The organism is Microbispora sp. CL1-1 (assembly GCF_012034195.1).
Classification (GTDB): Bacteria; Actinomycetota; Actinomycetes; order Streptosporangiales; family Streptosporangiaceae; genus Microbispora.
Window position 1 is genome coordinate 115,344 of record NZ_JAATEK010000009.1, and the last position, 57,671, is coordinate 173,014.

48 protein-coding genes (2 of these 48 cut by a window edge) are annotated in these 57,671 nt (G+C 69.6%); 22 read left to right on the plus strand and 26 right to left on the minus strand.

Features of this window, described 5'->3' with window-relative positions:
* The 4 genes from HCK04_RS13860 to HCK04_RS13875 all read right to left on the minus strand — a co-directional run.
* Positions 1-62, minus strand: the 5' portion of a protein-coding gene (locus HCK04_RS13860) for a hypothetical protein (RefSeq protein ID WP_142647629.1). It extends 358 nt beyond the left edge of the window; only the first 62 of its 420 coding nucleotides appear in the window; its start codon is at positions 60-62; its stop codon lies off the left edge, out of view.
* An 84-nt stretch (positions 63-146) separates the two neighbouring features.
* On the minus strand, positions 147-365 hold the full coding sequence (locus HCK04_RS13865; protein ID WP_142647631.1) for a DUF397 domain-containing protein: 219 nt from the start codon (positions 363-365) through the stop codon (positions 147-149).
* Between the two features lie 128 nt (positions 366-493).
* Positions 494-829: a hypothetical protein gene (locus HCK04_RS13870; protein WP_142647633.1), complete on the minus strand. Its 336-nt coding sequence runs from the start codon at positions 827-829 to the stop codon at positions 494-496.
* Positions 826-1,044 carry a hypothetical protein gene (locus HCK04_RS13875; protein WP_142647635.1) on the minus strand — a complete coding sequence of 73 codons (219 nt, stop codon included), beginning with the start codon at positions 1,042-1,044 and terminating at the stop codon, positions 826-828. Before HCK04_RS13875 ends, HCK04_RS13870 begins: the two co-directional genes overlap by 4 nt.
* 178 nt (positions 1,045-1,222) lie before the next feature.
* Between HCK04_RS13875 and HCK04_RS13880 the strand changes: the two genes are divergently transcribed.
* Complete coding sequence (locus HCK04_RS13880; protein ID WP_142647637.1) at positions 1,223-2,470, plus strand: transcriptional regulator; 1,248 nt, start codon at positions 1,223-1,225, stop codon at positions 2,468-2,470.
* A 12-nt stretch (positions 2,471-2,482) separates the two neighbouring features.
* Entirely contained in the window at positions 2,483-3,199 is a 717-nt protein-coding gene (locus HCK04_RS13885) for a 5-formyltetrahydrofolate cyclo-ligase (protein WP_142647639.1), read from the plus strand.
* Positions 3,200-3,297: 98 nt separating this feature from the next.
* Here the strand turns inward: HCK04_RS13885 and HCK04_RS42355 are convergent, their stop codons facing one another.
* A complete protein-coding gene (locus HCK04_RS42355) occupies positions 3,298-3,570 on the minus strand; it encodes a helix-turn-helix transcriptional regulator (RefSeq protein ID WP_312845739.1) in 273 nt (90 codons plus the stop codon).
* Entirely contained in the window at positions 3,488-4,156 is a 669-nt protein-coding gene (locus HCK04_RS13895) for an HAD family hydrolase (protein ID WP_142647641.1), read from the minus strand. Before HCK04_RS13895 ends, HCK04_RS42355 begins: the two co-directional genes overlap by 83 nt.
* Before the next feature lie 462 nt (positions 4,157-4,618).
* Here HCK04_RS13895 and HCK04_RS13900 point away from each other — a divergent pair, with 462 nt between their 5' ends.
* Both HCK04_RS13900 and HCK04_RS13905 read left to right on the plus strand, forming a co-directional pair.
* Entirely contained in the window at positions 4,619-4,993 is a 375-nt protein-coding gene (locus tag HCK04_RS13900; protein WP_142647643.1) for a hypothetical protein, read from the plus strand.
* A 294-nt stretch (positions 4,994-5,287) separates the two neighbouring features.
* Complete coding sequence (locus HCK04_RS13905) at positions 5,288-5,635, plus strand: type II toxin-antitoxin system PemK/MazF family toxin (protein ID WP_142647645.1); 348 nt, start codon at positions 5,288-5,290, stop codon at positions 5,633-5,635.
* Between the two features lie 647 nt (positions 5,636-6,282).
* On the opposite strand, the gene HCK04_RS13910 is transcribed toward HCK04_RS13905, so the two are convergent.
* Positions 6,283-10,440 carry a type IIL restriction-modification enzyme MmeI gene (locus tag HCK04_RS13910; protein ID WP_185948973.1) on the minus strand — a complete coding sequence of 1,386 codons (4,158 nt, stop codon included), beginning with the start codon at positions 10,438-10,440 and terminating at the stop codon, positions 6,283-6,285.
* Entirely contained in the window at positions 10,437-13,574 is a 3,138-nt protein-coding gene (drmD, locus tag HCK04_RS13915) for a DISARM system SNF2-like helicase DrmD (protein ID WP_142647647.1), read from the minus strand. The genes HCK04_RS13910 and drmD overlap by 4 nt, the downstream gene beginning before the upstream one ends.
* Positions 13,575-13,847: 273 nt before the next feature.
* Here drmD and HCK04_RS13920 point away from each other — a divergent pair, with 273 nt between their 5' ends.
* The 3 genes from HCK04_RS13920 (at position 13,848) to HCK04_RS13930 (ending at position 18,885) form a co-directional block, all read left to right on the plus strand.
* Entirely contained in the window at positions 13,848-14,246 is a 399-nt protein-coding gene (locus HCK04_RS13920; protein WP_142647649.1) for a hypothetical protein, read from the plus strand.
* A gap of 839 nt (positions 14,247-15,085) precedes the next feature.
* Positions 15,086-15,352 carry a hypothetical protein gene (locus HCK04_RS13925; protein ID WP_142647651.1) on the plus strand — a complete coding sequence of 89 codons (267 nt, stop codon included), beginning with the start codon at positions 15,086-15,088 and terminating at the stop codon, positions 15,350-15,352.
* Between the two features lie 242 nt (positions 15,353-15,594).
* Positions 15,595-18,885: an AAA domain-containing protein gene (locus HCK04_RS13930; RefSeq protein WP_205830219.1), complete on the plus strand. Its 3,291-nt coding sequence runs from the start codon at positions 15,595-15,597 to the stop codon at positions 18,883-18,885.
* 15 nt (positions 18,886-18,900) lie between these two features.
* On the opposite strand, the gene HCK04_RS13935 is transcribed toward HCK04_RS13930, so the two are convergent.
* Together HCK04_RS13935 and HCK04_RS13940 are read right to left on the minus strand one after the other, a co-directional pair.
* Positions 18,901-20,754, minus strand: a complete 1,854-nt coding sequence (locus tag HCK04_RS13935; RefSeq protein WP_168065919.1) for an N-6 DNA methylase — start codon at positions 20,752-20,754, stop codon at positions 18,901-18,903.
* 52 nt (positions 20,755-20,806) lie between these two features.
* The gene (locus HCK04_RS13940; RefSeq protein ID WP_142647656.1) at positions 20,807-22,645 is read right to left on the minus strand and encodes a serine/threonine-protein kinase; all 1,839 of its coding nucleotides are present in this window, start codon (positions 22,643-22,645) and stop codon (positions 20,807-20,809) included.
* Positions 22,646-22,852: 207 nt separating this feature from the next.
* On the opposite strand from HCK04_RS13940, the gene HCK04_RS13945 reads away from it, so the two are divergent.
* The 14 genes from HCK04_RS13945 to HCK04_RS14010 all read left to right on the plus strand — a co-directional run bounded on the left by HCK04_RS13945 (position 22,853) and on the right by HCK04_RS14010 (position 41,063).
* Positions 22,853-23,491 carry a DUF4352 domain-containing protein gene (locus HCK04_RS13945; RefSeq protein WP_142647658.1) on the plus strand — a complete coding sequence of 213 codons (639 nt, stop codon included), beginning with the start codon at positions 22,853-22,855 and terminating at the stop codon, positions 23,489-23,491.
* Complete coding sequence (locus HCK04_RS13950) at positions 23,488-24,519, plus strand: ADP-ribosylglycohydrolase family protein (protein WP_244312810.1); 1,032 nt, start codon at positions 23,488-23,490, stop codon at positions 24,517-24,519. Before HCK04_RS13945 ends, HCK04_RS13950 begins: the two co-directional genes overlap by 4 nt.
* An 11-nt stretch (positions 24,520-24,530) precedes the next feature.
* Positions 24,531-25,130: a hypothetical protein gene (locus HCK04_RS13955; protein WP_142647660.1), complete on the plus strand. Its 600-nt coding sequence runs from the start codon at positions 24,531-24,533 to the stop codon at positions 25,128-25,130.
* 181 nt (positions 25,131-25,311) lie between these two features.
* Entirely contained in the window at positions 25,312-27,105 is a 1,794-nt protein-coding gene (locus tag HCK04_RS13960) for a methyl-accepting chemotaxis protein (RefSeq protein ID WP_142647662.1), read from the plus strand.
* On the plus strand, positions 27,093-27,632 hold the full coding sequence (locus tag HCK04_RS13965) for a hypothetical protein (protein WP_142620898.1): 540 nt from the start codon (positions 27,093-27,095) through the stop codon (positions 27,630-27,632). The genes HCK04_RS13960 and HCK04_RS13965 overlap by 13 nt, the downstream gene beginning before the upstream one ends.
* Positions 27,633-27,642: 10 nt before the next feature.
* Entirely contained in the window at positions 27,643-28,314 is a 672-nt protein-coding gene (locus HCK04_RS13970) for a VWA domain-containing protein (protein ID WP_142647664.1), read from the plus strand.
* A 31-nt stretch (positions 28,315-28,345) separates the two neighbouring features.
* A complete protein-coding gene (locus tag HCK04_RS13975) occupies positions 28,346-29,221 on the plus strand; it encodes a protein phosphatase 2C domain-containing protein (protein ID WP_142620895.1) in 876 nt (291 codons plus the stop codon).
* A complete protein-coding gene (locus HCK04_RS13980) occupies positions 29,222-30,790 on the plus strand; it encodes a hypothetical protein (RefSeq protein ID WP_142647666.1) in 1,569 nt (522 codons plus the stop codon). It begins immediately after the preceding gene.
* Positions 30,787-32,112 (plus strand): BREX system ATP-binding protein BrxD, encoded by a 1,326-nt coding sequence (gene brxD / locus HCK04_RS13985; protein WP_142620891.1) that lies wholly within the window; start codon positions 30,787-30,789, stop codon positions 32,110-32,112. The genes HCK04_RS13980 and brxD overlap by 4 nt, the downstream gene beginning before the upstream one ends.
* The gene (locus HCK04_RS13990; protein WP_142647668.1) at positions 32,109-34,202 is read left to right on the plus strand and encodes a DEAD/DEAH box helicase; all 2,094 of its coding nucleotides are present in this window, start codon (positions 32,109-32,111) and stop codon (positions 34,200-34,202) included. The genes brxD and HCK04_RS13990 overlap by 4 nt, the downstream gene beginning before the upstream one ends.
* Position 34,203: 1 nt before the next feature.
* A complete protein-coding gene (locus HCK04_RS13995) occupies positions 34,204-36,912 on the plus strand; it encodes a tetratricopeptide repeat protein (RefSeq protein WP_142647670.1) in 2,709 nt (902 codons plus the stop codon).
* Positions 36,913-37,286: 374 nt separating this feature from the next.
* Positions 37,287-37,631, plus strand: coding sequence for a hypothetical protein (locus HCK04_RS14000; RefSeq protein ID WP_142647672.1), 345 nt, complete (start codon positions 37,287-37,289; stop codon positions 37,629-37,631).
* A gap of 342 nt (positions 37,632-37,973) precedes the next feature.
* Positions 37,974-40,631 carry a GNAT family N-acetyltransferase gene (locus HCK04_RS14005; protein WP_142647674.1) on the plus strand — a complete coding sequence of 886 codons (2,658 nt, stop codon included), beginning with the start codon at positions 37,974-37,976 and terminating at the stop codon, positions 40,629-40,631.
* 237 nt (positions 40,632-40,868) lie between these two features.
* Positions 40,869-41,063: a hypothetical protein gene (locus HCK04_RS14010; RefSeq protein WP_142647676.1), complete on the plus strand. Its 195-nt coding sequence runs from the start codon at positions 40,869-40,871 to the stop codon at positions 41,061-41,063.
* Positions 41,064-41,210: 147 nt separating this feature from the next.
* Here the strand turns inward: HCK04_RS14010 and HCK04_RS44175 are convergent, their stop codons facing one another.
* From HCK04_RS44175 to HCK04_RS14060, 10 genes are all read right to left on the minus strand, one after another.
* Positions 41,211-41,978: a CPBP family intramembrane glutamic endopeptidase gene (locus HCK04_RS44175; RefSeq protein ID WP_168065921.1), complete on the minus strand. Its 768-nt coding sequence runs from the start codon at positions 41,976-41,978 to the stop codon at positions 41,211-41,213.
* Between the two features lie 231 nt (positions 41,979-42,209).
* The gene (locus HCK04_RS14020) at positions 42,210-43,046 is read right to left on the minus strand and encodes a CoA ester lyase (protein WP_142647681.1); all 837 of its coding nucleotides are present in this window, start codon (positions 43,044-43,046) and stop codon (positions 42,210-42,212) included.
* Positions 43,043-43,636 carry a MaoC family dehydratase gene (locus HCK04_RS14025; RefSeq protein ID WP_244312846.1) on the minus strand — a complete coding sequence of 198 codons (594 nt, stop codon included), beginning with the start codon at positions 43,634-43,636 and terminating at the stop codon, positions 43,043-43,045. Before HCK04_RS14025 ends, HCK04_RS14020 begins: the two co-directional genes overlap by 4 nt.
* Positions 43,637-43,710: 74 nt before the next feature.
* Positions 43,711-44,631 (minus strand): succinylglutamate desuccinylase/aspartoacylase family protein, encoded by a 921-nt coding sequence (locus HCK04_RS14030; protein WP_142647683.1) that lies wholly within the window; start codon positions 44,629-44,631, stop codon positions 43,711-43,713.
* On the minus strand, positions 44,628-45,485 hold the full coding sequence (locus tag HCK04_RS14035) for an alpha/beta hydrolase (protein WP_142647685.1): 858 nt from the start codon (positions 45,483-45,485) through the stop codon (positions 44,628-44,630). The genes HCK04_RS14030 and HCK04_RS14035 overlap by 4 nt, the downstream gene beginning before the upstream one ends.
* A gap of 35 nt (positions 45,486-45,520) precedes the next feature.
* Entirely contained in the window at positions 45,521-47,233 is a 1,713-nt protein-coding gene (locus tag HCK04_RS14040) for a DUF885 domain-containing protein (RefSeq protein ID WP_168065923.1), read from the minus strand.
* 24 nt (positions 47,234-47,257) lie between these two features.
* Positions 47,258-48,451 (minus strand): membrane dipeptidase, encoded by a 1,194-nt coding sequence (locus HCK04_RS14045; RefSeq protein WP_142621437.1) that lies wholly within the window; start codon positions 48,449-48,451, stop codon positions 47,258-47,260.
* Positions 48,448-49,836, minus strand: coding sequence for a dipeptidase (locus HCK04_RS14050; protein WP_142647689.1), 1,389 nt, complete (start codon positions 49,834-49,836; stop codon positions 48,448-48,450). The genes HCK04_RS14045 and HCK04_RS14050 overlap by 4 nt, the downstream gene beginning before the upstream one ends.
* Positions 49,823-50,521 (minus strand): SDR family NAD(P)-dependent oxidoreductase, encoded by a 699-nt coding sequence (locus tag HCK04_RS14055; protein WP_142647691.1) that lies wholly within the window; start codon positions 50,519-50,521, stop codon positions 49,823-49,825. Before HCK04_RS14055 ends, HCK04_RS14050 begins: the two co-directional genes overlap by 14 nt.
* Complete coding sequence (locus tag HCK04_RS14060; RefSeq protein ID WP_142621443.1) at positions 50,518-51,231, minus strand: creatininase family protein; 714 nt, start codon at positions 51,229-51,231, stop codon at positions 50,518-50,520. Before HCK04_RS14060 ends, HCK04_RS14055 begins: the two co-directional genes overlap by 4 nt.
* Before the next feature lie 252 nt (positions 51,232-51,483).
* Here HCK04_RS14060 and HCK04_RS14065 point away from each other — a divergent pair, with 252 nt between their 5' ends.
* On the plus strand, positions 51,484-52,053 hold the full coding sequence (locus HCK04_RS14065) for an Lrp/AsnC family transcriptional regulator (protein ID WP_168065925.1): 570 nt from the start codon (positions 51,484-51,486) through the stop codon (positions 52,051-52,053).
* Positions 52,054-52,156: 103 nt separating this feature from the next.
* On the opposite strand, the gene HCK04_RS14070 is transcribed toward HCK04_RS14065, so the two are convergent.
* The 6 genes in view from HCK04_RS14070 to HCK04_RS14095 are tightly spaced (each overlapping or abutting the next) and all read right to left on the minus strand, a layout consistent with a single transcriptional unit that may run on beyond the window.
* Positions 52,157-53,350, minus strand: a complete 1,194-nt coding sequence (locus HCK04_RS14070; RefSeq protein WP_205830220.1) for a CoA transferase — start codon at positions 53,348-53,350, stop codon at positions 52,157-52,159.
* Complete coding sequence (locus HCK04_RS14075; RefSeq protein WP_142647697.1) at positions 53,350-54,606, minus strand: methylaspartate ammonia-lyase; 1,257 nt, start codon at positions 54,604-54,606, stop codon at positions 53,350-53,352. The genes HCK04_RS14070 and HCK04_RS14075 overlap by 1 nt, the downstream gene beginning before the upstream one ends.
* Complete coding sequence (locus HCK04_RS14080) at positions 54,603-55,427, minus strand: M55 family metallopeptidase (protein ID WP_142621451.1); 825 nt, start codon at positions 55,425-55,427, stop codon at positions 54,603-54,605. The genes HCK04_RS14075 and HCK04_RS14080 overlap by 4 nt, the downstream gene beginning before the upstream one ends.
* Positions 55,424-56,374, minus strand: coding sequence for a N(4)-(beta-N-acetylglucosaminyl)-L-asparaginase (locus HCK04_RS14085; RefSeq protein WP_142647699.1), 951 nt, complete (start codon positions 56,372-56,374; stop codon positions 55,424-55,426). The genes HCK04_RS14080 and HCK04_RS14085 overlap by 4 nt, the downstream gene beginning before the upstream one ends.
* Entirely contained in the window at positions 56,371-57,408 is a 1,038-nt protein-coding gene (locus HCK04_RS14090; protein ID WP_167530543.1) for an oligopeptide/dipeptide ABC transporter ATP-binding protein, read from the minus strand. The genes HCK04_RS14085 and HCK04_RS14090 overlap by 4 nt, the downstream gene beginning before the upstream one ends.
* Positions 57,405-57,671: the 3' end of an ABC transporter ATP-binding protein gene (locus tag HCK04_RS14095; RefSeq protein WP_168065927.1), read on the minus strand. It continues 750 nt past the right edge of the window; the window shows 267 of its 1,017 coding nt (coding positions 751-1,017); the start codon falls outside the window, past its right edge; its stop codon occupies positions 57,405-57,407. The genes HCK04_RS14090 and HCK04_RS14095 overlap by 4 nt, the downstream gene beginning before the upstream one ends.

Sequence of the window (57,671 nt, forward strand, 5' to 3'; positions counted from 1 at the left end):
CGTTCGGCCTCGTTGCGGCGGTCGTCGCCGATGCCCGTCCAGGAGTAGCAGTGCAGATGCATGCGGCCTCTCGGACGTGGTCGTTACAGTGGGGTGCGGTCCCTGCCTGCTATCACCGGGCAGGGGCCGCACCCGGCCTCGTAGGGCTACAGGAGGGCGGTCATCCCGGCGGCGCGGAGTTCGTCGCCGGTGAAGCGGAGCGTCCCGGCGTTGGGGTTCTTGCTGTCACGCAGGGCGAAGGCGTCCGCCGCGCCGGGGATCGGGGCGATCTCGACGCAGGTCTCCTGCTCCTCCTCCTGCTGGTTGCCACCGCACAGCCGGCGGAACCGCGCCCCCGCCAGGTCACGCTCGTACAGGTCGGTCATCTCATCCCTTCTTCCTTGTCGATCCGTCCCGCCCCGTGCGGCGGGTTCCGTGCAGCGGACGGCCTGCCGCCAAACCCCCTCAGGTGTGCGGCAGGCCGCCCGGACCCCGCCTGCTCGGCGGGGAGCCTTTATCGGGCCTGGCCGGCCAGCAGGCGGCGCCACCACGCGTACGCCTCTTCGCGCCGCCACCAGCGGGCCGTCCAGGACACCGGCGGCACGTCGTGACGAGCGAGGGCGTGGCGGCGGAACTGGTAGAGGCCGCCGCAGCGGACCAGTTCGTAGGAGGTCATCTGGCAGGCGCAGGTGTGGGCGACGACCCGGCCGCGACCGAGGCTCTCCTCGATCCACCACAGCTTCGTGCGGCCGGGGCGCGGCACGGCCGGATGCGGCGACACACCCGGACAGTCCGCGTCGTCGCCCTCTTCCGTGGCGGCGACGCCGAACACCGCAGCAGACGCGGTCACCGCGCCGTCCCTTCGGCGATGCCCTCTTGTACGGCGATCGCCTGGCACAGCTCCACCAGGTCGTCGGCGTCGACCGTCCGGTGCGCGCCCGCCTCCTCCACGGCCGCGGGGAACGGCCGCTCGCGGGTCGCCCACAGCCGCCCGGCGTCGCTCCGCATGATCCGCCACCCGGCGAACACCGGACGGGCGGCGGCGACAGTCCTACTCTGTGTCATGGGTCAGGACCACCATCCTGATCAAGGGGTCCGCACGGCGGTCGCAACGCCTGCGGACCCCGCTTGTTCGCGTCGTCACCTCCAAGTACAACAGTGCGTAATCTCTCCATCACAGATGTTGGTAGGGGACACTAAGGGCGGTCAGGACGCCCCCGGTCTGACGAAAAAGGTGCACGCAGTGGACGCCGAACTCCCCCCATGGGCCGTACGGCTACGCGCCGAGCGGCGCAGCCGGCTGTGGAGTCAGAAGGAGATGGCCCGCCGTCTCGTCGAGGCCGCTGACGACGAGACGCGCAAGGGCCTTCCCTGCCGGGAGACGATCGTTCGCCGGATCAAGGCGTACGAAGCTGGTCACAACCAGCCGCGCGATCCCTACCGGCTGCTGTACACGCGAGCCTTCGCGGTGAGCGAGGAAGACCTCTTTGGCGAGCGAATATCGCCCGGCAACGAAGCACGGGAGAGTCTGCCCGACGAATACAGAGCATCGGCCGACGAGCGGCTGAACTATGTGATGGAGCGTCCGGGTAGCGTCGATCTGGTTGCGGTCGCACACGTACGCGAGCGGGTTCACGCCCTGGCTGCGCGGTACGACAACGTCTCGGCAGCATCATTGCTGGTGGAGGCCGCGCGGTACTTCGGTCAGGTGGCCTTCCTCCGAACGCACGCCTCTTCCAGCCTCGTACAGCGCGAGCTATGCACGGTGGAAGTTGAAGCCGCGACGCTTATGGGGCAACTCGTCTGGGATACCTCCCAACGACGCGATCACGCGACCACCCGCGCTTACCTTGCTCAGGCAATAGCGGCAGCGAGGCAGATTCGGGATGGGGCCGCCGAAGGGCATGCGCTCCTGCGTATGAGCTTCGTCTCGCTCTACACGGAGAAGAAACCGCAAGTCGCGCTCGACCTGGCCTTGCAGGCAGCCGACCGCGCCGCGCACAGCAGCCTGGTGCTGCGGGGTCTTGGACTGCTCCACGTCGCCGAGGCATACGCGATGCTTGGACGGCGATCGGACTGCGAACACGCTTTGGGTGAATCCGAGACGTGCTTCGAGCAGATCAGCCCGGTAGACGCAGCGATCGAGATGTTCTCACCTGCCCAGCATGGCCGGCTCGCCGGCTCGTGCTACCTGCTCCTCAACGACGCCAAGCGAGCGGAATCGATGCTCGAAAGCGCTGCTCAGTCCCTCCAGGATCGTCCGAAATCCCAAGCGATCGTGCTCGGCAACCTGGCTCTTGCTCGCCTTCGACAAGGGGACCTTGAAATGGCAGCGGCGTCGCTCCACGCCGCCATCGACCTCATAGAAACGACACGGGGTGGCGGTGGGCTGAACGTCGTGTTCAGCGCGGGCCGCGAGCTTCAGCCATGGCGGGAAATGCCGATTGTTCGAGATGTGTTCGACCGGTTGTTTGCGCTCGTCGCTGCCTGAAGGGTGATCGCAATGGTGAAAGACCAGGCCAAGCAAGAGGTCCGGGAGCGCGTGTGGGCACTCTTGGAGCAGGAGCGCGTCGTCCCACCCGGTGTTCGCGGTCGCATCCCGGCATTCGTCGGAGCCGAGGCCGCCGCCGAACGGCTCGCGAAGCTATCGATCTGGTGGGAGGCGGCGGTTATCAAGGCCGTCCCGGACAAGGCGCAGCTTCCCGTACGGGCGCGGGCCCTGGCCGAAGGCAAGCTCGTCTACATGGCCGTACCCAAGCTGGCCGAGGCACAGCCGTTCTATCTCCTGGACCCGGCAGCGCTGACGGTGCCCGCGACCGAGGCTGCATCCAGCAAGATCGCCGCAACCATGGCACGCAGAGTCGACGTAGAGGAGATGCGGCCGGTTGACCTGATCGTGTGCGGCAGCGTCGCTGTGAACCGGCAAGGCGTCCGGCTCGGTAAGGGCGCCGGCTACTCCGACATCGAGGTAGCGCTGTTACACGAAGCCGGGTTGATCGGCCCGGATACGACGATCGTGACGACGGTGCATTCCTTGCAGGTCGTCGCTGGAGACCTGCCTGAGGCCGAGCATGATTTCCGTGTCGATTTCATCGTGACGCCCGACGAAGTCATCGAATGCGGACCGCCTCGCCGACCTCGTGGTCTCTACTGGGAGAGCCTCCCCCAAGAGATGATCGACGCGATTCCCGCGCTCGCAACTCGCCGTTCGCGTGGTTGACGAGCGACCGAGGCCGAAGGAATGGGCCCGGCGGGCTCCTGGCCCGAACCTGGCTTGTCACGAGAGCGGGTGGGAGCCTGGTTATCGGGCCTGGCCGGTTAGCAGGGCGGCGCCACCACGCGTACGCCTCCTCTCGCGATGGCGTAGAGCACGTTGTCGCTCGGGTTCCGGCTCCCCTGCTCCAGCTTACGGATCATGCTGCGAGAGACATCGGCCGCCCGTGCGAGTTCGCCCTGCGTCATCCGGCGCGCGGTGCGGACTGCGGCGATACGACCTCCCGGGCCGTCGTTACGACTCCGCGCCACGACCATCGCTCCGCCCGAATGTGGACAGCAGAGCTGGGAGGTCGGCAAGACCGTCGATTCGTACATCAGCCGGTACGGCCGGATCGTTGCCCCAGAGGAGCCCCCACGGTCCCCGTCTGATCAGACAGCTCGCAAGACCTGCTTCCTTCGCCGGCACCACATCGTTGACCGGATGATCGCCGACATAGAGCGTCTCTCCAGGAGAGACCCCGGCGAGCTTGACAACACGATCGAAGAACGCGGCGTCCGGCTTGGCCACTCCCCATTCTCCAGAGGTGGCGATGGCGTCCACGGGAAGACCCAGCCCGCGTAGCAGACTGCCCGCCTTAACCGTCTGGTTCCCGGCGACGCAAACCCGCAAGCCCATGCGTTGCAGTGCCTGCAGGCTGTCACGAACATCGGGATATAGGTCGGTCTCGTCGAGAAACTCACCCCGACCCGAGTGCTCACGTTCCCGGTACGCCGCCTGAAGGTCGATACCGGGCCGGATCATGCGGATGGCTTCGGCGTTGTCCAGCCCGAGTGCGGTCACCGCACCCACGAGAGCGGACATCGTATGACGGGGGACGCCGAGCCAGTCCGCCCATGATCCCCAGTAGCGGTCATCGCGGACCAATGTCTCGCCAATGTCGAACACCACAGCCTTGACCACACCGGCAACGTAAGCCAGCGATCACTCCGCGTACGGCGAGTTTTGCAGGACAAGTCGAGACCGTGAGTAGGCAATCCGTTACTCTTCGACTCGTGTCCCCCACACAAGCCGCGACCCACAACGCGTTCGAGGTGCCGGTGAATGAGGCCGACGGTCATCTCCCTGACGTCATTGCCGCTGCCATTCAAGGCATGCGATCGCTTACCTCACCAACCAGGGTCACCGTGTCGCCGCCATCGTCCCGGCAGACCGAGCCTCATACTGGACAACTTCGCGGAGATCGAGAGCCGGCAGACGGAGTTCTGGCTACAGCGGCTCCGCTGTACTGGATTATCCCGACGGGCAGGTTGACGTGCCCGTGCCGCAGCAGTGAACCGAACCGCCACCTCGATCGTCCAACCCTTAGCTGTACGCGGGGGGCGCTTTATAGCAGGGACACATCACTGGTGTCAGACTGAGGGCGTGCCAGAGGAGAACCCCGTCGTGGAGAACTTCGCCATCGTAGTCGACTGGAGCGACGCTGCAGGCGTGCCGATCACGCACGTGAACCAGTTCGTCGCGCAGCCAGGTCCGCCGACACTGGAGGGTGGCCCTGACGGCATCTACCTCCTACTCGGTAGCATCCCTCCACCTCTCATCCCGAGGGACACTGAGGGGCAACGGCGAGCGATCGAGACCTTGAAGGCGACAGGCCTCAAAGTAGATATTCATGGCCGTTTTCATATGAGCAGAGCTCGACTGGAGGAACTCATTCAGGTGCTGCAGACAACTGCGGATACCTACGACGCTGCAGTCGAGCGTATGGCCCAGGATCGATCTGAAACTGAGGAGGGCTAACTCCATGACCACCCCCCTAACATCGACCTTCATCTCAGCAGGAACTAAGAGCGAGTTCAAATACGAAAACCCCATTGCTCGCCCTCAACCCCGGCCACACAGGCGGATAATCACTGCCAGGCGGCGATCCCCGGACATCATCGAAGGGCCTTGGTCAACAGTCGCAAGTAACGCGCCGCTGGCAGTCGATATGTCCTATGAGGATGACGGCACCGACGAGCACGTGAGGGCGTACGTGTCACGGCTATGGACTGAGGATTGGGACAATCCCGAGGACGCCCTGTACGACAACCTATGACTCCCGGAGAAGTAAGGCTGGTGTGGTTCCCCTTCAGCCACTCAGAAGCCCAGCCATATAAGAAACGACCTGTCCTGATTCTTGCAGCCACCGGCGCAGGGCCGACCCGAACGATTCTCGCCGCCATGGTGTCATCCAGTGCCAAACGTGCCGCGATGATGGGACCATACGACGTGCCGATCACCGACTGGCAAACTATCGGCTTAGTGGCGCCGTCATTTGTTCGGGCGAATCGTATCTGGACCGCCGAAGACCGAGACTTCGACAACCGTCTCTTCGGCACGGTGAAGGACGACGTCCTTCAGCAGGTTCGCCACCATGTCATGAGCCTCCTCACCATGTGAACGGCTTTCTAATGTCATCACTGACATCGCCGCCAGAGCCGAGATGGAGATGGGACGGTACGTTAAAGACACCCTGTTGCTTGGCAAGCATCTAATTGAGCGTGTGCCGCAACTGATGTCACACAACGCGAAGCCTGGGTCCCCGTCAATTCCAGCGGTAAGCCCGGGCTCACTACATCTCCTCTCGCAGGAGTCGGCATCAGGGAGAGTACTTCCTGCTGTAAGTGAAACCGCGTGACTCCCGACACGCAGTAGGCCGAGAGGGGCGGCCTCGGGCCGCTTCAGCGGGCTTACATGTGTTCGGTGCCCATGCAGCCGGGGCATGGAGTCCAGCCGTCGGCTCGGGCTTCCGCTTCGGACATTTGTAGGACGTTATGCAGGCGGTTGCCCTGGCTTTCGCTGCCGAGCCGGCCCGCGAGCCACATGGGGCATTCCTCGCTCGCGTGGTAACGGTCGCTACCCCTCGTGGTGATCACCTGGGGAAGGTTTGGCACGCCTCGCTCCTCTCCGGAGTCCGGCGAGCAGGGGGACGTCTCCCTGCTCGCCGACGCTGCTGGTCAGGCAATCGCTCTGGGCTCAGCAAACGGGCTGAAGTGCATCGGCTGTCAGTCGAACTATGACCGCTCCCGAGGCGAGCCGCTACCGGTTCAGAACAGGCCGGGCGGGGCGGCTTCGGCGTCCTTGGAGGCGCGGGCGGGCTTGGCCGGCTTGGGCTTGGCGGGCTTCTTCTTGTCGTGCAGGCCCTTGGCGACCTCCTCGGCGTAGCGGGCGTGGTTGAGTTCGAGAAGACGGTCCACAAACTCGCGCTGTGCGTAGGGGCCGACCGTGTAGCGGGTCTCCCGGCCGCCGACCGTATGGAAGCCGTGCTCGAGCTTGTCGAGCATGTCGTTCCAGCCGTAGGCCCGGCAGACCGCTGTGTCGATGTCCCGGTGGATGCGGCGCAGCTCGACGATGTCCTCGTCCTGGCAGGCCGGATCGTTGACCAGGTTGTACGTCGCGGTCAGGCCGGCCTGACGAGCGACCATGAGCTCCCGCCGGTACGTGTCGAGCCGGTCGCCGAGATCCCGCATCTCCTCGGTCAACTCGGGCAGCGGCAACGTTTCAAACGCATCTGACGGCGAGTAGTTGATGTCCGCCTTCATCGTCGAGCTTCGCGTAACTGTCCACCAATAGTGCAGCGCACTCGACAGCATCGATAGCATCCCTGTGTCATCCGTCGCGAATACAGCAAGCTTATGCGCGAACACTTGCCCGGTCGACACCATCGCCGGCATCACGACCTTGCTCACCAGTGTGATCACAATGACCCGGTCAAGCTTCTTGATAGCTTCGTAGAGGTTGGGAGCACGCTCTGCGTATTGCCACCACCGTTCACGACGTGCTGCTCGCTTGTTACCGTCCCGCTCAGGCTTCACTAGTCGGCGTACCTGGTCGTACGGCTCGGTGTAGGTCTTGGCACTTTCCTCTGACCAGTCATGGAAGTTGATGATCCAGCGACTCCCGGAACAGTCCGGTCGGGAGTTGAGGTCCTGCCCATTCAAGTAGGGGAAGAGCACGTCCTTATTGCGCGGATCGCGCTCGATCATGCTCTCAGCAGCCTCCGACTCCATTGTGAAACCCAGGCCGAGCACGTAGGAGCCAATAAATGAGGTATTGGCACTGCTGGATAACCGATACGGATTCCCCGATACGCGGGACTCAGGGTCGAGCGACGGCGTGATGGCTGAAACTGCAACGCCGTCCGCCACTCGCTGAACCTGATCACTAATGGCAGCACGAGTGGTCCAGATAGCGCAGTACTCCAAGACGGCGGATCTGGAGGGCCAGGGCTTGCTCTTGATGGCCTGGCGAATGGTTATGCCCTCGGCTACAAGCTGATCGAGACCGACCTCTCGGGTGTCACCCTGAGCAAGGGTGTTCGTGGCGATCAAGCCCGTCTGACCGCATCCGTTGAGGATGCCGTGGGCGCGGAGCACGAAGTAGGCCACTAGATCTGCGCTGCCGCGGGCACCGCGGCCGATCGCATCGACCATGTATTCGCGGTAGGCCACACCCAATGACCCCGTAAGCCGCTGGCCGCCGAGGAAGGGCGGGTTGCCGATGATGGCGTCGAAACCGGCACCTGCCGAGGTCGAGCGGTCCGGGGTCTCGCCTGGCTCTGCGGAACCGCCGCTGGGCTTCTCTTCGAAGACCTCGGGGAAGACCAGCGGCCAGTGGACCGGCCGGCGGTCGAAGGTGCCGGGGACCTGGTCGGTGGCGAGCCATTCCTTCCGCGCTTCCTCGGCGGCCGGCCAACTGCCGGGCTCACCGTGGACGACGGCACTGGCGAGATGGGCCGCCTGCAACGACGCCCGGTCGAAGCCGCGGAGCTTGCCGACCTCGGGGTCCGCGTCACGATCGCTGATCTTGCCCTGCTCCACGGCGTACTTCAGCGATGCCCCGACCAGCAGGTCGGCGAAGAGCCGGTGCTGGCGGGTCTCGCTGTCGATCTCGAACAGGATGCTGCGCTTCTTGTTCAGCGCGTCGATCCCGTTCTCCTCCACAGAGATGTCGACGAGGCGCCGCCGCTTGTCGGCGGTGCCGCGCACCATGCGCTGCACGTCCGCCGTGAAGTCGAGCGCCGAGTCGCTGAACAGCTTGCGCCCGCGCGACGGCACGAGGTGCATGTATTCGAGCTGCTCCAGCGACGTGATGCCGAGCAGCGCGTCGCCGACCACGAGACGGTCGTCCACGAAGGTGAACGGCCGCGACGAGTCCATCGACACCAGCCACAGCGACAGCTTGGCCATCTCGACGGCCATCGGGTTGATGTCCACGCCATAGAGGCAGTGTTCGATGACCTGCCGCCGGGCCTCGATGACAACCGGGTCCGCGTCGGCGTCGGCCGTGCGCTCCTCGGCGGTCTCCAGGTAGGCCGCCGCTTCCTCGCGGCCCTCCTGCGACCACGCCTCGACCAGCCGGTCCCCCAGGTAGCGTGCGGCGGCCACGAGGAACGCCGCCGAGCCCATGGCGATGTCGGCGATCTTCAGGCCGCGGTGGCCGTCCCCGCCCACGATCTCGGCCGAGCTGCGCAGCTTCCACTGTGAGCGGTCGGCCGTCTGCAGCGGTCCCGGCGAGTAGACCAGCGGCTCCAGCGCGTTCTTGACCACGTCTTCGGCCAGGAACTTCGGCGTGTAGTGGGTGCCGGTGTTCTTGCGCAGGGCCGACTCGGTGACGTACAGCGCGCCGGGCAGGATGACCACGGGCAGGCCGCGCAGGTCGTCGCGCAGCAGCCCGGCGAACGGCAGCAGCCGCCTGGCCAGGTCGGCGTCGCCGCCGGTGACGGCGAGCAGCCTGCGGGTGGCCTCCAGCGCGCCGGCCTCGTCGAGCGGCGCGAGCCGCTTACGCAGCGCGGCCACGCTGCCGATGCCCGAGTCCTTGTACTTCTCCGCCAGCTTCTCGGCGAGGTCACCGGAAGCGTTTCGGGCCAGCGCCTCCAGGTCGTGGAGCTCGACCTCCTCTTCCCGGCCGGGCTTGCCGACCAGGCCGACGACCACATCGGCGGCGCGGAAGCCGTCGAAGGACAGCAGTCCCTCGTACACGTAGCCGATCTGCTCGACGTCGAGCATGCGGAAGCTGAGCGTGCGGCGCTCGCGGTTCTTGCCGCTGCCGACCTCGACGTACTGCACGGCGCGCAGCATGTGCATGACCGTGCGGTCGTCGATCGTGAGCGGCATCCAGGCGTACGCGTCGGGGTCGAACAGCGACCCGTCGTGGGCGTGCATGGTCAGGCGCGGGTGCTCGACCCCGCTGTGCACGGCGCGGAACAGCGCGAGCAGGCGGTGCCAGGCGGCGTGGCTGTTCTCCAGCTCCTCCTCGCTGCCCTCGATGGCGCGCTGCTCCAGCTCGGCGCAGAGGCGCCCGGCCGAGTACGCCGTGGCGTACACCTTGTTGTCGGACGGCAGCAGGCCGCGCTCCTCGGCGAACAGCAGGAAGACGACGCGCATCATGACCGAGACCGAGCCGCGGTAGACCTCGTGCGCGGTGACGTCGTCGGGCACGCCGGCCCGGCCGATGGCGGCGACGAGCAACTCCACGGCCTGGCGCACCTGCACGCCGAGGGCCTCGGTGATGTCCTCCTGGCTGTCGAGGCTGGCCTTGAGCAGCGCCGGCAACCGCTGGGAGTCAGGGAACGAGAAGAACCGGTCGAAGCCCAGCAGCGAGACGAACGCGCGCAGCACGTCGCGCTCGGCCGCCTCCGGCCACGGGATCGCGTCGAAGGTGGCCGTGGTCGTCACACCCCCGCGCGGGGCCCATACCAGCGTCCACCAGCGGCCGTCGGTGACCAGGCCCAGCTCCACGCCGTGGTGACGGCACAGCTGCGCCATCCGGTCGGCGGGGGTGGCGGCCCACTTGGCGTGCTTCATGCGGGCCGTCGGATGCCCGCTGGTGATCATGCCGAGCAGCCGTACGGTGTCGGGCTTGGGCTGGTGGCCCGGCACGGCAAGCGCGAACGACGGCGTGATCGTGGTCTCGTGCTCGGGGACGCCCAGCGCCAGGTGATCCAGTCCGCCGATGTGGACGGCATCGTCCCAGCGCAGCAGGCCGCGCAGGACGTGCTCGATCCAGTCGCGGCGGTCGCCGCCCTGCTGCCAGGCGGTGTGGGCGAGGCGGAGCCTGTCGCGCCGCTGCTTGTCGACCGCATCGAGGGCCGGCCAGGTGGCGCGCAGCACCGGGAGGCTGAGGAACGGCCCGCTCACCTCGACCAGCGCGAGCCACCCCTGGTGGTCGACGTCCTTGCTGACTATGCTCCTGAATCTGCTCATCGGACTGCCTCCCGCCTCGGCACGACGAAGACCACAGCCACTGGGAACCGATGCGGCCTGGGGTCGCGGTAGCGCGCCGCGATCTCCGCCAGCTCCCGGTCACGCTCACGGCCGAGCCCGGCCAGGCGTTCCTCCCAGGATCTGCGATCTCTGCGGTATTGGTCCCGCTCCTCCTTGGACACCGCCTCGTGGCGGCTGAACAGCGCGTCGCCGTCCTGGTCGCCCTCGGCGAGCTTGGCCCGCAGGGTGGCCTCGAACCGCTTCAGGTTGGCCTTGACGCGCTCCTGCTCGGCCTCCATCCGCTGGGCGAGCTTGCGTTCGAGCTGGCCGCGCTTCTGCTCGGTGCGCCAGTCGATCGACTGCAGCAGCGGCCCGGCCACCCGCGGCCACGCCTCGGCCAGGCGGTGCCGTACGGGGGCAGAGGCCGGGGTTCCCTGCGTGAGCGCACGGTCGAGGATGCCGCCGAGCACGGTCAGGTTCTCCAGGCGGCGGAACCGGCCGCTGTCGGACGGCACCCAGCCGCCCGCATACAGGACCTCCTCGTGCAGCCGCACACCGTCACCACCGACCAGCACGAACCGGGAGAACGCCCCGGCCAGGGTGGTCTCCAGGGCGGGGTCGTCACTGACGACGGCCGTGACGCGATGCAGGCCGATCTCGGCGTTGGAGACGGCGGCGCGCAGCAGCCGGGTGGACATGGCGACCAGCGGGTGCCCCAGGTGGGCGAGCACGACGTCGTCGCGCACCCGGCCCTCGGGGTCGAGCGTGGCCTCGGGGTCGAACGTCACCGGCCTCTGGCGCGGTGTCTCGTCCTTGCGCGTCGTCTTGGCCAGCAGCCCGGCGCCCGCACGTTCCCATGAACCGGTCAGCGGCGGCACATCGAACAGGCCCTCGGTGAGGTGCTTCTCGTCGAGATGCGGTGTGAGCGGCTGCTGCCGGGCCAGCGACAGAGCGGTGTCGACGACCCGCTTGACGTTCGCCGGGGTGATGCCCAGCTCGGCGACGGTCTCGTCCAGGTTGGCGCGGAGCTTGCGCACCTGGTCGCGGACGTTCGTCTCGGCCGGGACCGCGCTCGCCGGATCACCGGCCTGCTCGACGTCGTAGTCGGCGATGTCGCCGAGCATGCGCCGCTGCACGGCCCGCGCGAGCACCGCGTTGACCGAGCCAAGGTCCTCTTCCATCTGCGCGACCTTGTTGGCCACCCGCGACAGGAACTCCAGGTCGGCCTCGTAGGAGTCGACGGCCGTGTCCCAGCCGGTGCCGACGAAGTGGCGGATGTCGGGCGTGCGCTTCTGGCCCCAGCGGTCGACGCGGCCGATCCGCTGCTCCAGCTTGTTCGGGTTGAACGGGATGTCGTAGTTCACCAGCCGGTGGCAGTGGTTCTGCAGGTCGATGCCCTCACTGGCGGCGTCGGTGGCGACCAGGATGCGTACGGGATGCTCGCTCGGGTCCTTCTGGAACGCGACCCGGAGCTGCTCCCGCTCATCGGCCGACATGCCGCCGTGCAGCACGGCGAGGTGCTCGTCGCCGAGGTCCTCCTGCCGCAGGAGGTCGACCAGCCACTTCTGGGTGTCGCGATATTCGGTGAAGACCACGACCCGCTCGTTCGACCAGTGCTCGTCGGGGCGGCAGACGGCCCGCAGGTAATTGATGAGCTCGCGCGCCTTGGTGTCGGGCGACGACTCGTAGTCGCGGGCCCAGGCGCGCATGCGCTGGAGCAGCTCGATCTCCTCGTCGCCTGCGACGCCCTGCAGCGGCGCGGCCAGCGACAGCGCGTCGTCTTCGGCCTCGGCGAGCGGCTCGTCGTCGAGAGTGGCGGTCTCCTCCCAGAAGTCGTCGATCCACTCCTCGACGTCGGCGTCGTCGTCCTGCCTGACCTCGACGGGTTCGCGTACGCCGTCGAGGTAGACGTCGAGAGTGTGGGCGAAGGCGGCAGGGCTGGAGAACAGGCGCTTCTTGAGCAGCAGCGTCACGAGGTCGGCGGCCTTGCGGCCCTTGACGTTCTTGTTGAGCCTGGCCCGGCGCACCTGCGCGAACCGCTTGAGCAGGTCGTGCACCTGGCGTTCGTCGGGCGGGTAGAGGACCGGGATCGCGCTCGCCTCCCGGTCGACGAACCGCTTGGTGCCGTCGGCGTTGACGATGTGGCGCTTGAGCCGGCGGATGACCGTCTCCTTGACGGCGGCCTGGTCGGGGTCGACGCCGCGGGCGAACCGCTGGTCGTCGAGGATCTCCAGCAGCGCGGTGAACGACGCCTGATAGCCGTTGTGCGGGGTCGCCGACAGGAACAACCGGTGGGTGAAGTGCGGGGCGAGGCGGCGGATGAGCTTGGTCTGCTGGGAGTCCACGGCGTACACCTGCTTGGGCGCGGCGGGCGCAACGTGGTGGGCCTCGTCGAGGATGAGCAGGTCGAAGCGGCGCTCCATCGCGCCGGGGTCGAGCACCTCGTCGAGCAGCCGCTGCGCCTTCTGGCCGCGCAGCCAGGGCAGGCTCACGATGCTCAGCGGATAGACCGTGAACGGGTTGGCCGCGCTGCCGTGCGTACGGCGGACCTGCGCGCAGCGCTCGGTGTCGATGATCGTGAAGTCGAGGCCGAACTTCTCGGCCATCTCGTCCTTCCACTTGAGCGTGAGGCCGGCCGGGCACACGATCATCACGGTCCGGGCGCGGTGGCGCAGCAGCAGCTCCTGGGCGACGAGCCCAGCCTCGATGGTCTTGCCGAGGCCCACGTCGTCGGCGAGCAGCAGGTTGACGCGGGGCGCGTCGAGGGCGCGGGAGACCGGTTCGAGCTGGTAGTCCTCGATGGCCACTCCGGACCGGTACGGCGCCTGCAGCGTCTTGACGTCGGCGCTGGTGACGGCCGACCAGCGGATGGCGTCGAGGAACGCGGCCAGCCGCTCGGGCGAGTCGAACCCGTCGGGAGTCACGTCGGGCAGCGAACCGCTGGGCAGCACGCGGCGGCCGGGCTCGATCTCCCAGACGACCTCCAGCGTGTCGCCATACCGTCCGTCCTCGACGCTCTGCAGGGTCACCAGCGTGCTGCTCTCGCCGGGCTGGACCTCCCCGACCACCCATCGCTGCCCGCGTATCGCGACCAGCTCGCCGATGGCCGGTCTTTCCGACGTCGCGCTCGTCACCCGTTCACCCCTCGCCGACGACCCTTGCCAGCTTGCGCCGTGCTCCGCTACACCAAGACACCGTAATGCGGCTTCTGCATCATGGCCCGAAGGATCGGTCCAAAGCCGACTGCGGGAAGATCCCGCCCGGAAGCACGCGCCGCAATCTACGCCAGATCATCAATACCTGTCTACACCAAGATAGGATTGTGTCTCGAATTCACAAGTGATCTACTAGTGGCCCCGAACATGCGCTAGACATGACAGCCCCCGACGCCGGCCGATGGGAGTCACATGGCGGATCGCCGGGAGCCGAAGCTCGGCACCGTGGTGCAGAAGGCGCTCGCGTCCGGTCCCGTGCCACGCGACGCGCTGCTGCAGGCGGTGCAGCAGGCGGGCCTGCGGCGCATCGATTTCGGCCTGCTCTGGGAGACCTGCGTCACCCACGGAATCGCCGACCTCGACGGCGAGCTGTGGGTGCCCCGGGGCCGGGCCGCACCGGTCGCCGAAGGACCCCCGCGGCAGGAGCCCCCCGGCAGAACCTCTTCGAGGGACATGCGGCAGCGGTCGTGCGGCGTCCGGCGGAGGCGGCCGATCTTCCCGCCGTCGAGCCGGTCCCACCTGTCGGGCCCGTCCCCTCAGGCTGGGCCGAGGTGGCCGCGGGAGCGGCCCGAGCACTGCGCGACGGATTGAAGACCGTGACGAACCGCCGGACGCAGAGCGACGTGCCCTTGTCCGGGGGCAGCGAGGCGGGTGCGGCGGGCCGCCGTGTGCTGATGCGGTACGAGGCCCAGGGCGAGCTCGGCGTGGCCGAGGGAAGTCCGGCCACTCTGATCGTCAAGGAGCTCGCCATCGAGGTCGAGGCGGTCTCGGTCTTCGGCAACGTCGTCACCCTCTCGCTGCCTCCGGGAGCTCCTACGGCGCGGGAGGCCACCCTGCGGCTGGACCTGTCGTGGCTGCTGACGGCCCAGAGCGAGCGACTGGACGAGCCGGCCCACGGCGGCCCCGGCTTCGACGCGGCCGCCGCGCTGGCCGTTGTGTCACCGGAGCGGGGCCGCGTCTCGACCGCACACGGAAGACTGCCTGTTGAAGAGCTGGACGGTCTCAACGCCGGGCAGCGCAACGCCGTGGAGCTTGCCCTCGCGCCGACGCTCACGTGGTTGTGGGGCCCACCGGGCACCGGCAAGACCAGTCCTCGACGAGGCCAGCATGACCAGCGCGGCCCTCGCCATGCTCGTCGCCGGGGCCGGCCGCGGGCACACGGTGATCGCCGGGGACTTCCGCCAGCTGCCGCCGGTCACCGTCGCGGACACCCCGGCCGCACAGGAATGGCTGCGGCGCAGCCCTTTCGAGAAGGCGGGGATCACGAGCGCCGTGTCCGGGGGCCGGATGCCCGCCCGCCTGGCCGCCCTCACCGAGCAATATCGGATGCGCGAGCACATCGGCCACATCGTCAGCACGGCCTTCTACCCCGAGAGCCCGCTCGTCACGGCCCCGAGCGTCGCGGGCAGACCAGTCCGAAGCCGAGTGCCATGGGCGAGCGCCCAACTGGCCCCGGCACCGGTGTCGTGCTGCGGACCGAGCACCACGCGTTCGCCGACGCCGTACGGCGCATGCAGCGGCGGCGCTCGGGATCGGCACCCGGGAGCGGCCGTCCCGGCGACGACTGCGGACGCTGCCGGCGCATGCTCGTCCGCTATGAGCAGGACCGCGCGGGGCAGCCGGACCTTCGCTACGAGTGCCCGGCGTGTGATCGAACGGCGCCGGGGAGCAACTCCAGGCGGCGACTGCGCTCATGAACGAGGTGGCAGCCACCCGCTGTCGCCGACCGCGAATTCTCCCGAATCACGCATTCGCTCTATTGTGCGAGTTTCGAATCAAGGACCGTTCGCCAACAATAACGACGGACCGAATGCCATGCGAAACATCAGGACAAAATCCAGACGCCTCAGCGCATGATTTAGCATCGGCTGCCGGGCAAACGTCGCCGGATGGACAGGCGTTCGGCCACATGGGGGCGTCGTTGGCGTGGAGGGGCCGCTTGGGCTGGCGTGATGAGGTGGTCACGGCACTGGACCAGTGGATCGCGTTGGAGGGAGGAGGCGGGCGAGCGCCGCAATGGCGGCGGGTCGGTGCCGCGCGGTCCACCGCCGAGCCCGGAATCTTCGTGGTCGACATCCGGGGTTCGGATCTGAGCGCCGACCATCTGACCGAGTTATGTCTGGCGGGTGCGGCACCGGACAGCGTCAAGGCCGGCTTTCGGGCCATGGACGCGACGGTGGAAGGACGTTTGCTGCGGATACGGGTGGCAGAGTTCGCCGCCCCGCCCGACCCGCACGTCTGGATCCTGCGGCACCCGCCGGACTTCCTGCTCACCGCGTTGCGCGACGGCATCGCCGGGCTCCCCGACGGCGGCCTCGCCAACCTGCTCGCCCGCGGCGAAATCGGCGGAACGCTGTCGGAGGCTCCGGCGCCCCCGGGGCTCTTGCCCGCCCAGCAACTGGCATACCGAGCCTGCCTCGGAGCGGGCGTCTGGCTGGTTTGGGGACCGCCGGGGACCGGGAAGACGCGGCTGCTGCAGGCCGCGATCGGCGACCTGATAACGGCCGGCAAGCGGATCCTGCTGGTCTCCAGCACCAACATCGCCGTTGACAACGCCCTGAAGGGAGTGCTGGCACAGCAGCGTCATCGGCCGGGCGAGGTCGTCCGGGTGGGGCCGCCGCAGCTTCGAGAGGTCGCCGAAGATCCGGACGTCTGCCTGCCTCTGATGGTGCGCACGCGGCTGGCCGAGGTCGAAGAGCGACGCCGGGCCGTGGCGGAGCAGCTTCTGGAGATGCGTCGCGACGAAGACCGGTTGCGCCATCTCGATGCCCGGCTCACCGGCTTCGACGCCGCGGCATACGAAAAGGCGCGCATCCGGTTGCGTACGCCCGGCCTCGGCACCGAGTCCCTGGCGGAGGCTCTCACCGCATGCGAAAGGGCCGCGGAGAACGGCGCACGGGCTGTGGCGGACGCGCAGCGGCGATGCGAAGCCGCCGAGCGGGCGGCCGCCGAGACGCTCCCCGCGCGGCGCGAGTGGCAGCGGGTCGAGGAGAAACGCCGGGAAGTGGCGAAGGTCGAGGAGGCCGCCACACAGGCCGAGGCCCGCGCCCTGCTCGCGGAAAGCGACTGCGCGCGGATCGAAGGCGAGATCAGCAAGCTGCGGCGCCCTTCGGGGAAGGTCAGATGGCGGGATCGGGGCAGGCTGGCGGAGCACGAGCGCGCGCTCGTGGGCGCGGTGTCCCTCCGAGATGAGCTGCGCTCCCACGCTGCGACGGCCCGCCGTACGGCGGAACGCTTCCGCGAGGACACCGAAGCGGCGCTCGCGCAGGTCGTCGCCCGCATCCCGTTCGGGCCTGACGAGATCACGCGCCGCGAGGACTCCGCGCGCCGGGCGGCCGCCGAGCTCAGCGTTCTGCAGACGACTCAAATGGCGACGCTGGAGCGCCTCGAAAGCCTACGGCAGGCCGAGGCGATGTCTCGGGCCGCGGAAGAGCTGGTGGCCGAGTGCGAGCGGCACGAATGGCCCACTCACCATGCGGAGGCCGAAACACTGCGCAGGAAGGCGTCTCGGGAAGCCACTCGCCGCACCGAACTGGAAAAACGGCACTGCGAGCTGCAGGAGGAGTACGACCGGCTCGCCCGTGACGCCCAGGGAGAGATCATCAAAGCGGCGCGGCTGGTGGCCACGACGCTTGCCAGATTCCGCACCACCAAGGCCGTCCTCGCGGGCCCCTACGACGTCGTGCTGATCGACGAGGTCGGAGCCGCGACACTGCCGGAGGTCCTCCTGGCCACGGCCAAGGCCTCGGGTTCCGCCGTTCTGCTGGGCGACTTCATGCAGCTCGGCGCGGTGCTGCCGAATCCGATCAAAGACAGCGATCGGCCCGACATCCGGCGCTGGCTGGTCCCCGACGTCTACGAACACTGCCGTGTCGCCTCGCCGGAGGCCGCCGCGAAGCACCAGGGCTGCCTGGTCATGGACACCCAGCACCGCTTCGGTCCGCATGTCATGGACTTGGCCAACCGTCTCGCCTACGGCGGTGTCCTCAAGGCGGGCGCCGGAGTGCGGCCCCGCACCGCCGACGATCCGGAGATCGTCTTCGTCGACACGGACGGCCTGCACGAGCTGGCCCAGGTCCACCGTACGGGCCGCAAGAGCGGCTGGTGGCCGGCGGGAATCCTGCTCTCCCGTGCCCTCATCGACCTTCATCAGGACGACGGCGAAACTGCGGGAATCGTCACCCCCTACGGCGTGCAGGCAGAGGCCACCCTGGAGGCGCTGCGCGACATCGAGCAAGCTGATCGGCAGCTGGTCGAGGTCGGCACGGCCCATCGCTTCCAGGGCCGGGAGTTCCCCATCGTCGTCTTCGACACGGTGGAAGGGCATCGCGGAGGGGGCATGTGGATGGCCGACGCATCCGCACGCCCTGGCGCCGGGCGCTGGGAGCGCGAGGGGTTGCGGCTGTTCAACGTCGCCGTCACGCGCGTCAGGACCCGGCTTTACGTCATCGGAAGCGGCGAACGACTCTTTCATGCACGCGCCGGAACCGCACTCGGTCACCTCGCCGCCTTACACCAGGAGCGGAAGATCCGTCGGCTGGAGGCGACGAAGCTGATCTCACCACCCGCCGACGTCGCCGCCGACCTCGGTCCCTTCGGCGCCCGGCTGGCCGACGTCCTCGGACGCCACGTGGAGATCACCGCCGTCGACGACGAGCGCTCGTTCTATGAGACCTTCACCGCCCGCCTCGCCGAAGCACGCCACTCCGTCTGGCTGTGGTCCCCCTGGGTGGCCAGGCGGGTCAGGGCCATCCTCCCCGCGCTGAAGGAGGCGGTGGCCCGGGGCGTCCGCGTCACGGTCTTCGTCCGGGATCCCAGCGACTCCTTGCAGCAGAAGGAGAGATTCGCCGATTGCCTGGCAGAACTCCGCTCGATCGTCCCGGCTGTCATCGAGGTCAACGACATGCACCAGAAGATCGTCGTCATCGACGAGCGCCTCGTCATGCTGGGCAGCCTCAACGTGCTCTCCCAGCACCGGACACGGGAAGTGATGGTGACCATGCGCGGTGGCCACTTCGCCCGCAAGATCCTGCAGCACGAGCACGCGGAGGACTTCAGCCGGCCGCCTCGCTGCGGTCGCTGCCGGCAGCGGCAAATCGATCTGCGTCGCCGTAGCAACGGGAATTGGTATTGGCGCTGCTACAACAAAGCCTGCCAGGGAGGGCCAGGGAAAAAGGCGTGGACGGCCGACATCGTCTTTCGCGGCGGCCGCGCCGATCGCACCGTCTGAGATAGGACGAGATTCTCAGGCCGGAGGAGTGAGCTCGCCGGTGCCGAAGCCTTTGACGATGGCGGCGGCGGTGGCGCGGCCGGCGATGTCGAGGTTCCGGAGCTCGTCTTCGAACTCGAAGACCTTCCGGAAGGCCTCGCCGTACCGTCGCTGCTCCTCAATGGGCATGCGCGGCACCACCACGCGGCGCGGGTCGAATCGGCTGATGCTCGATTGGGAGCCGCTGCCCGGCCCGGCAGAGGTCGCCTTCAGGAAGCCCGCGAGGAAGTACCCGTCGATCCGTTGGGGGTCGGGCCGTAGGAGGGTCAGCCGCGGGCCGAGCACGATGCCCTTCTCCGTGACGACTCTCACCGCGAACTCGCCTGCTCTGGCGGCTACGACGACGTCACCCGGTTCTGTGACGATGCGATCGTCCGGCTGGGTGCGGGACTGTGGTGTGGTGCCGGAGAAAAGGTCCTGATCGGTGATGACGATGTCGCCCGATCCGGATATGTCGAACCGTCCCGAGCTGAACACCTTGATCGCCCCGGCCCGCTCCATCTCGGCGAGGTCGACCGAGGGCATCGTCTTGGCCGGAGCGGGAACGGCCTCGGGGACCATCGTGGTCAACCGCTCCAGACGTTTGAGCAACTGCTCGCGGACCGCCGGAAACTGCTGCGCCGGCGCCTGGTCTTCCACACTCACATGCCGGCCGGGGGTGAGGTCGACGTTCTCGTCCATCAACTCGATGACGGGGACGGCACACACCGGCCCTGCTTGTTCCGCCCGTTGGCCGGGAGCGGAACGGAACTCCCGCCAGCGATCGGCGATCTCGCCGAAGGTCTCCGGCTCGGCCTCGGCCATGAGAACGTGGGACGGGACCGGGTCGCCCTCGGCCGGCTTGCGGAGGACCCACAGGTGCAGAGGTAGGCCCGTGCCCACGCCCATCCGCGACGGCAGGCCGATGACCGCCTGCAGCGTTCCCTGCCGGAGGAGGTTGCTCCTGATCCGCCGGCCTGACCGGCGGTTGGCGGCCACTGCGGGCATCAGCATGACGGCGATGCCGCCGGGTTTCAGGTGTGACAGGGCGTGTTGCGCCCATGCGAGCTCTGATTCGGCCTTGGGCGGCAGCCCGTACTCCCAGCGGGGGTCACTGGCCAGGTCGTCGTAGCCCCAGTTGCGTTCGTTGAACGGCGGGTGGCACAGCACGGCATCGACAGTGAGATCGGGCCAGGAGTCGCAGCGCAGGGAGTCACCGGTCCCCACCGATCCCTCGATCTGCGCCAGAGCCAGCCGTGTCCGGGCGAGGCGTGCGACGGTGTCGTCCGCCTCCTGACCGTACGCGTGGTCCAGATGGCGGATCGTGGTGAGGAGTGTCCCGAGACCGCACGCGGGGTCGAGGACGGATCGGACGTCCGGGCCGGCCAGCCTCGCCATGAACTGCGCGATCTCCGGCGGCGTCTCGAACAGGCGGCGGGAGTGGACGTCGGCGTAACGGTCGAGAAGGAACCGGGCCGCCTCGGCGCTCCCCTGCTCCTCGGCGAGCTCCTGCAGCAGCCGCCAGGCGGGAGCGGCGACGAGACGGCGTTCCCCCTGGCCCAGCAGGAGCTCGGTGGCCTCGGCGACCACCGCTCCCAGGTGCAGGTCGTCGGCGGCGTTCCTGATCTGCTGCCAGGCGCGTTCCCTGAGCGGCACCTCCTCGACCTTGCCCTGGTGGAGAAGCCACTCCTCAACGGCCTTGAGCGAGAAGGTGGGGCTGGTCGCGGTGCCGCCGACCGGTGCCGGGAAGTCCTCGTATCGCTTTCGCCAGTTGCTCACGGCCGCACGGCCGACGCCGACCATTCTGGCGATATCGGCCGCGGTGACGGTCGCCTCGTCCCCCGCCATCATCGGCCTCCTCATCGTCCCCGGCTCACGCCGTCAAGATTTACGTGTACGGCGTTCACAGTTTAGCCGCATGCTTATAACCCCGGAGGTCAGCCGAAGCGATGATCTGCCTGAACCCCTTCCGGTCCTCCGGATGCGCGCTCAGCACGTAGAAGGCGACCTTCGACTGCGGGAGATACCAGATCATCATCGTGTACGTGAGGTTGACCTCGCAGGCGACCTGCCACTCCCGGTAGTACGCCTTCCTGCCGTCGCGCATCTTCGCCAGCCCGGAGTGGACGAGCCGCGAGGCATAGGGATCGATGCCGTAGTACAGCCCCGCCTCTCCCTCGTCCTCCGAAACCGATCCGTACGGATCGCGGAGCACGCCCCCTCCCGTCAGGCAGGGCACGTGCTGCCCCCACATGAAGCCGAATTCGGAATCCTCGATGCCGAAGCCCGGCCAGTCGTCCTTCGTCGACGTGAGCTCGACGGCCATGGAATCGGGGCGGCAGAAGAAGTCCCAGGGACCGTCGGCTCCCCCTGACCGGGGAGACTCCACGCAGGCCCGATCGTCGCCGTCGGTGGTCATCCGCCAGCCTTTGGGGAGCGTCAGCGAGACGCCCTTGAAGGACACCCTCCTGCTCTCGGCCTCCGGCTTCTTCTTCGGGCTCTCCGCCGGCGTCGGAGTGGCCGTGGCCGTCGTGACCGGGACCGTCGTGGCCGTCGCTGTCGTGGCGGGGGCCGGCACCGAGGCTGCAGGCGCTGCCTGGGAGACGGCGGGTGTGGAACGTTCCGATGCGGACGCGGCGATGATGGCGGTCACAGTGATCAGGGTGACCGCGGCCGCGGTCGCCACGTAGGCGTGGATCCACGACGCTCCGGATCGCCGGGCGACGACTGTCACCGGTGCGCCGTCGGCTCCGGAGACAGCCCCGGCGGACTCGACCGCCGCCGGGGCGGTCGCCGGTTCCTCCGGCCGCAGGACCTTGGTCGGCGGAGCGGGAGCGACGCGGACCTCCGGCCAGCCGGGCGCCTCGTGGGGCGGGAGCACCCAGGTCCGCTGGATGAACGAGGTGACGTCGCCCGGTTCCGTCCCGGGCTCCTCGCCCTGCCAGGTCTCGGTCACCGCCGCGAGGACGTCGGCGGCGGCGGGCCGCTGCGCGGGGTCCTTGGCCAGTGCCCGGCCGACGAGGTCACGCAGGTCCTCCGGCACGGACTGGAGGTCGGGGATCTGCTCGCGCACCCGGTAGGCCAGCACCTCGGGACGGCCGGTGCCGTACGGCGGCTCGCCCGTGGTCGCGTACAGCACCAGCAGGCCCCAGCCGTAGACGTCGGCCGGGGTGCCGGCATGGCCCTCACCGTACTCCTCGGGGCTGATCCACCCGGGCGAGCCGATCAGCGTGCCGGTGTGCGTCATCGAGGTGGAGTCGAGGACCTTGGCGATACCGAAGTCGATGAGCCGGGGCCCCTGCGGCGAGCAGATCACATTCGGCGGCTTCAGATCGCGGTGCACGACCCCGGCGGCGTGCATGGCCACGAGCGCCTCCGCGACTCCGGCGGCCAGGCCGTACAGTGCGTCGCCGGTCAGCGGCCCCTCGGCCTGCACGTGCTGTTCGAGCGTGGGCCCGGGGATGAACTCCGTCGCCAGCCACGGGCGCTCGGTCCCGGCATCGGAGTCGAGCACACGGGCGAGACAGGCTCCCTCGACTCCGGCGAGTACGGAGGTCTCCCGGCTGAAGCGGCGACGGAACTCGAGGTCGACCGACAGGGTCTCATGGACGAGCTTGACCGCCACGCGCCGGCCGGAGCCGTCCACGGCCGCGTAGACGACTCCCATGCCGCCCGCACCGAGACGGCCGACGACCAGGTATGGACCGATCCTGCGTGGATCACCCGTCAACAGCGGCTGCACGCACCCTCCGTGCTGATGTCACAAGGCGCGACCGGTTCGGGCGGATTCACCGCTTTGCGCGCCGCAAGTAACATGACACAGAGCCATATGTGAATGCAACCCGCCGATAGGTTGTGTGTGCGATTCACAGCATGCTTTACTTGCAGCCGTCCCCGTTCACACCCCCGCCGCGGACTCCCGGCCGGCAACGACGAAGAAGGCGTCCCCATGCACTCGAACCCGCAGCAGCCGCCGCACGGCTACCCGCCGCCCTACCCCCAGACCGTCGTCGTGCAGAAGAAGGGCGGCGGCTGCCTGAAAGCGCTCCTGATCGGCGCCGCCGTGCTCGCGGGCCTGATCGTCCTTGGAACGATCCTCAAGGGCGGTGGGCAGAGCGACACCCAGGCGAGCCTGACCGACACACCCGAGCACGCCACCCAGACCCACAAGGCGAAGAAGCCGCAGGTCCCCGGGCTGGGCGACGTGGTCAAGGACGGCAAGTTCGCGTTCAAGGTCACCAAGGTCGAGAAGGGACTGTCCCAGGTCGGTGAGGGCTTCACGGTCTCCAAGGCCCAGGGGCAGTACGTCCTGATCCACCTGACCGTGAAGAACATCGGCGACGAGGCGCAGATGTTCAGCGACTCGGCGCAGAAGCTCATCGACGCCAAGGGCCGCACGTTCGACGCCGACTCCGGAGCCGCCGCGCTCGGGCTCAAGGACTCCAATGCGTTCCTCAACAACATCAACCCGGGGAACTCGGTCAACGGCATCCTGCTGTTCGACGTGCCGAAAGACGTCAGGCTCAAGGCGGTCGAGCTGCACGACTCGCTGTTCTCCGATGGTGTGACCGTCTCCCTGGCACGGTGAGCGTGGGCTACTACTCCAGCGTCATGGGCTGCATGCTCGGCGGCGCCGTCGGAGACGCTCTGGGCAGCCCCGTCGAGTTCATGTCCCTGGCACAGATCCGCGCCACTCATGGACCGGACGGACTGCGCGACATGGTCTCGACCGAGGTCACCGACGACACGCAGATGACCCTGTTCACGGCGGAAGGGCTGATCCGCGCACGGCTTCACCGCATCGACCCCGTCGAGGCCGTCCGGAACTCCTACCTCCGCTGGCTCGACACGCAGCAGTTCCCCGAGCCGCCGGCCGCGGACGACGCCCTGCGCAACGGGTGGCTCAGGCGAGAGAGGTGGCTGTACGCGGTGCGGGCGCCGGGCATGGCCTGCCTGTCCGGGCTGTACGCCGCCGGGCGGCACGTGAACGTCCCCGCCCCCGGCGCCATCGGCGAGATCAACCCGCTCTCCAAGGGCTGCGGGTCCGTGATGCGTTCCGCGCCCTTCGGACTGTCGGTGTTCGACCCGTTCGAGACGGCGGCCCGCTGCTCCTACCTCACCCACGGGCATCCCACGGCCTCGCTGTCCGCCGGAGCGTTCGCCGCGATCATCCACGACCTCGTTCACGGCGACCCGCTGGAGCAGGCCGTACGACGGGCGCTCGGCCGGCTCACCACCTGTCCCGCGCACGAGGAGACCGTCAGCGCGCTGCGCGCCGCCGTCCACCTGGCCGCCGGGCCCGAGCCGACAGCCGAAGCGGTCGAATCCCTCGGGGCGGGGTGGGTCGCGGCGGAGGCTCTCGCGATCGCCGTCTACTGCGCGCTCGCCGAGCCGGACCCGGGAAAGGCCCTCCTTCTGGCGGTCAACCACTCCGGCGACTCCGACTCCACCGGCGCCATCTGCGGCAGCATCCTCGGCGCACGGCACGGGTTCAGGTTCCTGCCCGCCGAATGGGTCGACGCGGTGGAAGGCCGCCGGACCCTCGTGAAGATCACCTACGACCTCCTGACGGAACCCACCTCACACAGTTATTGGACCGACCGCTATCCCCGCTGAGGAGAACGCCCATGTTCCGCCGCATGCTCGCCGTACTGGCCCTGACCACCGCCGCCCTCACGACGCCGGCCACCGCCCACGCCGACACGACCTACCGGGGCGATGGTGACGACGTCATCCGCATCCACGCCACGAAGAAGCCCGGCCTCATCCGTTTCACCCACGACGGCGATTCCAACTTCATCGTCCACACCGTCGACCCGCGCGGAAAGGCCGGGGAGTACCTGGTCAACGAGATCGGGCCCTACAAGGGCACCGTGCTCTACAACGACTACGGCACCAGGGGCACGATCGGGCTGGAGATCAAGGCCGACGGAGCCTGGACGGCGACGTTCCTGCCCCTGACCAAGGCGCGCTGCTGGTGCTCGGCGACGATCCGGGGCACCGGCGACCAGGTGCTCAAGCTCTCCCCCACCCGCGGGCTGCACACCGTACGCGCCGCGCACGGCGGTGAGTCCAACTTCATCGTGCACGCCTACCCCCGCATCGGCTATTACGGCGACCTGCTCTTCAACGAGATCGGCCGCTACAAGGGCAAGGCCCTCCTGCCCGTCGGCACCCGGCTTGTCACGGTCCACGCCGACGGTGCCTGGACCCTCACCCGGAACTGACGGCCGGGATCCAACGTCACCCCCACCCGCATAGGCATTTCTAACCATTTGCCGGTGCAATAGTTGACACTTGCACCACGCAATCGGGAAGATCACGCCGATTTCTCGCGTCTGGACCGGTCCATCCGGAATCCCCTTTGACGCTGACCCGAATCTAACGAGAGGACATCGGTCTTCCGTGATGGACCAGGATCTTGCCGCTGAACTCCGCGTGCTCGCCAAGCATCCGGGCTTGAAGCCCCGGGCGGAACAGCTTCGCGAGCTGGCGTGGGCCGTCCTGACGCCCGATGAGGCCGAGCGATGGTGCGAGGTGGACCTGTTCGCCGCCTTCCCACCCGGAGAGTCGGTCCGTTCGATCCCGGCCGACTCAAGTATTGGGCACAAGGCACACAAGATCATCGATGTGGTGCAGCCTGTGCTCGTCTTCCTCCCCATCGTCACCACCTGGTTCGGGCTCAAGATGGCCACGACGGCGTACGGCGAGACCCTGGCGGCGGCAGGCGTCGAGGCGGCTCGCCGGCCGTTCCTGGAGATGTGGCAGCAGGGCTTCGACGGAAGGCTGCCGGGCTGGCTGCGGTTCGACAGCATCGCCTTCATGACCCTGGGGGTGATCGGCGCGCTCATCGTCATCACTCTGTGGGAGAGGCTCCTGCGCCGCTCGATCGAGCAGAGGGCCGAGGAAGAGGCGTCCGCCCTTCGCTCACGCCTGCTGGCCGCACTGACCAAGGCGACCTTGCACCTCGGTCAGGTGAAGCTGGCCTCGCCGGCCCGGTTCCAGGCCGAGCTGACCAAGAGCGCGAGCGAGCTGAACAAGGTCGGCAGGACCATGGGCAAGGTTCACACGCAGGTGGTGGAGGAACTCGAGAAGGCGCTGGAGGCCACCGGCCAGGCCACGGACGCGCTGACGGCGGGCGTCGCCGAGGTGCGGGACTCGATCGCGACCCTCGACAAGCACATGGCCGCGGTCTCCTCCGCCGCGGAGACATTGCTGCACTCGGTCGAGCGCACCGCCTACGCCATCGACTCCGTCGGCGAGAAGACGGACAAGGCGGTGGACCGTGTCGGCGACCGGCTCAGCACCGTCATCCTCGACTCGACCAGCGGCGTACGGAAGTCCGTCGACGAGTTGGCGACGCTGACCGAGCAGGCCGTACGCGACATGACGTCGTCCACAGGACAGGTCGTCCGGGATCTGACGACATCCGCGGGGCAGGTCGTGAAGGATCTCGCGGCCTCGACAGGCCTGGTGGTGCGGGATCTGGGAGATTCGACCGGCCAGGCCGTGCGGGACCTGGCGGACTCGACCGGCCAGGTCGTCCGCGACCTCGCGAGCTCGACCGGGCAGGCCGTACGCGACACGGCGGCGAGCCTGGACGCGCGGGTCGGCGAGCTGGTGAGCGCGACGGCCGGGATCGGTTCCGCCGTCGGCCGGGTGGAGACCGCCGCCACCGAAAGCGGCGACCGGATCAGCCATGCGCTCACCAGCGGCAGCGGCACCCTCTCCGCCGTGCTCGGCGGCGCCGGAGCCGACATCAGGGAGGCCCTCGACGACTGGGCCGGGACCGCGAGCGCGCATGCCGCGAGGATCGAGATGGTCTCGGACACCGCCGGCCGCACCGTACGGCTGCTGGAGGAGACGCGGGACGCCCTGGACCGGCTGCCCGCGGACCTTGCCAGGTCTCTCCAGGAGGTTCCGGCGGCCGTCCGTGAGGTCACCGGCCCCGAGATCACCGCATTGCAGGCCGCCATCGCCCGGCTGGACGAGGCGGTACGGCAGGCCGCCGCGGCCGTCACCGCCGGCCTCGTCAGCGGTGCCGCGCGATCCTCCGGCGCCGGCACCCCGCCCGGCCCGGACCGCACGCAGGTCCCGGCCGGACCTGCGGATGATCCGCATGGCCAGGCACCCCTCGACACGGGCGCCGCCCCGGGCACCACGGGGAACAGCGGCGAGCGGTCCGAGGGATGGCACTCGTGATCAGCCGTCGCGGTTCGGCGCCGTCGCTGCTCCTCGCAGGCTGGCTGTTCGCCGACCTGCTGCTGGGGCTCACGATCATCATGCTGGGCGCGCAGGCGCCCCCTCCCATCCCGGCCAAGCCCCTTGCGGGTAAGGGAACCGCCTCGCCCTCGCCGAGCCCGTCCCCATCGCCCTGCGTCACCCGCGCCGCCGGGGTGGCCGCCAAGCCCACCAAGATCTCCTTCCGGGTGAACTCCGGCGCCTCGGACAAGGAGCTGCTCGGCACGGTGCGGCGCGAGCTGCTCAAGCACAGGAAGCGCCTGGCCGGGCGGCACGCCGGCATGGTGCTGACCTTCGGCGCCAGCGGAGGCGCGGGGGAAGGCGTCCATCTGGCCACGCGAGTCAACGCGGCCGCGAGCAAGGCGTTCCCCAACATCTTCCAGACCGCGGCCACCCGCAACTTCCATGACCTCGCCGCCCCGAGCGGGTCGATCTCCATGGAGATCTACTTCGTCTCCGGCGGCTGCTCCCCCATCACCGAGAGCTGAGGACCACCTGATGAGCGAACAGGTACTCCCCTTCTATCTGGTCTGCGACGAGTCGTACTCCATGCAGGGACCGCCCCTCGATGCCATCAACCAGGAGCTCCCCCTGATCTACCAGGAGATCGCGAGCAACCCGGTCGTGGCGGACCGGGCCAGGCTCGGCATCATCGGGTTCAGTAGCACCGCCGAGGTGCTGCTCCCGCTGGCCGACCTCAACGACGTGCACTCCATTCCGCAGCTGTCCCCGCGCGGCACGACGAGTTATGGCGCCGCGTTCTCCCTGCTCAAGCGCACGATCGAGCAGGACGTCGCGGGGCTGAAGCAGGCCGGGCACGCGCCGTACCGGCCCACGGTGTTCTTCCTCACCGACGGCCTCCCGACGGACGAGTGGCACGTCGAGCACAAGGAGCTGGTCAGCCGCGATTTCCGGGCTCATCCGACCATCCTGGCGTTCGGCTTCGGCGACGTGGATCCGGCGACTCTGCAGCAGGTGGCCACGCTCCGGGCGTTCATCGCCAACGGCGACATGTCGCCGACACAGGCTCTCCGCGAGTTCGCGCGGCAGCTGCTCAACTCCGTCGTCCAGTCGGCCGTCGCGTCGTCGTCCAATCCCTCGGGCACGGCCCAGCTCATCATCCCCGACCAGGTGCCGGGCTACACGGTCCTCGCCCCCGACCCGCTCTGATCGCGAACCGTACCCGGAAGAGGAACCGCACATGGAACAGGTCCAGGAGCACGAGGCGCCCGCGGCGGCGGAGACGGTGCCCGGGTTTCCCCAGCCGCTCGTCATCGGCCGCGAGCCGCGGGTGATCTCACAGCCGGGTCCGCTGCCTGCGGTACGGCGGCCGGACACCGAAATCGACGGCGCCGCGCTGCCCGGGCTGGAGGTGCGTGCCGCATCGATCCGAGGCGACGCGCACCGCTACTACGGCACCGTACGTCAGGACGCGATGGGGCTCTGGCACGACGGCGAGGGCACGCTGCTGGCCTGCGTGGCGGACGGGCTGGGCAGCAAGGAGGGCTCGCATGTCGGAGCGGCCACGGCCTGCGAGGTCGCGCAGGCGTATCTCTCCACGCTGCCGATCGCCCCTGACTACATGACGGACGCCCGGGAGTTCGTCGACGGCATCGCCGGCGACATCCGCGACCGGGCGGACGAGCGCGGGATGCCGCCGGACGAGTTGTCCACGACGTTCCTCGCCGCCAGGATCCGGGAGGTGCCCGAGACGTCCGTGCACCGCGCCGTGCTGGTCCGGGTCGGCGACTGCATGGCGTGGCACCTGCACAGGGGCGTCTGGACACCGTGCTTCGGCGAGGACGACGCCGACGCGGGGGTCTCGACCTCGGCGACCCACGCGCTGCCTCGCGATATCGAGCACGTGGAAGTCGGCTATGCCGACCTGTATCCAGGCGACATGCTGCTGCTGTGCACCGACGGCCTGGCCAAGCCGATGCGGGGGCCGCAGGTGAGCTCCCGGTTGGCGAGCTGGTGGAGCCGACCGCCGTCCCTGCCCGAGTTCTTCTGGCAGATGAGCTTCCGGGCGAAGACGCACGACGACGACCGGACCGCCGTGTGCATCTGGAGGGTCTGAATGGCCTTCACGCCCCATCCGCTCGACCGGCACCGTGCGACGCTGCCCCTGGAGTCCGACCCCCTCGACAAGGGCGGCCAGGGGGTGGTCACCCGTGTGCTCGGGCCGGAGAACCTCGTCTACAAGGAGTACATGCCGCAGGCCGGCCAGGTGAACGGCGCGGCACTTGCGGAGCTCGTCGAGTTCGGTCATCGCCAGACGGCCACCGAGGTGCGCGCGCTGCTGCACCAGTGCGCCTGGCCCGTCGCGAGGGTCGTGCACGGGGGCCAGGTGACCGGCTTCCTGATGCCGCACGTGCCCCGGGACTTCTACGGCACGATCGGCGGTAAGCCCAAGCTCGTCGAGCTGCAATATCTGCTGTACGAACCGAACTGGGCGTGGCAGGACCTGCACCAGCCGGACGTCCACGGCCGCCTTGAGATCGCGACGCTGGCCGCCAAGCTGATCGACCTGCTGCACACCCACGGGTGGATCGTCGGGGACCTTTCCTTCCGGAACCTCCTGTGGCGCCCGGGCCAGCCGTACAAGGTCTTCATGCTCGACTGCGACGGCCTGCGCCGGCACGGGGCGGAACCGGTGTTGCGGCAGGCGCACACGCCGGACTGGAATGATCCCTACCAGCCCTCCAGCGGGCCGGACATGGACACCGACCGATACAAGCTCGCGCTGCTGGTCGGCCGGGTGCTCTCGCGGACCCCGTCCGTGCGGCCCGGTGACGAGCCGGCGCTGCTCCCCGGCCTGCCGGACCATGTGGTCACCGCTGTCGGGGAGCTCTTCACCCGTGCGCAGGGCCCGCGCGGCACACGTCCGATCGCGGCCGAGTGGGTCCAGGCTCTCATCGGCCGCAAGCGCATCGCGGTGACCCGGCCCGCTCGGCAACAGCGGTCCGTGCACTCCGGGCCTGACGCCCCGATCCGCCTGCCGGGCACGGGCCGTGTCAGTGTGCCGGTCAGCAGGCCGGCACGGGGAAGCAGACCGCCCCTGCCGCCGTCACCGTCCCCACCGTCCACGGAACGGAGCTGGACGTCGGTCTCTCCCATGGGCGGACCGACGACGCCCGCAAAGGACGGGAACAGGCGTCAGCCCGCGCATCAGCCGCGTGTCTCCCGACCGGGCGAGACCATCTGCGGCCTCCCCGTGGCACACGAACCGGTGCGCTCCAAGCCCGCACCTGCCGCCCCTCCCCCAGCACCGGTGCCCGTAACACCTGCCCAGCCGATTGCACCTCCTGCGGCAGTGACAGCTCTGCCAACCCTTGGTCAGCGGGTGGTGGCCTCGGATACCTATGCCGAGCAGCGGCGGCTGGCTCCCCGGGGCGGCGTCGTCGATGACGATACGGTCGCCCGGATCATCGACCACCTCGCCGGGGGCACCGGACGGGGCTCGGTGGCGGACATCGCGCAGCGGCTCGGCGAGACGCCTGACCGGACGGTCCTGTTGATGCGGGCGCTGAAGAACCTGCTCAACGTGGAGCAGACCGATGTGATCATGCTCAAGGACCGCGACCGTACGGTCGAGCTGAACGTGCGACTGCTGGAAGAGCAGTTCCTCGAGGAGGATGAACCGTGACGGCGAAGGTGAGCCGGGCAAGGCGGCGGCAGATCATCGACGCTCTCGGCCGCGGGACCGTGCCGCGCAACGGCCTGGATCTGTTCGCGGTCGGCATGGAGCGGTTCGAGAAGGCGCTCGACGACGATCTGACGGCGGTGACCGCCGGAAGCTCGGGATTCAAGGCGGTTCGCGGCGAGTACGGCTCGGGCAAGACGTTCTTCGCCCGCTGGCTGGCCGAAAGGGCCAAGCGGAAGAAGATGGCGACCAGCGAGATCCAGATCTCGGACCGGACCACGCCTCTGCACCGGCTGGAGACCGTCTACCGGTCGTTGATCGGTGGGTTGAGCACCGCGAGCTCGCCGCCGAGCGCGTTGCAGGACATCGTGGACACATGGCTTCTCGCTCTGGAGGATGACGCCGGGGTCGCGAAGGACGACCGCAGGGCGATGAGCACCGCGGTCGAGGAGCTCATCGAGTCACGGCTGGCCGAGACCGCGAAGAACGCGCCGGCGTTCGCGACCGCGCTGCGTTTCTACCGCCGCGCCAGGCTGTCGGGCGACCATGCGACCGCGGACGGCCTGCTCGCCTGGGTGCGCGGCGAGCCGAACGTCGCGTCGAGCATCCGCCGCTATGCCGGGCTCAAGGGGGACGTCGACTCGACTTCGGCCCTGTATTTCCTGCAGGGCCTGCTCGTGGTGCTGCGCGACTGCGGTTATCCGGGGCTGCTGGTCGTGCTCGACGAGGTCGAGACCCTGCAGCGGATGCGCAGCGACAACCGTGAGCGGAGCCTCAACACGCTTCGGCAGCTCATCGACGAGATCGACAAGGGCCGCTTCCCCGGCCTCTATCTCGTCATCACCGGCACTCCCGCCTTCTATGACGGTCAGCAGGGCGTGCAGCGATCCCCGGCCCTGGCCCAGCGGCTGCATTCCGACTTCAAGACCGACGCGCGGTTCGACTCCGCCCGCTCGGTGCAGATCCGGCTCACCGGCTTCGACCGCGACAAGCTGGTCGAGCTGGGCTGCGCCGTACGCGACCTGTACGCCCAGGGAGACCCCGCCGAGCAGCGCATCAGGAACCTCATCGACGACGCGTACGTCAAGGACCTGGCCACCGCCGTCGCCGGACACCTGGGAGCCGGCGTGGCGCCGCGGATCTTCCTCCGCAAGCTCGTCGCCGACGTGCTCTACCGGGTCTCGGACCACGAGGATTTCGACCCCCGGCGGGACTACCGGCAGGTCACGGTCACGGAGGGAGAGCTGAACGACGACGAGCTGAACGCCTTCCGCCGCGGCCGCCCGGCGGTCTCCGCGGACGATGTGGAGCTCGACCTGCCGTGACCTCGCCGACACTCGCACTTCACCCGACGATCGCGTACCACCTCACCAACACGCTCGGCTGGGCCCGGCTGCGGCCGCTGCAGCAGGAGGCGCTACGTCCCATCGGCGAAGGGCGGGACGCGCTGTTGATCGCGCCGACGGCCGGAGGCAAGACCGAGGCGGCGACGTTCCCGCTACTGTCCGTGATGGAGGAACAGACCTGGACCGGCCTGTCGGTGCTGTACGTCTGCCCGCTGAAGGCCCTGCTCAACAACCTGCTGCCGCGCCTTCAGTCGTACGCGGGCTGGCTCGGCAGGCGGGTCGAGCTCTGGCACGGGGACGTGTCCGGCTCCCGCCGTCAGGCGATCCTGCGGGATCCGCCCGACATCCTGTTGACCACCCCGGAATCCCTGGAGGCCATGCTCATCAGCAACGGGGTGGACCACCGCCGCCTCCTGGCGGATCTGCGGGCAGTCGTGGTCGACGAGGTGCATGCCTTCGCCCGCGACGATCGGGGCTGGCACCTGCTCGCCGTTCTGGAGCGCCTCACCCGGCTGGCCGGACGGCCGCTCCAGCGCATCGGCCTGTCGGCGACGGTGGGCAATCCTCGTGAACTGCTTTCCTGGCTCCAGGGTTCGGGCGCGGGGAGCCGGCCTGCGGAAGTGATCGCCCCTGGCATGGGAGCGGATTCCGGAGCGGCCGATGTGGAGCTGGACCACGTCGGCTCCGTCGCCAACGCCGCCCGCGTCATCGCGGCACTGCATCAGGGCGAGAAACGGCTCGTCTTCTGCGACTCCCGCAGGATGGTGGAAGAGCTCGGTCAGTTGCTGCGCGACCACGGCGTCACGACGTTCCTCTCCCACTCCTCCCTCTCGGCCGACGAACGGCGCCGCGCTGAAGAGGCCTTCGCCCAGTCTCGCGACTGTGTCATCGTCTCGACCTCCACGCTGGAACTGGGCATCGATGTCGGAGACCTGGATCGAGTCATCCAGATCAACGCTCCGTGGTCGGTCGCGTCGTTCCTTCAGCGCCTGGGCCGTACGGGCAGGCGCTCGGGAGTCAGGCGCAACTGCCTCGTCCTGGGCCTGACCCAGGAGGATCTCCTCGCCTCCGCGGGGCTCCTGCTGCTGTGGAGCACGGGTTACGTCGAGCCCCTGCAGCCGCCGCCCTCGCCTCGGCACATAGTCGCGCAGCAACTCCTCGCGCTCGCTCTGCAGGAGGGCCGGATAGGCGGCGCCCTGTGGCCGGACTGGTGGCGCGGCCTCGGCCCTTTCCGTGAGCAGCACGCGCGCCCGGTGCTCGACCATCTCATCGACCAGGGCTTCCTCGAGCGAGACGGCGGCGCGCTGCTCGTCGGCCCTCAGGCCGAGCAGCGCTTCGGGCGCCGGAACTTCATGGACCTCACCGCGGTGTTCACGGCCCCGCCGGAGTTCATCGTCCTGCGCGGCAACGCCGAGATCGGCCGGACGGATCCCAGCCTCCTGACGTCCGCCGTCACGGGGCCGCGCCTCCTGCTGCTGGCCGGCCGCACCTGGGTCGTGGACTGGATCGACTGGAAACGACGACGATGCTTCGTCCAGCCCGTTGAAGGAGGCGGCGGCAAGGCCCGCTGGGCGACCACGATGTCCGGCGGCGCTTCCTTCGCCCTGGCACGCGCCATGCGGGACGTCGTTCTGGGCGCCGACCCTCCGGTGAAACTCACCCGCCGGGCGGTGACCGGACTCACGCGGATACGGGAGGACAGCCACGACCTCGTCCACCCGGGCGGCACCGTGATCGTGCGAAACGACGGCGACCTGCAGTGGTGGACCTGGGCCGGATATCGCGCCAACGCCACGATCAAAGCCACGCTCGGCCCGCTCGCCGATCCGACCCAGCGCGTGGACGACCTGCACGTCAGGCTGAGGAACGACCTGACCGGCACTCGGTGGCGGCAGGACCTCGCCGGCGAGCTCAGCCGACCCGACATCGACGACAGGGCGCTGAACGGCCTCAAGTTCAGCGCATTGCTGCCCCGCGAACTCGCCGTCGAGACGCTCGCGACCCGTCTGGCCGATCTCCCCGCCGCGGCCGCCGTGCTTTCGGAGCCCGCGCATTTCACGCTCCGATGAGTTGTCTCGCTCGCTGAAGGCGCTCGCCGATCGGCTCGCCGAGCAGGGGCACCCCGATAACGAGTTGCTCGCGCGCCGCATAGTGCTCGCCCTCTCGGAGGGCCGTGATCGGCTTCAGCTCGCGCGGGCGCTGAGCGAGCTCGCCGTGCCGCTCACGGCGCTGGGCCGGCTCGACGATGCCGTCTCCGTACGGCGCCGCGCTTTCCGCATCCTTCGCACCCTGGCCAAGGAGGACGTTACCCGCTGGCTGGATGTTGCCGCGGAGGCCGAACCGTACAGTGCCCTGCTCGTCCATGTCGGCAGTGTGCTCGACGCGATGATGGTCTGCCGGCAGACGGTCCGCGGCCTCGCTCCACTCGTCGAGATGGGTTTGGACTGGGCGCGGGAACCGTACGCTCGCTGCCTGCTGCGTCTCGCCCAGCGCGTGGCCGAGGACGACGACCTGAAGGAAGGCATCCGGCTGGCGGAGAAGTCCATCGAGCAGTTCCGGGCTCTGGGAGGGGGCTACGGTCTAGCCCTCGCGCTCAACATCCTGAGCAACCTCAAAGTGGACGACGGTGACCTCGCCGGAGCCCTCACGACCTCCCAGGCCGCGCTGGAAGTGGCAAGGAATCTGGCCGACGGCGACTACCGTATGACACTCGCCATGGCGCTGCAGACCACAGCCTTACGGCATGCGGATCTCGAACAGTGGAACCAGGCACACGAGAGCCTCATTGAGGCTGGGGAACTCGTTCCGCTGCTGCTTGCCGAGGATTCCGGAGCGGCCCCGTGGTACGCGAGTTTCCTCAGCGACCTCTCCCAGGTTCAGGCGAAGCTCGGCGATGCGGACGCCGCGGTAGAGACCATGGAAAGGGCCACGCAGCTCTACCGTGACCTTGCCCGGCAGGACCCGGCCGCCTACCTGAGCGAACTCGCGCTCTCCCTCGTCAATCTGAGTCACCGCCACGCGGCCATCGGTCAGCACGCGAAGGCGGTGTATGCGCTCCAGGAGTCGATCAAGCACTACCGTAAGCTACGCAAGGAGGACCGAGAGTGGACATCCGACCTCGCTAGCGCCCACCGCTTCCTTGGCGACCAACTGACAGCACTCGGCCAGCACGAACCGGCGCTGAATGAGACGCGTGCAGCCATCAAGCTCTACCGCGAATGCGCGGACCCTCACCTCGGCGAATCCCTCAAGATCTTGGGAACCCGACTGCATAACCTTGGGCGTACAGAAGAATCGGTGGCAGCCACAGCCGAGGCAGTCGAAATCTTCCGTACCGCTGGAGACCTGCCCCAGCTCGCACACACGCTGTTCAACCTCGCGATCACGCACAACGTCTCCGACGAAATCAACGAGGCCGTGCGATCCGGCAGGGAGTCCGTCGAGTCGTATCAGCGCCTGTACGACGACGACACAGGCTGGGCCGTGGCCCTCGCTAACGCGCTGAGCTTCCTCGGCTCCGTCCTCGAGCGAGCCGGCCAGTTCGACCATGCGATCACCGCCGTCGAGCGCGCGGTCAGCCTCCTGGAACGGCTCTACGAGCCCGGCGACGATCAGCTCGGTGCGGATCTCGCGCGGGCGCTGCACAACCTGAGCCGCTACCACGAGGAGGAGGGACGCCTGGAGCGAGCGCTGGAGCACATGCGGCGATCCATCTCTCTGTACGGCGAACTGACCCAGCAGGATCGTGACCGGTTCCGCCCCCGACTGGCGAGCGCCTGGCTCTCACTCGCCATCTACCTGTCCCGGCTCGGCGAAGCCGAAGAAGCCAGATCCGCGGCCGCCCTGGCCGTCGATCTCTGCCGGGAGACCGGAGCCCGGGAAGACCTTGCCGATGCGCTCTTCCATCTCAGCAACCGGGAAGCCGACCTTGGCCGTACCGAAGAGTGCGTCGCCGCCCTCAGCGCGGCCCTCGAGATCTACGAAGAGCTGTCCCTCGTCCAGCCCGACCCGTACCTTGCCAGGATGGCAATGTCGCTGGACAACCTTGCCACTCGCTATTCGAGCCAGGGCGACCCAGGGCGGGCGCTGCCCCTGCTGGAACGCGCCGCAGACATTTGGGGGCAGATGGACGAGACCGGCCAGCTTGCCGGGACTTTGCAACGGCGGCTCTTTGTCCAGTCCTGCCTCGGGCACGACATCGAGGAGACGGTCGAGCGCGTCACCAACATCCAGCAGGACCTCGCGGTCACGGTCCGCACGCTCAACGACGTGGCCCAGGAGCTGATCGGCGTCGAACTCCTCGACCCCGCGCAGCAGCTCCTGGCTCGCGCCTCCGGGTTGTGGGAAATCCACCTCCTCCAACAGCCCGACGCCGAACCGTTCCCCTACATCCACCTGCTCGACTCAAGAGCCACCATCATGTTCAGGCTCGGGCTTCACGAGGAGGCCGCCGCCGCAGAACTCGGCGTGGTGGAGCTGTTCGAGCCGCTCGCGAAGGAGGATCCCGTCAGCTATCTGGCCGTGCTGGCGACCGTCCGAGCCAGGTTGGCCGATTACCTACGCGCCGCCGGCCGGAACGTCGAGTCCCTCCATCACCAGCGCCAAGTCGTGGAAACCTACGAGAAGCTGGCCGCCTCCGACCCCAGCCGGTACCGGCCCTCCCTCGTCGTCTCCCTGACCGACCTCGGTGAACTGCTTCGAGACCTCGACGACGACGATGCCGACCCTGTACTCACACGGGCCGCCACCCTCCGTGCCGCCCTCTCCGGAGACCTTTGAGTGGCATCGACTCGGATGAGGCCACCGCTGGCCAATATGGGGCTGGTAGTGGGCGGGCTTCGTCGGCCTGGTTTCCTTGCCGGCGCACCCGCGACGCGGGAGAAGGTCGATAGCCGCCGGCGCAGGGCGACCCGCCTGTCGGCCCAAGATCCGGCCTGGTCCGGCCACACCATGTCGCAGGGGGCCGTCCCCTGGATCCCGACGGAATGTCGGTGGGCTGATGCATGCTGAACACTGCGAGCCTGGCTTTGTGAGCCTGGATTTGTGAGGGGGGTGTGCGTGCGGAGACCGCGTGATGCCACCGGCCAACGGCGTCAGCCGTACTCCGTTTTCGAGTACGGCGCGCCGACCGGCATCCGGAGGCGTTGCACCACATGTCCCGCACCGACAAGACCGACCCGCTCATCGTCCGGCTCTGGCATGGCGATCTGACCCGCGAGGCCTGCCACGACCACCGCGCCGAGTCCACCTGCGACCTGCCCGCCAGCCTCAAGGAGGATCTCGACGCCTCCTGTACGCGCTGCACCTGGGAGTTCCGCTGGACCGGGATCCGCTGCTGTTGCTGCGGCATGTGCCGTGCCCAGGCAAGATACCGCCGTCTCCTGCGGGGCATCCGGACCGCCGACAAGGCACGGTTGGCGCGCGGGGCCAAGGCCTGGCGCGTGGGCGACGCGACGGCCTTCGACGACATCGTTCCCGCCCTTCGCTACCGGCCTTGAGCATCACGATGAACGAGAGCCCGTGCGCCTGATCCCGCCGGATGGGTGACGACGAACGCCGATCTCCGGGACGGTGTCATCGGTTCCAGGCGGTCTCCCGCTGACCCGGTCGATCCCCGGAAACGCAAGGGCGGCCCAGCCATCCGGCTGGGCCGCCCTTCGCGTAGGCCGCGGGCCGCGTACGGGCTGATCACACTCGGCTTCCCGGGCGCAGCAGGCCGAGCGTGCGGATCCTCGGCGCGCGAAGGACGGGCCGGCTGGACGGGGTTCGGGACCGGGGTCCCGGCAAGACGGGAAGGAAGTCCCTTTGGGGGTGCTCGCCCGGTCGTGGACCTTTGAGACATGGTTCGAACCGCCGGCGAAGCGTGCGACGTCCTCCTGCGTGACGGCGGGGTGGCGCGCATCCGCCCGTTGCGGCCGGCCGACCGGGAGGCCCTGCACGAACTGATCGCCAGGTCTTCCCCGCGTTCGGCGTATATGAGGTTCTTCACCGGAGGCGCCGCCTCGGCCCATGCGTACATGGACCGGATCACCGGGCCCGGCTACCACGGGCACGCCCTGGTCGCTCTGGTCGGCGGCCGCGTGGTCGGCGTGGCGGAATACATCGCCGATCCGGACGGGTCGGAGGCCGAGGTGGGGATCCTGCTGGACGACGCGGTGCACGGCTGCGGGCTCGGCACGCTGCTGCTCGAACATCTCGCGCTGGACGCGGCGGACGAGGGAATCGAGGAACTCGTCGCCACCGTCCTGCCGCAGAACCGGGCGATGCTGCGGGTGCTGAACGATCTCGGCCTGCCGGTGGAGACGCGATACGAGGACGGGCAGGTCGAGATCCGCATCGCCACCCGCCCCACCGAGCGGCTCGTGGCCGAGATCGAGGCGCGGGCGCACGAGGCGGAGCGCAACTCCATCGCGCGCGTGTTCACCCCGGAGTCGGTGGCCGTGATCGGCGCCGGCCGTCACGAGGCCCGCGTCGGGCACCGCGTGCTGCGCAACCTGATCGACGAAGGCTTCCCCGGCCCGATCTATGCCGTCAATCCGCGGGCCACCGAAGTGTGCGGTCTGCCGGCCTACCCGGACGTGGCCTCGCTGCCCGGGCCGGCGGAGCTCGCGGTGATCGCCACCCCGGCCCCCACCGTGCTCGGCATCGCCCGCGAGTGTGCCCGCCATGAGGTACGTGCCCTGGTCGTGCTGACGTCCGGATTCGCCGAAGTGGGAAACCGCGAGGCCGAACGGGAGCTGCTGGAGATCTGCCGGCAGGCGGGCATGCGGCTGGTCGGGCCCAACTGCCTCGGTGTGGTGAACACGGCGGCGCGCCTGAACGCCGGATTCCTGCCCACACCTCCTTCCCCGGGTCCGCTGGGGGTGATGTCGCAGTCGGGCGCGGTGGCCGCGGCCATGATCGAACGCGCCGGACAGCTCGGCCTCGGCATCTCCTCCTTCGCCTCCGTGGGGAACAAGGCGGACGTCAGCGGCAACGACCTGCTCGAATACTGGGAGGACGACCCGGCCACCCGCGTCATTGGCCTTTATCTGGAGTCGTTCGGCAATCCGCGAAGGTTCGCCCGGATCGCCCGCAGGATCAGCGCCCGCAAACCGATCATCGCGGTGAAGAGCGGGCGCAGCGCCGCGGGCAGCCGGGCGGTCCGCTCGCACACGGCCGCCGCGGCGACGCCCGATGTGGCCGTGGACGCGCTGTTGCGCGCCTGCGGCGTCATCAGGGAGGACAGCGTCCAGGATCTGCTCGACACCGCCCGGCTGCTGGCCTTCCAGCCGCTGCCGGACGACCCTCGGGTGGCGATCGTGGGCAACTCCGGAGGCCCGCAGGCGATGACGGCGGACGCCTGTGAACGGCTCGGCCTGGTCGTGCCGGAGTTGTCCCCCGCCACCGCGGAGGCGCTTCGCCCCCGGCTCCGGCCGGCGGCGGCCGTCGGCAACCCCGTCGACCTCACGGCCGAAGCCGACGCCGGGGACATCGCCTTCGCGATCGCGACGGTCCTGGCCGACCCGGGCGTCGACGCCGTGCTGACCGTCTACACCCCGCCGTTCGGCTCGGGCCTCGACGCGACGCGCGAAGCGATCGCGGCCGTCACGAGGAACGCGGCGAAGCCCGTGCTCGCCTGCCTCGCCGGGCACGACGAACTCGTCGACGGCCGGGTGCCCGCGTACGCCTTCCCCGAACAGGCCGTGCACGCCCTCGCCCGGGCGGCCGCGCACGCCGCCTGGCGCGCCCGGCCGCCGGCATCCCGCGAGAACCTCCCCGGGATCGACTCGGCGGCCGCGCGGCGGATCATCACCGCGGACCTCGCCGCTCATCCCCATGGACGATGGCTGGACGAGGGCACGGCGGCCCGGCTCCTGTCGGCGTACGCGATCAACACGGCCGAGTCCGTCCCGGTCGACGGGCCGGAGAGGGCGGCGGAGGCCGCGTCGGTCGTCGGTCTGCCCGCCGTGCTCAAGGCCGTCGGCCCCGGGTTGGTCCACAAGTCCGACGTGGGTGGTGTGCGGATCGGCCTGCGGACGCCCGACGAGGTCCGGCAGGCGTACCGGGAGATGGCCGACCGACTCGGCCCCGCGATGACAGGCGCGATCGTCCAGGCCATGGCAGGCGAAGGGACCGAAATGATCATAGGCGGCGTCGCGCACGAGACCTTCGGGCCGCTGATCATGGTTGGGCTCGGCGGTGTCGCGACCGAGCTGCTGGCCGTTCGCGCATTCCGCGTGCCGCCGATCGACAGGGCCGAGGCCGCCCGCATGATCGCGGAGCTGCGGTGCGCGCCGCTCCTGTACGGCTACCGCGGACGGCCGGCGGCCGACGTGGCGGCCCTGGAGGAGCAGATCGTCCGCGTGGGCCGGTTCATGGACGATCTGCCCGACGTCGCGGAGCTCGATCTCAACCCGGTGATCGTGACACCGGATGGGGCCGTGGCGGTGGACTGCCGGGTGCGGCTCGCCGCCGCCCCGCCGCTCCCTTCACCCTTCCGGCGCCGCCTCCGCTGATCCCTTCCGGTGCCGTCGCCTGCTTCTGAGCACGCCCTGCCCTCAGAAGCGACGACCGCCGTGGGGACCGGGGACCTTCGCCCCTCCCCGCGCAGAGCGGGTAGGCGGGACGGTTGAGTCATGACGATCGCGAGAACAGAACTCCGTCCGATCCCCCGGCGACAGGACGGTGGAAGGGACCGTGACGAGGCCACGGGTCCGCTCGCACGGCGTGCCATACGGGAAACCCTGCGCGAGGTGTTCACCGACGTGGTGGACGACGTGCGCCTGGTAGAGATCGACGGCATGGTGCACGTCTACGTGTTCATCCGCCCCATCGCCTCCGCCTGCCCGGAACACATCCGTGCGACCGCTCGTGAGGCGTACCGGGCCGTTCACTGCGAGCCGGTGGTCGCTCATGTGGCCGCGTCCTGCTCCGCCCATGGACGTTGAGCTCCCAGGTCTCGTCCGGATCGCGAGAGCCCACACCGCGGCACGGCCCGGTCGTGAGAGCCCGCTCCCGCGATGTCACCCGCAAGAGCGATGTCACCGGCGAGAGCGATGTCACCCGCGAGAGCGATGTCACCGGCGAGAGCGATGTCACCGGGAGAACGGCCTGGGCCACGCGGTCACCACCAGCAGGGCCACCACAATGGCGATGCCCCCGGTGACGACCGGGTCGTAGTGCGATCCGGGGAAGAGGGACCAGCCGACGTTGGAGGCGGCATGGCAGACGACCGCGGTGAGCACGCTCGTGCTGTGCAGATACAGCCAGACGATGACGACCCGCAACGCCACCGTGTACAGGCACTGGCCCGCTATCCACAGCGGGCCGTGGCCGGCCTGCGCGTAGGGGACGATGTGCCAGACCGCCCATGTCACCCCCAGGATGACGCCGGTGACCGGCGGGCCCCAGCGGGTGGACAGCGGATCGGTGGCATACGCCGTCCATCCCGCCTCCTCGCAGGCGGCGGCGACGAGGAACACGGCGAACAGCAGCGGGACCTCCACCAGCGAAACCCGCAGCCCGGGCAGTGACCGGCCCAGCAGGACCATCACGGCGTACGAGCCGGCCATGACGCCCAGCGGCAGCGCGATCGCGAGTGCGTGCCAGCGGCCGGGACGGGGAGCGGCACGCCAGTCCACGACGCGCTGCAGCAGCCGCTTCACGGCGCCGCGTGGCTCATGACGGCGGACCAGCAGCATCGCCGCCAGCAAGGGGCAGCACGCCATCAGCGCGCTCACGGGCAGGGTCTCCGACAGGCGGCCGGCCACGGCACCGGCCAGCCAGAAGGGCACGGACAGGGCGAAGGTCAGCGCGATCAGCCGCACGGGCGACCTGTGGTCCGGCTCCGTCCACCCGCTCACACGCCGCTCCTCGAACCATGGCCGACGCCTCCTGCCGCCGCCCCTGAGTGAGCCGCGGACGCAGCCGAAGACATGTAGATGAGCCGCGCGGACCACCCTAACCGTGATTCGCGCGGTGTTTCCGGCGGTTCTGCCACATCCGGGACCTCGCAGGCGTCTCTGCAGTTCCATGGTGGCAGGACGCATGACGGCGACGGGGCTGCGCGCGTGATGCAGGACGGGCCGGGCGCTTCACGCCGGCTTCTCACCCGCGGAGTCGACGATGCGCCGGGCGAACTCCAGACGAGGTCTGTCGATCATCTCTCCGTCGACCCGTACGGCGGCGCCCGCGGACCCGGCCGCCGCGTCGAGCACGCGCCGGGCCCAGTTCAGCTCCGCGTCCGAGGGCGAGAACGCGCCGCGGACGACGGCGACCTGGCGCGGGTGCAGACACAGCTTGCCGGTGAATCCCATGGCCGCCGCCCGGCGGGCGGCCTCCAGGGCCGCCGCATCGTCGTCGATCTCGGGCTCGACCCCGTCGACGGGCCCGGGCAGCCCGGCGGCCCTGGCCGCGAGCACGACCTTGCTGCGCGCGAACAGCAACGCCTGCTCGTCGCCGCCCCGTGACGGGATGCCCATGTCGAGGCAGAAGTCGAGGTTGCCGAACAGGAGCCGCGCCACGCCCGGCGCCTGTGCGATGAGATCCGCGTCCCGTACGCCCCGGGCGGATTCGAGCAGCGCGAAGACCGGCACCCGGGGGCCGAGCGCGGCGGCCACCGACGCGACGTGCTCGGCCGCCTCGGTCTTGGGGAGGACGACTCCGGCGAGCCCTTCGGTCCCGGCGAGCGCGGCCAGGTCGTCGGCGTGCCACGGCGTGCCGATGCCGTTGACCCTGACCAGTGCCGGGTGGACGGAGACGTGGGCGGCGGCGGCCGCCCGCGCGCGGGCCTTGTCCAGCGGGGCGACGGCGTCCTCGAGGTCGATGACGACCGCGTCCGCGCCGCTGGCGGCGGCCTTCGCGAAGCGGTCGGGCCGGGTGCCGGGCACGAAGAGCAGGGTCCGCGCCGTCGTCCCGTACGCCCCGGTCATGGTGTGCCGGGACGCGGGTCGAGCCCGGCGGCCTTCAGAGACCTCTCGTCCCACCGGGGTTCGACGGCGACGCGGCCGGGACCATGACCCCGCCGGTAGACCAGGAGGGTGCGCTCGAAGCTGATGACGATCACGCCGTCCTGGTTGAACCCGATGGTGCGCACCTCCACCACGCCCACGTCGGGACGGGACTTCGACTCGCGCACCGAGAGCACCTCCGACTGGGAGTAGATCGTGTCGCCCTCGAAGACGGGATTGGGCAGGCGCACCCGGTCCCAGCCCAGGTTCGCCATGACGTTCATGGACACGTCGTGCACGCTCTGCCCGGTGACCAGGGCCAGGGTGAAGGTCGAGTCGACCAGCGGCCTGCCCCACTGCGTCCGCTCCGCGTAGTGCCGGTCGAAGTGGATGGCCGCGGTGTTCTGGGTCAGCAGGGTGAGCCACGCGTTGTCCACTTCGGTCACCGTACGGCCGAGCGGGTGCCGGTAGACGTCGCCGACGACGAAGTCCTCCAGGTAGCGGCCCTCCCAGCTCACTGACGGCGTCCGGGGCTCCGGGGAGGCGGTTGAGGCGGTTCCGTTCTCGTCCACGTCGGGGTCTCCTTGTCGATGGTGTCGGTACGCCGGTGCCGCCCTCGCCATACCCGGAGCGGCCGAGCCGGTCTTCAGTCGCGGGCCAGGCCCATGAGCAGGCCGCCGGCCGAGACCGCCGGGCTGCTCGTCAGGAACAACGGTGTGCCCGCCTCGGGCGCCCGCACCTCGGCGAAGACCTCGCCCCAGACGTCGCTCATCGTTCCCAGCAGCCCGCCGGCCGGCACCTGCTCCCCCACCGCCGCGGCGGGCTCCCACCAGCCCTCCCGGTCGGTGCGCAGCCAGTGCCATCCCTCGTGCAGGCGGGCCTCGCGCACCGGCCACGGCTCACCGTCGAGCACGCCGACGGTTCTGGCGATGTTGGTCAGCCCGGCCAGGTGGCGGTCGATCGCCGCCCGGTCGAGCAGGCCGTTCTGGCCCGACTCCGCGACGATCGCCGGGATGCCGGCGTCCGCCGCGGCCGCGCACGTGCTGCCCGCCACGGTCCGCGCCCGCGCGGCCTGCCTGACGACGTGCCCGGCGCCGTACGCCAGGGCGAGCTCCAGCGAGGCCGCCTCGACCGGCGACTCCTCGAAGATCGTGAACGGCTCCAGCGACTCGGGCAGGTCGCCCGCGTGCATGTCGACGAGATAGTCGGAGCCGAGGACGAGCTCGGTGAAGACGTGGTGCGCGAGCACCCGCGTGAACGAGCCGCCCGGGTCGCCGGGGAAGCTCCGGTTCAGGTTCTCGCCGTCCACCGGGACGACGAACGGCGCCCTGGCCCAGAATCCCGGCACGTTCACCACGGGCACGACGACGATCCGCCCGGAGACGGCGGCGGCGTCGAGGTTCCGCACGAACTCGCGGACGGCCGCGATCGAGGCGTACTCGGCGCCGTGCACGCCGGACAGCACGGTGAGCCGCGGTCCGTCGCCGCGGCCCCGGATGTCGAAGTACGGGATGCCGAGCCCGTCCGGGCCGGGGCCGGGGACGTTGAGAGTGCGCCGCTCGATCATCGCGCCGCGGTCCCGAGGTCGGGCAGCGCCTCGGCGAGGAAGTCGCGCATCGCCTGCTGGAAGAGCTCCGCCTCCTCGATCTGCGGGGAGTGCCCGGACTTCTCGAAGACGACGAGCCTGGAGTTCGGGATGAGGGAGGCGATCGTCTCCGACGACGACACGGGAGTGACCCAGTCGTACCGGCCCACGGTGACGAGGGTGGGGCAGGTCACGGACGGCAGTTGCGGCTTGACGTCGTAGATCGGCGCGTTGTGCTGGAAGCACCAGTTGTGCGCCTCGTGGCGGTAGATGCCGGCCTCGACGCGCGCGGCCGCCTTGACCGGGTCGTACTCGTGGTCGTACAGCGGGATCAGCTCGGCCCAGCGGGCCTTCAGGTCGTCGTCGTCGCGGATGTCGCCGCTCCAGTAGCGGTCGTAGTTCTCCCAGTCGAGCTCCACCCGGGTCTGCTTGCGCGCGTTCTCGTGGGCGATCTCCAGGTTGGTCCGGTCCGGTGAGGTGTCTCGAAGGATCATCGCCCGCACCCGGTCCGGGTAGGCGATCGCGTACTCCATGGCGATGAATCCGCCGTAGGAGCCGCCCGCGATCACGACCGACTCGGCGCCGGCCCACTCGCGCAGCGCGTCGACGTCGGCGGCCCACTGGGCGTGCGAGTAGGGCGGGACGCCCTCGCTCAGGCCGCAGCCGCGGGCGTCGAACACCACGACGCGGAACAGGTCGGACAGCGGGCCGAAGGTCGCCTTCGGCTCGGCCAGCGAGCCGATGCCCCCGCCGCCGTGGTGGGCGATCAGCACGGGTGCGCCCTCCTCGCCGAGGACCTCGACGTTGAGCCGCGCGCCGTTGATGTTCACGAACATGTGCACTCCTTGCTGAGGAAACGCGGGCGCCTGGCTCAGGCCGCCGCGGAGTCGATCCAGGCGGCCACGATCTGGTCGAGCACACCGAGGGGGACGGCGCCGTTGCCGAGCACCGTCCCGTGGAAGGCGCGGATGTCGAAACGGGATCCGAGGCGGCCTTCGGCCACGGCCCGCAGGCGGCGGATCTCACGGCGGCCGATCATGTACGCCAGCGCCTGCCCTGGCCATGCGATGTAGCGGTCGATCTCGTTGCGGACGTTGGCCCGCGTCGTCGCGGTGTTGTCCCACATGAATTCCATGGCCTGCTGCCGCGACCAGCCGAGGTGGTGCATGCCCGTGTCCACGACCAGCCGGCAGGCGCGCAGCGCGTCGAACGAGAGCATCCCCAGCCGGGCGATGTCCGAGGTGTACAGGCCCATCTCGTCGGCGAGCCGTTCGCTGTACAGGCCCCAGCCCTCGACGTACCCGCACACCTCGGCGTCCAGGAACCGCCGGTAGGCCGGAAGGTCCGTCAGGGTCTGCGCGGAGGCGATCTGCAGGTGGTGCCCGGGCGTGCTCTCGTGGAAGGCCAGCGCCTCGTACTCGTACACGAACCGCTCGTGCGGGTCGGCCGTGAGGACGCAGTGGGCGCCGGGCCGGGACCCGTCGCCCGCCGGCGGCCGGTAGTGGGCGAGCGCGGCGTTGCCCGCCTCGATCGGGTTGATCTCCTCGATGACGCAGTCGGCGATGTCGTACGCCGGGAACCAGTCGTCGCGCGCCTCCTCGGCCCGGCGCAGGGCGTCGGTCACCACGTCGACGATCTCGGCGGCCGAGCCGAACCGCAACGAGGGGTCCTCCCGCAGCCGGGTCAGGACCTCGCCCACGTCGCTCGTGCCGAGCACCCGTCCGCCCAGCTCGGCCCATTCCTGCCGCAGCTCCGCGAGACAGTCGAGACCGATCTGGTGGATCTCCTCCGGGGACAGGTCCGTGGTGGTGTGACGCCGTACGGCGGCCCGGTAACCCTCCTCGCCACCGGGGACGAAGCGGACGCCGACCCGCTCGTCGGGCCGGGCCACGGGCAGCAGCTCGTCCCGGAGACCGACGAGCAGGCGCCGGAGCGCGGGACGGACGGACTCCTCTACGATGCCGGCCGCGCGCGCCCTGACGCTCCCCTCGTCGACGGCGGCCGGCAGCCGATGGCCGAGCAGGGTGTCGTCGGCCAGGCTCAGCGAAAGGTGCCCGGTGAGCTGGTCGATGGCCTGGCCGACGCCGACCCGGGTGGGAATCCGCCCGTCCTGTTCGGCCGCCCGATAGCGGTCGAGGATCGCGTCGATGAACGCGGGCAGGGCGCTCAGCCGCCGCAGGTACTGGTCGACGGCCGCGGCGTCGGTGAGGGACGCGGCCGGGACCGACATGAACATCATCGCCTGCGGTGAGGAGTAGCCGTCCGCGGACGCCCCCGTCTCCCACAGGCCGTGCTCCAGGTCGGACCGTACGCCCCAGGCGAGGCGGCCGAGCACGGCGTGGTTGATCCGGTCGGCCGGGTTCAGGCCGTCCGGGTCGATCTCCGCGAGCCGCCGTTCGATGTCCGCGATCTTCGCGGCGTCGGCGGCGGCGCCGGAGCGGCTGGGGTCGGGCACCAGCCCGTCGAAGCCCGAGACGCCGAGCAGCGTGGCGCTGAAGGGGTCGGCCGTGTGCTTCACCTGGAAGAACTCGTCGCTGAGCCGGGCGAGCCGGTCGTTCGCCGGGGGCTGGACTTCAGGAGTCACTGATCCTCTTTCCATTCGGGAGGGTTAGGCCCAGATCCGCTCGAGCGCCCGGAGGATGTTGCCGCCGAGCACGGCCGTGATCTCGCTGTCGGAGAACCCTTCCTGGACGAGCAGGCCGCAGATGTTGTGGAAGTTCTCGGTCGGGTTCTCCAGCCCGTCGACGTACTCCACCTTCTCGAAGGAGGGGCCGCCGGGCGCGGCGGCGCCCACCTTGAGCAGGTGCCCGAAGACGGTGTGCAGGCCGACGTGGTCGCCATAGAGGGTGTCCGGCCCGAACGCGACGTGCTCGATGCCGACCAGGTCCAGGCAATACCGGAAGTGGTCCATCACCGACAGGATCGTGTGCCGGGGATGGGCCTCGGACAGCGTCGTGTGGGGCGCCGCCGACATGCCGATGACGCCGCCGGTCTCGGCGACCGCGCGCAGGACGTCGTCCGGCTTCATCCGCGGCGTGTCCCAGACCGCGCGCGCTCCCGCATGGGTCATGAACACCGGGCGCTCGCTCACGGCGCAGACGTCCAGGCCGGTCCGGTCGGAGGAGTGCGAGATGTCGATGGCCAGGCCGAGCCTGTTCATCCTGGCGACCGCGCGCCTGCCGAAGTCGGTCAGCCCGCCGTCGGTGGTCTCGTTCAGCCCGCTGCCGAGGGCGTTGGCGTCGGAGTAGGCGATGCCGATCTGCCGGAGGCCGAGGCCGTACAGGACGTCGAGCCGGTCGAGCTCGTTCTCGATCGGCGTCGCCGCCTCCAGGCCGAACAGCAGCCCCACCTTGCCCGACCTGTGGGCGTGCTCGATGTCGTCCATCGTCCGGATCACGATCACGCCGGACTGGTGGGCGATGTCGGCCTGGCGCATGCCGAGGTCGGTGATGATGTCGAGCCAGCGCCACGGGGCGTTGCCGGTGACGCAGGCGGTGCCGTCCATCATGTTGTCGAACACGACGGTCATGCCCGACGCGAGGAGCCCGGCGAACGCGGTGTGCTGGCGTCCGGTCCTGTTGTATTCCGGCGTCTGCCGCATGTCGGCGGGGAACCGCACGGGATGGTCGTGCAGGCTGATCACGATGTTGTCCCGCAGCAGCCGCTCGGCCCGTTCCCGCTCCAGCTCGCTCAGGCCGCCGGCGTACGGCGGCACGCGGCCGAACTCGGGGGCCAGCTCGATGGCCGGGAAGTCGACGCCGGGCGTGAGATAGCCGTACGACTCGTAGACGCCCGCCGTCACCGCGTGCCGTCCCTGTGCACCGGCGCCAGCCGGTGCGGCCCGTCGGCGAGCAGCCGCCACAGCCGCTCCCAGGCGCGCATCCCCTCGCGCAGCCGGGAGATCCGCATGAACTCGTTCGGCGCGTGCAGGTTCTCGTCGGCGGTGGAGAAGGAGAAGAACAGCGTCTTCGCGCCGAGGACCTCCTCGAACAGGGCCGTCGCGGGCAGGGTCCCCGCGATGACGGCCAGCAGGACGTCCTGGCCCGGGTAGACGTGCGCGAGCGCCTCGGTGGCGGCGCGGATCGCCGGGTGATCGGCGGGGATCGTGTACGCGGGCACCCCGCCCTCGTCGGGGCGGACGGCGACGCGTACGCCGGGGATCTTCTGGGCGAGCACATGGTCGGTGATCGCCTGGAGCACCCGCTCCGGGCGCTGGCCCGGCACGAGCCGGCAGGAGATGTGGGCGGTCGCGACGTGCGGGATCACCGTGTATTTGCCACCGGCCAGGACACCGTTGATCTCCAGGGTGGGCCGCTCCCACAGCCGCTCCAGCGTGCTGTAGCCGGCCTCGCCGAAGAGGGCGTCGAGACCCAGGTCCTCCCGGTAGCGGTCGTCGTCGAACGGCACCGCCGCGATGGCGGCGCGGCGCTCGTCGCTCAGCTCGGGGATGCCGTCGTAGAAGCCGTCGACCGCGACCCGGCCGTCGGCCGTGTGCAGGCCGGCCAGGATCTCGCTCAGGGCGTGCACCGGGTTGGCGACGGTGCCGCCGTAACGCCCGGAGTGCAGGTCGGTGCCGGCGCCGCCGACCTCGACGGTGAGCGTCACCAGGCCCTTGGACGCGATCGACAACGAGGGCTCGCCCGGCCGCCACATCGCCCCGTCGGCCGAGATGACGAGATCGGCCGCGAGTTCGTCCGCGTGCTCGCGCAGGTATGCGGGCAGGTGGGGGCTGCCGATCTCCTCCTCGCCCTCGAAGAGGAACTTGACGTTGAGCGGCAGCGCGCCCTCCTGCTCGATGAACGCCTGCGCCACCTTGAGCACGATGAAGACCGGGCCCTTGTCGTCGGTGACCCCGCGCCCGCGGATCACGTCGCCGTCGACGCGCAGCTCGAACGGCGGGGTGCGCCACTCGGCGGGATCGCCGGTCGGCTGCACGTCGTAGTGGCCGTAGACCAGGATGGTGGGGGCGCCGGGCGCCCCGAGCCACTCGCCCCGGACGATGGGGTGACCTTCCGTGGCGACGACCCGTCCGCCGGCGAAGGACAACTGGGCCGCGAGCCATTCGGCCGCGGTCCGCATGGTCTCCGCGGAGGCGTCCCGGCTCACGCTGGGCACCGCGACGTACGCGGCGAGCTCGTCGAGGTAGGCGGCGGTCGAATCGAAGTCGGTCGAATCAAAAGAGAGCATGTCCACCATCAATCGAGAGGGTCTGACCGGTGATCCAGGATGAGGATTCGGAGACGAAGAACCGGACGCCGTGCGCGATGTCCTCCGGCCGGCCGAGCCGGCGTACGGCGATGCCTTCGACGAGCGCGGCCTGCCCCTGCTCGCCGTAGCTCTCCCACTGCTGGATCGTCGTGGGGTTGGACAGGACGAACCCCGGCGCGATGCAGTTGACCGTGATGCCGAACCGTCCTAGCTCGTGCGCCATCTGCCGGGTGAAGCCGATCTGCCCGGCCTTCGCGCTGGCGTAGGCCTGGATGCCGGTCAGGCTGACGCTGCGGCCCGCGCCCGACGAGATGTTCACGATGCGGCCGGAGCCGCGCCGCTTCATGCCCGGCACCGCCGCCCTGGTGCACAGGAACGTGCTGGTGAGGTTGGCCGCGACCACGGCGGACCAGTCCTCGTCGCCGATCTCCTCCAGCGGGTGGTGGACCTGGCCGACCACGCCGCCGGCGTTGTTGACCAGGATGTCGACGTCGCCGATCTCGGTGAAGAAGGCGTTGACCGCGGACGAGTCGGTGACGTCCACCGTGTCCTTGTCGACGCCGTGCACCCGGACCCCGTCCGCCTCGAGCGCGGCGGCGATGGCCGCCCCGATCCCGTGGGCCGTGCCGGTGACGACGGCGACCCTGTCCCTGGCTTCCGTCACTGGTCGAGCCATCCCTTCTCGAGCAGCTCGCGGACCTCGGCCACGCCGGCGTCCCACACGACCTGCATGTCCTCGTCGCTGCGCTGGTAGGCCCCGCCCAGGCTTCCGTCCGGGGAAAGCTCCCTCATCTCGCGCGCGGTCACGTTGTCGGCCAGCGACCTGGGGAGGACAGGCGCGCTGCCGCCGGGGATCTCGGCGCCGGCGACCCTGGTCCAGGCGAAGTTCTCCAGCCAGGAGCCGTGAAACTGGTCGTCGTCGAACCGGGACGCCGCCTCCGCCGTCTTCGGGGCGTTGTACCAGCTGTGGAACAGCACCTCCACGCGTTCGTCGCGCGGCGCGCACACCCATTCGCGGATGAGGCCGGCGACGGGGGCGTTGCCGCCATGGCCGTTGATCACCGCGATCCGCCGGAACCCCTGGGATGCCAGGCAGTCCAGCAGGTCGCGGATCACCTCGATGTACGTGCTCATCCGCAGGCTCATGCTGCCCGGATACTCCACGAAGTACGGCGCCATGCCGAACGGCAGGACCGGCAGGACCGGAACGCCGAGCGGCTCGGCCGCCTCCACCGACACACGCTCGGCAAGCAAGGCGTCCGTCCCGAGCGAGAGATACCCGTGCTGCTCGGTCGATCCGACCGGGAGCACGATGCGATCGTCGCGTTGGAGGTAGTCGGCTATCTGCATCCAGTTGCTGTCGAAGACCCGCACCGGTCCTCACACTCCGTTCGATGATGCGAAGTGAAACCTATGTCGACCTTGATGGTGGTCAACTGTAAGGGAAGTTTCGTCTCATACTAACCATTTGCCCGACGAATGCCAGGCTTTCACTGCAAACGCATTCGGTTCGCCTGTCCGCGGCGTCCGTCCCGCAGCGCGATGTGGCAACCGTCATACGGTGACTTCGGCGGCGGTGCGCTTTCCGTGCTCCATCCGTGTCCCCGGCCGGGTAGCCTTCCCGCCATGCCCCCTCGCCGTCGTTCCCCTGCTTCGCATTCCTCGGCCGCTCCCCTGCGTGCCGTCGCCGACGTGTCCGTCCCGGCGCCTCCGGTCCCGCTCGACGATGTAGACCGGCAGATACTCGTGCTGCTCAGCCAGGACTCCAGGCGCTCGCAGCGGGCGCTCGCCCGTGAGCTCGGCATGTCCGCCCCCGCGGTCGGAGAGCGCATCGCACGGCTGGAGCGTCTCGGGGTGATCCAGGGGTACGGCGTGCGCGTGAACTGGAGCGCCGCGGGCTATCCGATGACCGTGTACCTGATCATCACGGCGGTCCAGGGCTACCAGCAGCAGGACCTCGTCCAGCAGCTCTCCGTGATCCCCGAGCTGGAAGCGCTCGACATCGTCACCGGCGCCATGGACATGCTCGCCCGGCTCCGCGTGCGTGACCACCTGCATCTGCGGCAGCTGCTCATGGACTGCATCTGGCAGATCGAGGGCGTGCAGCGCACCGAGACCGCGCTGAGCCTGGTGGAGATAGAGCCGAAGAACCTGGTGGCCGACCTGCTGTCGGCCCCGCCCGGCGAGCCGGCCTGAGCGGCCCGGCCGGCTCACCGGGATCGTGTGGAGGTCCGTGTGCCCGAAGGCGTTCCGGGGGCGGGTCACGGACCTCGCGGCGGCGTGGCCATCCTGGGCGGTCCTAGCCCCTGCTGCCGGCGGCGGCGCGCAGCCGCTCGATGCGTTCCGCGTCGTATCCGAGCACCTCGCCCAGGACGTACGCGGCGTCCTCGTCGCGCCGGGGAGCGCGCATGTGGGTGCGTTTCCCCGCACCCACCCGCAGCGGGCTCGCGACCTGCCGCACGGTGCCGAAATAGGGGTGCTCGGTCTCGACGACCATGCCCCTGGCGACGGTGTGCGGATCCTTCAGGGCCTGCGCCACGGTGTTCACCGGCCCGCACGGCACCCCGGCCGCCCGCAGCAGGCCCAGCCAGTGCTCGCTCGTGCCGGTGGCGAACACCGCCTCCAGCTCGGCGACCAGCGCCTCGGCGTTCTCCCGCCGGGCGGCGAAGTCCCGATATCGGGGGTCGTCCGGCCACTCCGGGTGCCCGAGGGCCTCGGCGAGCCGGCGGAAGAACTTCTCCTTCGGGCAGGCGACCACCAGCCAGCCGTCTCCCGTCGGGAAGGCCTGGAAGGGCACGAGCGACGGGTGGGCGGAGTGGTGGGTGCGCCGGGGCTCGAAGTCGCCGTTGAGCCGCCAGGCGGCCGGATAGGTCAGCATCGAGATCGCCGTGTCGAACAGGCTGACGTCGCAGTCGGCGCCGACGCCGTCGCGCCGCGCGGCGTGCAGCGCGGCCAGGATGGACGCCGCCGCGACCAGCCCGCCCGAGTAGTCCACGAGCGACAGCCCCGACTTGGTGGGCGGTCCGTCGGGCTCGCCGGTGAGGTCCATCCAGCCGGCCATGCCCTGCAGCACGTAGTCGTACCCGGGCTCGGTGCTGCGCGGCCCGGTCATGCCGAACCCGCTGAGCGAGCTGCACACGATCGCCGGGTTGAGATGCTTGAGGTCGTCGTACCGGATCCGCAGCTTGGCCGGGACGTCCCCCCGCAGGTTCGAGTGCACCACGTCGCTGACCCTGACCAGGTCCTCGAACACGGCGCGGCCCTCCGGCGTGGAGATGTCGAGGCTGAGGCTGCGCTTGTTGCGGTTGAACGTCTCGAAGAACAGGCTGTCCTCGCCGTGCTGCTCGGGAACGACGTATCTCCCGATGTCACCGCCGGTCGACGGGTCCTCGATCTTGATGACCTCGGCTCCCAGGTCCGCCAGGTGCACGCTCCCGAACGGTCCCGCGCCGTACTGCTCGATGGCGATGATCCTGACATCCTCCAGCGGCATCACGGCAGGACCGGCTTTCCGCGTGCCGCGGCGATCGCCGCCACCCGTGCCATCTCGTTTCCCACGATCATCAGTCCCTCGTCCACTCCCATGCCGGGCTTGGCCAGCACCTGTCCCGCGCCGCAGGCCATGGCGACGTTGGCGCTCACCTGCGCCGAGCGGTCCGTCTCGTTGCACGTGCCGCCGCAGTACGCGACGAGCCCGCGGTCGCGCACCAGCAGCAGCGCCTCGATCGTGTTGCCGATGCCGCCGAGGTCCGGTGTCTTGACGTGGATCACGTCGGCCGCGCCCCGGCCGACGAACATCTCGATGTCCTCCAGGGTGTTGCACCACTCGTCCACGGAGATCTTCACCCGTGCGTCCATCCGCCGCAGGGCGGACCGCAGCCGGACGTACGTCTCGATCTGCGCCTCCCGGTTCCCGGCGTCGATGGGGTGCTCGACCACCAGCTCGTACGGGACCGCGATCTCCCCGAGACGGGCGAGATAGGCGGCGACCGCGTCGACGTCGCCGTCGAAGGCGAGGCCCACGGTGCCGTAGGTGTCGATGTGCAGCCTGGGCGTGTACGCGCTGTCCGGGCGCAGCTCCCCGATCCTCTTCACCAGCCACCGCAGGTAGTCCTCGAGGATCTCGCCGCCCCGGCCCAGCTTGGTGTCGACGTTGTTGATCAGGCCGTGCGGAAGGACGTCCACCCGTTTGAGGATCATCTTCTCCGCGTTGGCGTACCGGTCGTCGCCGGTCTGCGCGAACATCGGCACCGGTCGCAGATCGACGCCGGTGGCGTACTCGTCCCGGACGACCTCGGCCATGGTGAGCCGCCGGCTCTGCGCGACGGCGTCGAGCACCGCCTGCGTCACGCCGTAGCGGATGGCCGTGTGCAGCGGGCCTGAGGCCGTACGGCACGCGTCCACCCGCCCGGCCAGCTCGCGGAACGAGCCGAGCTCCGCGCCGGTCAGCATCGGGACGAGGTGCTCCTCGACGTCCCGGCGGGCCGCCTCGGCGCTGAACAGCGGGTCGCGGCCACCGGCGCCGCTGTACTGCACCGCCGCGCAGTCGCCGTAGGCGACCGAGCCGTCTTCGAGGAACAGCATCACCGACAGCGCCTCGCCCGCCTGCCGTACGGCGGAGAACCCGGGCGTCACCGGGTCGCCCGCGTAGGTGAAGCCGTCGTGCTCCGCACCTGCCCTGATCGCCGCCTGGTCGTCGGCGAAGAAGCCGGCCCGCACCGGCCGCGCGAGCACCTTGACGATCTTCATTCGACCAGCCCCCGGCACAGCAGCACGACGGTGATGAACGTCTGGTAGATCCACAGCGGGTCGTCTCCGACGATGACCGCCGACAGGTCCCCGGTCCGCTCGACTCCGGCGATCCTGGCGGCCAGCTCGCAGTAGTCGCTGCTGCGGAAGGAGATGCCGAGCGTGACCGGCAGCTCGAAGGACGGCGGCGCCGCGCCCGCCAGGTGCTCGACGGCCTCGTGCGCCCGCTCGCGGATCAGGTCCCGCGCGGCCTCCGGGTGCAACGCCTCGGCGGAGAAGCGGGACACCGACCGCTTGACGACCGCGGCCTTGATCCCCGGGCAGAACCGCTCGGTCTCCTCGGCGGTCGTCGCGTCACCGGTGACCAGCACGATCGGCACCTGGTGCGCGGCCGCCACGAGCGCGTTGATGCCCGCCTCACCGGCGACGACGCCGTTGATCTTCACCTCGGCGAACGCCGACGGGAAGTAGGTGTGCGACAGGACCGAGCCCCTGCTGCCCATCGATCCGTGATAGGAGACCAGGAAGATCGCGTCGAAGGTGGAGTCGAGCCCCTGCATCATGTACATCGGCTTGTAGCGGCCGGACAGATAGCCGGCGCGTCCGGCGAGCGCGTCCGGTTTCAGGTTCGCCATCTTCGAGTGCGCGTCGTTCACCAGGAACTCCGTGGCGCCCGCCCGCATCGCGCCCTCGATGGCGGCGTTGATCTCCCCCGTCAGCAGCTCGGTGTAGTACGGATACTGCGAACCGCCGATGACGCACTGGTCCCAGTCGACCACGCCGGCGGTCCCCTCCATGTCGGAGGAGATGAAGATTTTCACGACAGCACGCTCCTCGGGTGGGACTCCGGTCCGGTCGAGCTCTCGGTCATCACCACGTAGTACGAGCCGGCCTGTCCCGCCGCCGCGCCGTGCCGGCCGTCCGGCGTGAGGGCGAGACAGCGCAGCTCGGCACGGAACTCGTCGGGCAGGGTGGCCGCGTCGGCGAGCATCGCCAGGCACGCCTCCGAGGGGTCGAGCCCGCGCGCGATGTCCGCGACGATGCCGCGGGCGCCGAGGACCCGCATGCTCAGCTCTCCCCGGCCGGTGCACGCGGCCCCTCCGTACCGCGCGTCGGCGTAGTTTCCCGCGCCGGGAACGGCGGAGTCCCCGATACGCCCCGGGTATTTCCAGGGGTAGCCGCTGGTGGACACGCCCACGACGAGCTCGCCCGAGGCGTCGAGGGCGATGATGTTGATGGTCCCCCAGGGCCCGTCGTGCGGGGCGAAGCGGTTGACGAGTTCGAGCGCGGTCCGGCGGTACAGCTCGTCACCGGCCTGCGCCGCGGTCCGCTCGCCTTCGACGGACTCGTCCGAGGGCTGGAGCGCCGACACGAACAGCTTCTTGGACTCCTCGGTCAGCAGCTCCGCGCGGGCGAATCCGTTCTCCTCGGCGAACAGCTCGGCGCCCTCGCCGACGAGGAGGCTGTGCTGCGGCAGCCGCTCCAGGACGGCCCGGGCGATGGAGACGGGGTTGGGAAACCCCTTCACCGCGCCGACGGCGCCGAAGGCCCTGGTCGAGCCGACCATCACCGACGCGTCGAGCTCCACCACGCCCCGGGCGTTCGGCAGCCCGCCGGTCCCGACGTAGTGGTCGTCCAGGTTGTCCTCGCACCTGCGCAGACCGGCCTCGACCGCGTCCAGCGCCGAGCCGCCGCGGGCGAGTATCTCCATGGCGGCGGGCAGACCTGCCTCGCTCCGCTCGCTGCCGATGACGATCGGACCGCTCACGCGATCACTCCTTCGGGGTGGTGGGACAGGTGCACGCAGGCGGCGTGCCTGGCCGGGTCACGGGGATCGGCGAGCAGCGGCGGCTCGTCGGCGCACGCGGCGACGACGGACGGGCACCGGTCCGCGAAGCGGCAGGGGCGGGTGCCGTCGCGCTCGGCCGACCGCGCGACCTCCTCCCGCATGGGACCGAGGTCGCCGGTCTTGTCCTCCTCCGCCTCCACCGGGCCGTGCGCGCCGACCAGGCGGGGCACCGAGCCGATGAGCAGCCGGGTGTACGGATGCGCCGGGTCGTCGAACAGGGTGTCGGTGACCCCGGTTTCGACGATGCGGCCCCGGTACATCACGGCGGTGCGTTCGCAGATCTGCCGTACGACAGCCATGTTGTGCGAGACGAAGATGACCGACAGGTGGAGCGTCTCCTTGAGGTCGGCCAGCAAATTGATGATGGTGGCCTGGACCGACACGTCGAGGGCGGAGACCGGTTCGTCCGCCACCAGCACGGACGGCTCCAGCGCCAGCGCCCGCGCGATGCCGACGCGCTGCCGCTGCCCGCCCGAGAACTGACGCGGGCGCTGGCCCAGAGCGCTTTCCGGCAGGCCGACCAGGTGCATCAGCTCGCGGTTGCGCTCGTCCACCTTGTTGCGCGGGACCAGCTTGTGATACCTGAGCAGCTCCGAGAGCATCTGCCCGACCGTCATCCGCGGGTTCAGCGAGCTGTAGGGGTCCTGGAAGACCATCTGGATCGCGCGCTGCTGCGCCCGGGTGCGTCTCTCCGGAAGGACCTCGCCCTGGTAGCTGATCGTGCCCGCCGTGGGGCGGTAGAGGCCGACGATGGTGCGCGCGAGGGTCGACTTGCCGCAGCCCGACTCGCCGACGAGGCCCAGCGTCTCCCCCTTGCGCAGCACCAGGTCCACGCCGTCGACGGCGCGGTTCACCACCGGCTTCTTCCGGAAGAGCCGGTCGGTCACCGACACGGGAGGAGTGAAGTGCCGGGCCAGGCCCTCGATCGAGAGAATCTCGTCAGCCTCCGTCACCGCGTGCTCCCCGCTTCCTGCTCCGCCATCGCATTCCACCGCTCCGCCGTGTCCACGCGCCGGCAGGCGCTCGTTCTCCCCGGTCCGGCGGGCACCGGCTCCGGCTCGCCCTCCCGGCAGGCGTCCTCGGCGAACGGGCATCGGGGGGCGAAGGAGCAGCCGGTCAGAGGCTGAGTAAGGTCCGGCGGCCGGCCGTGGATGGTCAGCAGCCGGGCCACCCGCCGGTCCGGGTCGGGCACCGACCGCAGCAGGGAGAAGGTGTA

Coding starts and splice junctions, on each gene's coding strand:
- HCK04_RS13865 (WP_142647631.1), bottom strand. CDS start 365: ATGACCGACCTGTACGAGCGTGACCTGGCGGGGGCGCGGTTCCGCCGG.
- HCK04_RS13875 (WP_142647635.1), bottom strand. CDS start 1,044: ATGACACAGAGTAGGACTGTCGCCGCCGCCCGTCCGGTGTTCGCCGGG.
- HCK04_RS13885 (WP_142647639.1), top strand. CDS start 2,483: ATGGTGAAAGACCAGGCCAAGCAAGAGGTCCGGGAGCGCGTGTGGGCA.
- HCK04_RS42355 (WP_312845739.1), bottom strand. CDS start 3,570: ATGTACGAATCGACGGTCTTGCCGACCTCCCAGCTCTGCTGTCCACAT.
- HCK04_RS13905 (WP_142647645.1), top strand. CDS start 5,288: ATGACTCCCGGAGAAGTAAGGCTGGTGTGGTTCCCCTTCAGCCACTCA.
- HCK04_RS13910 (WP_185948973.1), bottom strand. CDS start 10,440: ATGAGCAGATTCAGGAGCATAGTCAGCAAGGACGTCGACCACCAGGGG.
- HCK04_RS13920 (WP_142647649.1), top strand. CDS start 13,848: ATGGCGGATCGCCGGGAGCCGAAGCTCGGCACCGTGGTGCAGAAGGCG.
- HCK04_RS13925 (WP_142647651.1), top strand. CDS start 15,086: ATGGGCGAGCGCCCAACTGGCCCCGGCACCGGTGTCGTGCTGCGGACC.
- HCK04_RS13935 (WP_168065919.1), bottom strand. CDS start 20,754: ATGATGGCGGGGGACGAGGCGACCGTCACCGCGGCCGATATCGCCAGA.
- HCK04_RS13945 (WP_142647658.1), top strand. CDS start 22,853: ATGCACTCGAACCCGCAGCAGCCGCCGCACGGCTACCCGCCGCCCTAC.
- HCK04_RS13955 (WP_142647660.1), top strand. CDS start 24,531: ATGTTCCGCCGCATGCTCGCCGTACTGGCCCTGACCACCGCCGCCCTC.
- HCK04_RS13960 (WP_142647662.1), top strand. CDS start 25,312: ATGGACCAGGATCTTGCCGCTGAACTCCGCGTGCTCGCCAAGCATCCG.
- HCK04_RS13965 (WP_142620898.1), top strand. CDS start 27,093: ATGGCACTCGTGATCAGCCGTCGCGGTTCGGCGCCGTCGCTGCTCCTC.
- HCK04_RS13970 (WP_142647664.1), top strand. CDS start 27,643: ATGAGCGAACAGGTACTCCCCTTCTATCTGGTCTGCGACGAGTCGTAC.
- HCK04_RS13975 (WP_142620895.1), top strand. CDS start 28,346: ATGGAACAGGTCCAGGAGCACGAGGCGCCCGCGGCGGCGGAGACGGTG.
- HCK04_RS13980 (WP_142647666.1), top strand. CDS start 29,222: ATGGCCTTCACGCCCCATCCGCTCGACCGGCACCGTGCGACGCTGCCC.
- HCK04_RS14000 (WP_142647672.1), top strand. CDS start 37,287: ATGTCCCGCACCGACAAGACCGACCCGCTCATCGTCCGGCTCTGGCAT.
- HCK04_RS14005 (WP_142647674.1), top strand. CDS start 37,974: ATGGTTCGAACCGCCGGCGAAGCGTGCGACGTCCTCCTGCGTGACGGC.
- HCK04_RS14020 (WP_142647681.1), bottom strand. CDS start 43,046: ATGACCGGGGCGTACGGGACGACGGCGCGGACCCTGCTCTTCGTGCCC.
- HCK04_RS14030 (WP_142647683.1), bottom strand. CDS start 44,631: ATGATCGAGCGGCGCACTCTCAACGTCCCCGGCCCCGGCCCGGACGGG.
- HCK04_RS14035 (WP_142647685.1), bottom strand. CDS start 45,485: ATGTTCGTGAACATCAACGGCGCGCGGCTCAACGTCGAGGTCCTCGGC.
- HCK04_RS14050 (WP_142647689.1), bottom strand. CDS start 49,836: ATGCTCTCTTTTGATTCGACCGACTTCGATTCGACCGCCGCCTACCTC.
- HCK04_RS14065 (WP_168065925.1), top strand. CDS start 51,484: ATGCCCCCTCGCCGTCGTTCCCCTGCTTCGCATTCCTCGGCCGCTCCC.
- HCK04_RS14070 (WP_205830220.1), bottom strand. CDS start 53,350: ATGCCGCTGGAGGATGTCAGGATCATCGCCATCGAGCAGTACGGCGCG.
- HCK04_RS14075 (WP_142647697.1), bottom strand. CDS start 54,606: ATGAAGATCGTCAAGGTGCTCGCGCGGCCGGTGCGGGCCGGCTTCTTC.